39 protein-coding genes and 3 pseudogenes are annotated in these 57,671 nt (G+C 71.7%); 18 read left to right on the forward strand and 24 right to left on the reverse strand.

Annotated features, from left to right (window positions below):
* Positions 1 to 52 precede the first annotated feature (52 nt).
* Both ACFVU7_RS42450 and ACFVU7_RS42455 read right to left on the reverse strand, forming a co-directional pair.
* Positions 53 to 475 (reverse strand): hypothetical protein, encoded by a 423-nt coding sequence (locus tag ACFVU7_RS42450; RefSeq protein WP_388051661.1) that lies wholly within the window; start codon positions 473 to 475, stop codon positions 53 to 55.
* Entirely contained in the window at positions 475 to 1,056 is a 582-nt protein-coding gene (locus tag ACFVU7_RS42455) for a hypothetical protein (protein ID WP_388051664.1), read from the reverse strand. The genes ACFVU7_RS42450 and ACFVU7_RS42455 overlap by 1 nt, the downstream gene beginning before the upstream one ends.
* A 372-nt stretch (positions 1,057 to 1,428) precedes the next feature.
* Between ACFVU7_RS42455 and mobF the strand changes: the two genes are divergently transcribed.
* The 3 genes and pseudogenes from mobF to ACFVU7_RS42470 all read left to right on the forward strand — a co-directional run.
* A complete protein-coding gene (mobF, locus tag ACFVU7_RS42460) occupies positions 1,429 to 6,249 on the forward strand; it encodes a MobF family relaxase (protein WP_388051667.1) in 4,821 nt (1,606 codons plus the stop codon).
* Between the two features lie 178 nt (positions 6,250 to 6,427).
* A complete protein-coding gene (locus tag ACFVU7_RS42465) occupies positions 6,428 to 8,365 on the forward strand; it encodes a hypothetical protein (RefSeq protein WP_388051670.1) in 1,938 nt (645 codons plus the stop codon).
* Positions 8,362 to 8,637 (forward strand): annotated as a pseudogene (locus ACFVU7_RS42470) (WhiB family transcriptional regulator); the annotation flags it as partial. The gene ACFVU7_RS42465 and the pseudogene ACFVU7_RS42470, both read left to right, overlap by 4 nt.
* A gap of 778 nt (positions 8,638 to 9,415) precedes the next feature.
* Here the strand turns inward: ACFVU7_RS42470 and ACFVU7_RS42475 are convergent.
* Positions 9,416 to 9,748, reverse strand: a complete 333-nt coding sequence (locus ACFVU7_RS42475; RefSeq protein ID WP_388051672.1) for a hypothetical protein — start codon at positions 9,746 to 9,748, stop codon at positions 9,416 to 9,418.
* Between the two features lie 168 nt (positions 9,749 to 9,916).
* Here ACFVU7_RS42475 and ACFVU7_RS42480 point away from each other — a divergent pair, with 168 nt between their 5' ends.
* Positions 9,917 to 10,594 (forward strand): hypothetical protein, encoded by a 678-nt coding sequence (locus ACFVU7_RS42480; protein WP_388051675.1) that lies wholly within the window; start codon positions 9,917 to 9,919, stop codon positions 10,592 to 10,594.
* Positions 10,595 to 11,172: 578 nt separating this feature from the next.
* Positions 11,173 to 12,237 (forward strand): PhlD, encoded by a 1,065-nt coding sequence (locus ACFVU7_RS42485; protein ID WP_388051678.1) that lies wholly within the window; start codon positions 11,173 to 11,175, stop codon positions 12,235 to 12,237.
* Positions 12,238 to 12,298: 61 nt separating this feature from the next.
* Here the strand turns inward: ACFVU7_RS42485 and ACFVU7_RS42490 are convergent, their stop codons facing one another.
* From ACFVU7_RS42490 to ACFVU7_RS42500, 3 genes are read right to left on the reverse strand one after another with little or no spacing between them, the layout of a single operon-like run.
* Positions 12,299 to 13,060 (reverse strand): hypothetical protein, encoded by a 762-nt coding sequence (locus ACFVU7_RS42490; RefSeq protein WP_388051680.1) that lies wholly within the window; start codon positions 13,058 to 13,060, stop codon positions 12,299 to 12,301.
* Positions 13,057 to 14,502 carry a DnaB-like helicase N-terminal domain-containing protein gene (locus ACFVU7_RS42495; protein WP_388051683.1) on the reverse strand — a complete coding sequence of 482 codons (1,446 nt, stop codon included), beginning with the start codon at positions 14,500 to 14,502 and terminating at the stop codon, positions 13,057 to 13,059. Before ACFVU7_RS42495 ends, ACFVU7_RS42490 begins: the two co-directional genes overlap by 4 nt.
* A complete protein-coding gene (locus ACFVU7_RS42500; RefSeq protein WP_388051686.1) occupies positions 14,499 to 14,819 on the reverse strand; it encodes a hypothetical protein in 321 nt (106 codons plus the stop codon). Before ACFVU7_RS42500 ends, ACFVU7_RS42495 begins: the two co-directional genes overlap by 4 nt.
* A gap of 472 nt (positions 14,820 to 15,291) precedes the next feature.
* On the opposite strand from ACFVU7_RS42500, the gene ACFVU7_RS42505 reads away from it, so the two are divergent.
* Together ACFVU7_RS42505 and ACFVU7_RS42510 are read left to right on the forward strand one after the other, a co-directional pair.
* The gene (locus tag ACFVU7_RS42505) at positions 15,292 to 15,798 is read left to right on the forward strand and encodes a hypothetical protein (protein WP_388051689.1); all 507 of its coding nucleotides are present in this window, start codon (positions 15,292 to 15,294) and stop codon (positions 15,796 to 15,798) included.
* Between the two features lie 22 nt (positions 15,799 to 15,820).
* Positions 15,821 to 17,338, forward strand: a complete 1,518-nt coding sequence (locus ACFVU7_RS42510) for a hypothetical protein (protein ID WP_388051692.1) — start codon at positions 15,821 to 15,823, stop codon at positions 17,336 to 17,338.
* Between the two features lie 123 nt (positions 17,339 to 17,461).
* On the opposite strand, the gene ACFVU7_RS42515 is transcribed toward ACFVU7_RS42510, so the two are convergent.
* From ACFVU7_RS42515 to ACFVU7_RS42535, 5 genes and pseudogenes are all read right to left on the reverse strand, one after another.
* The gene (locus ACFVU7_RS42515) at positions 17,462 to 17,863 is read right to left on the reverse strand and encodes a helix-turn-helix domain-containing protein (protein ID WP_388051695.1); all 402 of its coding nucleotides are present in this window, start codon (positions 17,861 to 17,863) and stop codon (positions 17,462 to 17,464) included.
* Positions 17,864 to 18,146: 283 nt separating this feature from the next.
* Positions 18,147 to 18,254, reverse strand: a pseudogene (locus tag ACFVU7_RS42520) (IS5/IS1182 family transposase); the annotation flags it as partial.
* 47 nt (positions 18,255 to 18,301) lie between these two features.
* The gene (locus tag ACFVU7_RS42525; protein WP_388051698.1) at positions 18,302 to 18,739 is read right to left on the reverse strand and encodes a hypothetical protein; all 438 of its coding nucleotides are present in this window, start codon (positions 18,737 to 18,739) and stop codon (positions 18,302 to 18,304) included.
* A gap of 126 nt (positions 18,740 to 18,865) precedes the next feature.
* Positions 18,866 to 19,132 carry a hypothetical protein gene (locus ACFVU7_RS42530; RefSeq protein ID WP_388051701.1) on the reverse strand — a complete coding sequence of 89 codons (267 nt, stop codon included), beginning with the start codon at positions 19,130 to 19,132 and terminating at the stop codon, positions 18,866 to 18,868.
* 613 nt (positions 19,133 to 19,745) lie between these two features.
* Positions 19,746 to 20,003 (reverse strand): helix-turn-helix transcriptional regulator, encoded by a 258-nt coding sequence (locus ACFVU7_RS42535; RefSeq protein WP_388051704.1) that lies wholly within the window; start codon positions 20,001 to 20,003, stop codon positions 19,746 to 19,748.
* A gap of 938 nt (positions 20,004 to 20,941) precedes the next feature.
* Between ACFVU7_RS42535 and ACFVU7_RS42540 the strand changes: the two genes are divergently transcribed.
* Together ACFVU7_RS42540 and ACFVU7_RS42545 are read left to right on the forward strand one after the other, a co-directional pair.
* On the forward strand, positions 20,942 to 22,666 hold the full coding sequence (locus ACFVU7_RS42540) for a helix-turn-helix domain-containing protein (protein WP_388051706.1): 1,725 nt from the start codon (positions 20,942 to 20,944) through the stop codon (positions 22,664 to 22,666).
* A 970-nt stretch (positions 22,667 to 23,636) separates the two neighbouring features.
* Positions 23,637 to 23,963 carry a hypothetical protein gene (locus ACFVU7_RS42545; protein WP_388051709.1) on the forward strand — a complete coding sequence of 109 codons (327 nt, stop codon included), beginning with the start codon at positions 23,637 to 23,639 and terminating at the stop codon, positions 23,961 to 23,963.
* A 594-nt stretch (positions 23,964 to 24,557) separates the two neighbouring features.
* Here the strand turns inward: ACFVU7_RS42545 and ACFVU7_RS42550 are convergent.
* The 3 genes from ACFVU7_RS42550 to ACFVU7_RS42560 are packed head-to-tail and all read right to left on the reverse strand — an operon-like array spanning position 24,558 to position 26,417.
* Complete coding sequence (locus ACFVU7_RS42550) at positions 24,558 to 24,893, reverse strand: hypothetical protein (RefSeq protein WP_388051711.1); 336 nt, start codon at positions 24,891 to 24,893, stop codon at positions 24,558 to 24,560.
* Between the two features lie 37 nt (positions 24,894 to 24,930).
* On the reverse strand, positions 24,931 to 26,142 hold the full coding sequence (locus ACFVU7_RS42555; RefSeq protein ID WP_388051713.1) for a cytochrome P450: 1,212 nt from the start codon (positions 26,140 to 26,142) through the stop codon (positions 24,931 to 24,933).
* Positions 26,139 to 26,417 (reverse strand): hypothetical protein, encoded by a 279-nt coding sequence (locus ACFVU7_RS42560; protein WP_388051716.1) that lies wholly within the window; start codon positions 26,415 to 26,417, stop codon positions 26,139 to 26,141. Before ACFVU7_RS42560 ends, ACFVU7_RS42555 begins: the two co-directional genes overlap by 4 nt.
* 517 nt (positions 26,418 to 26,934) lie before the next feature.
* Here ACFVU7_RS42560 and ACFVU7_RS42565 point away from each other — a divergent pair.
* Positions 26,935 to 27,267, forward strand: coding sequence for a DUF4158 domain-containing protein (locus tag ACFVU7_RS42565; protein WP_388051719.1), 333 nt, complete (start codon positions 26,935 to 26,937; stop codon positions 27,265 to 27,267).
* A 620-nt stretch (positions 27,268 to 27,887) separates the two neighbouring features.
* Complete coding sequence (locus tag ACFVU7_RS42570; RefSeq protein WP_388051722.1) at positions 27,888 to 28,547, forward strand: type II toxin-antitoxin system Phd/YefM family antitoxin; 660 nt, start codon at positions 27,888 to 27,890, stop codon at positions 28,545 to 28,547.
* Positions 28,548 to 29,612: 1,065 nt separating this feature from the next.
* Here the strand turns inward: ACFVU7_RS42570 and ACFVU7_RS42575 are convergent.
* Together ACFVU7_RS42575 and ACFVU7_RS42580 are read right to left on the reverse strand one after the other, a co-directional pair.
* Positions 29,613 to 30,218, reverse strand: a complete 606-nt coding sequence (locus ACFVU7_RS42575; protein WP_388051791.1) for a hypothetical protein — start codon at positions 30,216 to 30,218, stop codon at positions 29,613 to 29,615.
* A gap of 403 nt (positions 30,219 to 30,621) precedes the next feature.
* Positions 30,622 to 30,852: pseudogene (locus tag ACFVU7_RS42580) on the reverse strand (transposase); the annotation flags it as partial.
* A 355-nt stretch (positions 30,853 to 31,207) separates the two neighbouring features.
* On the opposite strand from ACFVU7_RS42580, the gene ACFVU7_RS42585 reads away from it, so the two are divergent.
* The 4 genes from ACFVU7_RS42585 to ACFVU7_RS42600 all read left to right on the forward strand — a co-directional run bounded on the left by ACFVU7_RS42585 (position 31,208) and on the right by ACFVU7_RS42600 (position 41,167).
* Entirely contained in the window at positions 31,208 to 31,435 is a 228-nt protein-coding gene (locus ACFVU7_RS42585) for a hypothetical protein (protein ID WP_388051725.1), read from the forward strand.
* 891 nt (positions 31,436 to 32,326) lie between these two features.
* Complete coding sequence (locus tag ACFVU7_RS42590) at positions 32,327 to 36,775, forward strand: acyltransferase domain-containing protein (protein ID WP_388051727.1); 4,449 nt, start codon at positions 32,327 to 32,329, stop codon at positions 36,773 to 36,775.
* On the forward strand, positions 36,772 to 40,143 hold the full coding sequence (locus tag ACFVU7_RS42595) for an amino acid adenylation domain-containing protein (protein ID WP_388051730.1): 3,372 nt from the start codon (positions 36,772 to 36,774) through the stop codon (positions 40,141 to 40,143). Before ACFVU7_RS42590 ends, ACFVU7_RS42595 begins: the two co-directional genes overlap by 4 nt.
* A 55-nt stretch (positions 40,144 to 40,198) precedes the next feature.
* A complete protein-coding gene (locus ACFVU7_RS42600; RefSeq protein WP_388051733.1) occupies positions 40,199 to 41,167 on the forward strand; it encodes a thioesterase domain-containing protein in 969 nt (322 codons plus the stop codon).
* 104 nt (positions 41,168 to 41,271) lie between these two features.
* Here ACFVU7_RS42600 and ACFVU7_RS42605 read toward each other — a convergent pair whose 3' ends face one another.
* The 5 genes from ACFVU7_RS42605 to ACFVU7_RS42625 form a co-directional block, all read right to left on the reverse strand.
* Complete coding sequence (locus ACFVU7_RS42605; protein ID WP_388051736.1) at positions 41,272 to 41,460, reverse strand: hypothetical protein; 189 nt, start codon at positions 41,458 to 41,460, stop codon at positions 41,272 to 41,274.
* A 329-nt stretch (positions 41,461 to 41,789) separates the two neighbouring features.
* A complete protein-coding gene (locus ACFVU7_RS42610) occupies positions 41,790 to 44,546 on the reverse strand; it encodes an RNAseH domain-containing protein (RefSeq protein WP_388051739.1) in 2,757 nt (918 codons plus the stop codon).
* On the reverse strand, positions 44,543 to 47,899 hold the full coding sequence (locus ACFVU7_RS42615) for a hypothetical protein (RefSeq protein ID WP_388051741.1): 3,357 nt from the start codon (positions 47,897 to 47,899) through the stop codon (positions 44,543 to 44,545). The genes ACFVU7_RS42610 and ACFVU7_RS42615 overlap by 4 nt, the downstream gene beginning before the upstream one ends.
* Entirely contained in the window at positions 47,896 to 49,095 is a 1,200-nt protein-coding gene (locus ACFVU7_RS42620; RefSeq protein WP_388051743.1) for a hypothetical protein, read from the reverse strand. The genes ACFVU7_RS42615 and ACFVU7_RS42620 overlap by 4 nt, the downstream gene beginning before the upstream one ends.
* Positions 49,096 to 49,379: 284 nt before the next feature.
* Positions 49,380 to 50,411 (reverse strand): hypothetical protein, encoded by a 1,032-nt coding sequence (locus ACFVU7_RS42625; protein WP_388051746.1) that lies wholly within the window; start codon positions 50,409 to 50,411, stop codon positions 49,380 to 49,382.
* A gap of 229 nt (positions 50,412 to 50,640) precedes the next feature.
* Here ACFVU7_RS42625 and ACFVU7_RS42630 point away from each other — a divergent pair, with 229 nt between their 5' ends.
* The 3 genes from ACFVU7_RS42630 to ACFVU7_RS42640 all read left to right on the forward strand — a co-directional run bounded on the left by ACFVU7_RS42630 (position 50,641) and on the right by ACFVU7_RS42640 (position 53,075).
* Complete coding sequence (locus ACFVU7_RS42630; RefSeq protein WP_388051749.1) at positions 50,641 to 50,802, forward strand: hypothetical protein; 162 nt, start codon at positions 50,641 to 50,643, stop codon at positions 50,800 to 50,802.
* A gap of 207 nt (positions 50,803 to 51,009) precedes the next feature.
* Complete coding sequence (locus ACFVU7_RS42635; protein ID WP_388051752.1) at positions 51,010 to 52,212, forward strand: helix-turn-helix domain-containing protein; 1,203 nt, start codon at positions 51,010 to 51,012, stop codon at positions 52,210 to 52,212.
* A gap of 506 nt (positions 52,213 to 52,718) precedes the next feature.
* Positions 52,719 to 53,075 carry a GNAT family N-acetyltransferase gene (locus ACFVU7_RS42640; RefSeq protein WP_388051755.1) on the forward strand — a complete coding sequence of 119 codons (357 nt, stop codon included), beginning with the start codon at positions 52,719 to 52,721 and terminating at the stop codon, positions 53,073 to 53,075.
* Between the two features lie 612 nt (positions 53,076 to 53,687).
* Here ACFVU7_RS42640 and ACFVU7_RS42645 read toward each other — a convergent pair.
* Genes ACFVU7_RS42645 through ACFVU7_RS42655 form a run of 3 tightly spaced genes read right to left on the reverse strand, consistent with a single transcriptional unit; the run spans position 53,688 to position 57,347 of the window.
* Positions 53,688 to 55,652, reverse strand: a complete 1,965-nt coding sequence (locus ACFVU7_RS42645; RefSeq protein ID WP_388051758.1) for a DUF3732 domain-containing protein — start codon at positions 55,650 to 55,652, stop codon at positions 53,688 to 53,690.
* On the reverse strand, positions 55,649 to 56,134 hold the full coding sequence (locus ACFVU7_RS42650; RefSeq protein WP_388051760.1) for a three component ABC system middle component: 486 nt from the start codon (positions 56,132 to 56,134) through the stop codon (positions 55,649 to 55,651). Before ACFVU7_RS42650 ends, ACFVU7_RS42645 begins: the two co-directional genes overlap by 4 nt.
* Positions 56,121 to 57,347, reverse strand: a complete 1,227-nt coding sequence (locus ACFVU7_RS42655; protein WP_388051763.1) for an ABC-three component system protein — start codon at positions 57,345 to 57,347, stop codon at positions 56,121 to 56,123. The genes ACFVU7_RS42650 and ACFVU7_RS42655 overlap by 14 nt, the downstream gene beginning before the upstream one ends.
* Positions 57,348 to 57,671: the final 324 nt, after the last annotated feature.

Here is a 57,671-nt window from a genome sequence, read left to right on the forward strand (position 1 = left end):
CCGGGTCGGTGGACCCGGGATGCGGCGCGGCAGCCGATGGTTGTGCACGCGCTCAGCCCGTCGGCGGCCTGCGCATCCACGGTGCCACAGGACCACCCTGTCCCGGTGGGGGAGCACCTGGCCCCGGCTGCACCACCGGGACAGACCCGGGTACCGGCTGCCCGGGCGGCGGATACCCGTCCGCCGCCAGCCCCGCACCGACCGGCTGCGCCACCGCCCCGTCCACCACTGCTCCCGTCCACCGGCCCGGCACCGCCGCCTCGAAACGGAACGACAAGCGCACCGACGACTCCACCACCACGCTGGTGTTCTCCCCCACCAGCACCACCCGCTCCCGTCCCGCCACCTTCCGGTACGACACCAGCCGCATCCCGTGGACCAGCGGACCGTCCTGGCCCTCCTCCACCACCTCGAACACACCCCCCAGCCACGTCGGGTCCAGCTCACCAGCCGCCACCTCGGACACCTGGACCATCACCGCACCCCCCGCACACCATCAGCCGGCCCCGGCCCCGGCCCCGGCCCCGGCCCCGCTGCCGCCGCTCCAGCAGCCGGGCCCGCGCCGTCCGCCACAGACCCCGCAGCCGAGCCCACCGTGGGCCGCGCCGTTGCCCTCGGCCCGCCGCCACCCGGTGTCCGCTGTGTTCCACCCGTCGGCGTCGTACCGTCCGTCGACCCCACGCTCCCGCCATCGGACGCCTTCACGCGTGAGACCATCCGCCGCAGCTCACCCACTTCCACCCCCAGCCGGTCCGCGACCTCGTCCTCACGAACCGCCACCCCCCGCACCCGAAGGCCACGCATCCGCGCCGCCACCACAGCGCCCTGCTCCCACCCATCACGCAGCGCCCGCTCCCGCGCCGCCTCCAGTTTCCTGATCTGCTCGTCGATGCCCTCCACCATCGCCGCGGCCCGCTCCTGGACCGTCAGGAACTCCTCCGCCCCCTCCAACAACGCCAGATCACGGGCCGCGTACTCGCTGCGCAACTCCCGCGCCCGCCGCCGAGCCGCCACCGACCCGACAGCCTTGCGCGTGACCCCCTTCGCCATGCCCATCCCGCCTCTCTCACTCACCCGCACCGGGAACCTCCACGGCCACCCGGGCAAGAACGAGCCCGGATGCCGTGCCGGCCACCAGGCAACCCGCCACCGCCCTCCCGCGGAAAGCCCGTGCCCGCCGGATCCCGCCAGGCGGGATCCTCCGTACCGGGGCCGCAGGCACTTCCCACCCGGTGACATGGGCCCACTCCGCGCCGCCACCCCACCCCCACAACCGCTGCCAGGCCCCGGGCCTGCGACAACGCACCCGGGGGCGGTGTGCGGCCGATCCGAGTACCAGGGGGCGCCCGACCACCAGGGCCCAGGGACAGGGGCCAAGTTCCCGACAGGTCTTGCATTCCTGCACGGCGAGCGCCGACCCTGGCGCCCATGACGGTGGACTTCGGGAAGATGACGCCGGGAGACGGCTATGTCTACCTGATGCGGCAGGTCGCCAGCGGTGACGACCTGCGGCCTCGCAACCGGGCCCTGGCCGAGTACCAGAAGGCTAGTGGGGTGCCGCCCGGGCAGTGGCAGGGCCGGGCCGTCGCCCTTCTCGGCGTCGCGGGCCAAGTGACGGAACCGCAGATGCGAGCCCTGTTCGGTGAGGGACTCCACCCGCGCGCGGACGAGATCACCGCCGAGCGGCTACGCGCCGGAGCGACCGTCCGCCAGGCGCAGCGGGCGGCGCGTCTGGGCGCCGCGTTCTACGGCTTCGGGCAGCAACCGACGGCCCTCGCTGTGGCGATCGAGGAGCAGACCAAGGACTGGGAGCAGCGCGCCGGGCGGCTGGCCACCGCGGACGAGCGCCGGGCGGTACGTCGGCGGGCGGGTGCGCAGGCGTTCCGCGCAGAGTTCGAGCGCGAGCCCAGGGACGGCAGCGAGTTGAACCGGTACATCACGCGCTCCACCCGGCCGCCGCGCCAGCCCGTGGCCGCATTCCATCCGGTGTTCCGCCCGCCCAAGAGCGTCAGCCTGCTGTGGGCGCTGGGCGACGAGGCGGTACGCATGGCTGTGGAGAGGGCCCACGAGGAGGCCATCGCGATCACCCTGGCGTGGATCGAGGACAACGCGCTGGCCACCCGCACCGGCCCCGCAGGCGTCGCGCAGCACGACGTCACCGCGGGCATGGTGGCCGCGCGGTTCCGGCACTTCGACTCGCGGTGCGGCGATGCGCTCCTGCACGACCACGTGCTGATCGCCAACAAGGTGCAGGGCCCGGACGGGCGGTGGCGCACCATCGACGGTCGGCTGCTGCTGGCCCAGGCCGTCGCCGCGTCCGAGCTCTACGACGAGGAGGTCCTGCGGCGGGTGTGCACCGCTTTGGACCTCGCGGTGACCGGGCGCCCCAGCGCGGAGGGGCGGCGCCCGGTCATGGAGATCGCCGGTGTCGGCCCGGGGCTGATCGACGCGAGCTCCGCCAGAGCGGCAGCCGTGCGCGAGCAGATGCCCCGGCTGCTCGCCGCCTACCGCGCCACCCACGGCAAGGAGCCCTCCCGGCGGGCCCGCCTGGCCATGATGCGCAGTGCCACCCTCCGGACCCGCCCGGCCAAGAAGCGAGCCCGCCCGCTCGCGGTACTGCGAGAGAACTGGCAGCTGGGTGTGGCGGCGGCATTCGGCCGCCCCCTGGTCGACAACCTGCTGGCGAACGCCCGCAAAGCGGCCCAAGACATGCGCCGGGACAAGGGCCCGCCCCGCCTGGACGTGGACGCGGCCGCCCGCGAGGTGGTGGCCACCGTGTCCCTGCACCGCGCCGTCTTCGGCAGGCGGCACCTGCTGGCCGAGGCCCGCCGCCATGTCACCCGCGCCACGATGGGCCGCGGCGGAGAGGGCTGGGCCGAGCAGATCTGCGAGCACGCCCTGGCCCGGTTGTGCCTGGACCTCACCCCACCCGACATCAACCCGCCCTTCACCCCGCTGCAGCGCGCCGATGGCACCAGCGTCTACCGGCGCCGCGGCGCCGAGCTCTACACCACCGAGCAGATCCTCGCCGCCGAGGACCGCATCGTCGCCGCCGCCCGCCGCCGCACCACCCCCGCCTGCCCGCCACGGACGTTCGAGCGCGCCGCCGCCCGCCACAAGGGCCCCCTGGACACCGGGCAACGCGCCATGGCCAAGGCGTTCGCCACCTCCGACCGGGTGCTGGTCGCCGCGATCGGACCCGCCGGCGCCGGCAAGACCACCGCCCTGCGCCTGGCCGCGAACGCCATCACCGCCGCCGGCCACACCACGGTGGCACTCGCCCCATCCGCCCGCGCCGCCCACGTCATGGCCGAAGAGCTCGCCAGCCCCGCACACACCCTCCACTCGTGGCTGCGCCGCCAGCGCCTCGCCGACGCCGGGAAACTCGTCCTGCCCCGCGCCGAGCGCCTGCGAAAAGGCGACGTGATCATCGTGGACGAGGCCGGCATGGCCGCCACCACCCAACTCGCCGCCATCGTGCGCCGCGCAGAACGGGCCGGTGCGCACGTGCGTCTGATCGGCGACCCCGCGCAACTCGCCGCCGTCGAAGCAGGCGGCGCACTCTCCTTGCTGAAGAGCGAGGTCGGCGCCGTCCACCTCACCACCGTCCACCGCTTCCGCCACCCCGAAGAGGCCGACGCCTCCCTCAAACTGCGCGACGGCGACGCGCACGAGGCGTTCACCTGGTACCGGCAACAGGGCCGCATCCAGGGCGGCACCACCGACACGATGGCGGACGCCGTCTTCACCGCCTGGCGCACGGATCTCAGCGCCGGGCGCACGCCACTGATGATGGCCCCCGACCGCGACCTGACCGCCGCCCTCAACCGCCGCGCGCAGGCCTGGCGCATGGAACGCGGCCAGCTCCTGGCCCCCTCACGATGGCGCCCGCGCCCCGTCACGCTGCACGACGGCCACAAGGCGCACGTCGGAGACCTGATCGTGACCCGCCGAAACCAGCGCCGACTCACCTGCCGCGGGGGGAAAGACTTCGTCAAGAACGGCGACGTGTGGGCGATCGAGCGCTACACCCCCGCCGGCGACGCGATCGTGCGCCACACCCAGCACCGCGGCCGCCTCACCCTGCCCGCCGACTACCTCAAGGAGCACTGCGAGCTCGGCTACGCCTCCACCATCCACCGCGCCCAGGGCATGACCGTCACCCGCTCCCACGCCCTGCTCACCACCCGCACCTCCCGCGAGGCCGCCTACGTCGCCGCCACCCGCGGCCGCACCGGAAACCACCTCTACATCGCCCTCGAAGCCGACCAGACCCTCGACCAGGCACTAACCCGGATCGCGTCCTACTCCTCCTTCGCACCCTCCGCCCGCCAGAGCATCCGCGACGAACAGCAACGCGCCTGGGGCATCCGCCAACTGACCGCCGAATACGCCGACGCCGCCGAGCGGGCCACCCGGCTGCGCTACGCCGCGGCCGCCCGCACCGCGCTGGGCAGCGCCGCCGAACCTCTGCTCGCCGACGACGCGTTCACCGCCATCGTCAACGCACTCGGGCGCGCGGAGAAAGCAGGCTTCACCCCCGACCGGATCCTGACCGCCGCCCACCGGGAAGGCACCCTGGCCGGCACCGACGTACCCGGCGCGGTCCTGGCCTGGCGCATCGACCGATACCTGCGCACCGCCCGCGCCGCCGAAACCCGCGCCGACGCCGACCCCCACCCGAACGCCCGCCTGCTGCGCACCCTGTCCGACGACCAGCTGGAACGCATTGCCGCACTCGCGCAGGCCCACAGGGCCCGCGCCCTGGACGAACTGCACGCCGCCGACGCGCAGAGCGCCGCCGCACCCAGACCCGTGACCGCCGACGGACGCCGCCACCCGGCCTGGCCGCACCGCCCGTACGGCACGTTCACCTCCGGCCAGCTCGCCGACAGACTCCGCGCGAAGCGGCGCGCCTGCCTGCGGGCCGAAGACGAAGGCGACCACCAGGCCGAACTCGCCGCCGTTCACGACCTGGTGCGCCTGCGCGTCGAGCAGGCGCTGCGCCGGGCGATGCCGTGGCGCGATCGCTCCCGGGAGGACTACCAGCGCACCCGGCCCGGCTCACCGGCCGCCGCGCCCAACCCCCGCGCCGCGGCCGCCGCCGACGCCGAGCGGGCCCGGATCCGTACAGCAGCCGCCCGCGACGCCTGGCAGCGGGCGGAGGCCATCACCGCCCGCGCAGGCGCGGAGCGACACCTGCGCCGGCTACTGCCCGACCGGCCGCCCACCGGTGGCGACGCCGCGGATCTGCCCGACTGGCTCACCCCCGCCGCCGCCTTGGGCGACCCGCACACCCCCGAGAACTGGCGGCGCCACCTCACCGAGCGGCGCGACGTCGTCGACCGCCACCTCGCCGCCCGCGGCGCCCAACTCGCCGCCGACATCCCCACCTGGGCCGCGCCGCTCGGCCCCCTTCCACCCCACGCCGCCGGCCGCGCACTGCGCGCGCGGTGGGAGCGCACCGCCGCCCTCACCGACGCCTGGCGCACCATCCACCAGATCCCCGCCCACATACCGGGACCGGGCCCCAAACCCGACGCCGGACAGCACTCCGCCGCATGGAGCGCCCTCGAGGAGCGCATCCGAGCCCTGCACCACCGCGTGCGCACCGCCCACCAGCCCCACCCCCCGGCACCGCCCGAACAGCTCACCCGCCAGGCCCTCGAGAACCTCGCCCGACTGCGACTGCTGCGAGGCACCCACCCCCCGCCCCCCAGGACGCAGCCGTACCCGGCGGCCACCGCCCCACCCGCCGTGGCTTCTCAGGCCGACCGCAGGCCCGCCGCACCGGTCCTGCTGCCCCGCGCCGAACGCCTGGCCCAGGACGCCCTCGCCGCGACCCTCGCCGGACAGAGCACCCCCGAGGAGTGGATCGAGCAAATCCCCGCCCCCGACGAGGACGACACCGCCCAGCAGCACCTCTACCGGCGCCTGGTGGCGGCCATCGCCGACTGGCGGCTGCGCCACGCGGTCAGCGGCACCGACCCGCTAGGCACGCCCCCCGAGAGCGACCAGGCCGCCGAGTGGCAGTACCTTGCGAAGGCCCTGGACCTCTACCGCACCGCCCGCATCACCGACCGCCTGCAACTGCTGCGCGTGCGCCGCGAAGCCGACCGCGAACGCCTTCAGGCCGCCGCCGAGCAGGCCGCCCAAGCCGGTGCCGGCACTCCGGCCGGCCCGCCGCCATGCCGGGCGTCCAGCCCCAAACCCTCCCGCCCCCGCCGTTCCGGCGGTCGTCGCCGATAGGACACCCGCCCGTCGCAGCCCCACCGAGCGGCGCCCGATCCCGCCAGATGGGAGAGGCCGGCCACCTCTCCCGCCCACCGGGACCAGGATGCCGCCCCTGGTTGCCCACACAGTCGTCGCCCGCGCACGATCACCTTCCCGACTCCACCCGCCCCCGCCACAGGAGAGAGACAGGCCGTTGACCTCGCCTTCGCCGCCGTCCGAGCCTGTGCAGTACGCGCTCACCAGCGTCTACACCGACCCCTACCTCGGGGGGACCGACGGGCCCTCGATACTCACCGCCGACCCGGCCGCCGCCGCGCACTTCCTCCTCGACACCGACCGCCTCGGGCACCTGGAGGTCATGGCGCACGCCACCGCGGACGACGGCGCCCTGGTGCCGATCAGACCGGGCGACATCGTGCACCGGGCGCTCGTGGAGCTTCCCCAGGATGATGCGCGCCGCGACACGCTATGCACGGCGCAGGCCGACTGGCTCGAGGACCGTCTGTGGGACCGTCAGGACGAACCGCCCGGTGCCGCGCCAGGCGGCCCGGACTGGGTCCGCGCCGGGAGCGCCTGGGGCGCGGCGTTCGCCGCGCTGCCCGGCGCCGACGTGCTCGCCGAGCTCGCCTCGCACTACCCGCAAGCCGAGGAGCCGCACGCGTCGCTGGTGATGGCGGCCCTGCGCACTGCTCGCGCCATCCGCCAGGCCGCCGGCCCCTTCTGCGCGGAGGACCGGCTGCGGCTCGCCGCGAACTGGCGGATCCTGAACACCTCCTGGCCGGCGCGCCAGGAACCGGCGGTCCTGGCCGCGGCCACCTGGTACCTGGAGCGCCTGGCCGACCTGGACCCCGTCACCGCGCAGCCTCCCGCCGGCCTCACCGCCGACCAGCGCGCCCGCTGGCGCGAGGACGCCGTCGACCTGCAGCGTGACCTCCTCGTCCTGGATCCGGCCCGGCACCCGGGCCGGATCCAGGCGTTCACCGCCCGCGTGCACTCCGACACCGCCGACCCGGAGCCCGGCGGCACCGCCCACGCCGAAGAGGCGGACCATCGGCGCCTGGACACCGCGCTCGCCGGGGCCCTGGACCACCTGCGGCTGGACGATGAGGCGCGCCGGAGAGTGAAGACTGCCGCCGCCGCAGTCCTTCAGCCGCCCCGACCTCTGCCGCTGCCCGGCCAGCCCGTCGGCGACGCCGACGCCGCTCTCGACTGGCGCCGCCGGGTGCCCTCCGCACAGCGGGCGGCGCAGGACACCGACGCCACCCTTACCCAGGCCTACACCCACGTCGCCCGGGCCCGCCGCGAGGCCAGCGAGGGCCGCTGGTCCTTTGCCGACCAGGGCAACACCACCACTGCCGCGCACACGCTGGCCGCCGAGACCCGCGGGCGTCACGCCGTCCTCGGACGCCTGCTCGCCCTTGCCGCCGCCGAACGCGCCGCCACCGCCCACGAGCCGCACCTGCACGACACAGCGGGCGAAGCCGGCCGGGCGGCCCGCGCAGGGGCCCAGGCGATGGGCCTGCGTCCGATGGAAGTCCACTTCGCGGAGCAGGCCGCCTATACGGCGACCTTCGACGCCGCCCGCTCCCTTCTGGACGACGCCCTCACCGAACAGCGCGCCGCGGTGCGGGCCACCATCGCCGCCCACTACCCCCGACCCGACCACCGCCTGGCCGACCGGCTCGCCGACGGCATCGACAACCAGGCCGCCCCGCGCGTGCAGAACGCCGTCGCCGTCCTCGGCCGCGAGCTGGACGACCTCCTCGCCCAGGACCGCGACCCGCGCGCCCACCTGCGGCCCGCTGCCGAGCAGATCACCCAGGCACGCTCCCGCCGCGACGCCGCCCGCCGGCGCCTCGACGACATCGTCACCAAGGACAGACCCGCCACCGCAGCGGCACTGAGAGCCCTACGCGCAGTAATGGAACTGCCCGCACCACCCCCGCGCGACGACGGCGCCGACCGCCTGACCCGCCACCGCCGGCAGCTCGTCGAGCGTCTCACCGGCGCCCTCCCGACCACCGCCACCACCGGGTCGGCCGTCGCCAGCACAGCACCAAAGCCACGCCCAGCCCGGGACACGCCCCGGCAGGAGCCCCGTCCCGCCACCGTGAATCGAGGAACGCGATGACCCGCCGTGAAAGCCCCCAACCTCTGCCGCGCGACTGGCTGGAGCGCGCCCTGTGCCGCGAAGAGGACCCGGAGCTGTTCTTCCCCGCCGGCAACCGGGGCCCGGCCCTGCTGCAGATCGAGAACGCCAAGGCAGTGTGCAGGCGCTGCCCGGTACGCGCCCGATGCCTACGGTGGGCTCTGGCCACCAACCAGGAGACCGGGGTGTGGGGAGGCGTCAGTGAGGGCGAACTGCGTGCCATCCGGCGTCGCGCCGCCCGCCGCAAGACCAAGGGCATCAAGGACACAGAGGAGACAAAGGACACCAAGGATCTAGGCCGCCAGGAGCAGCGTCAGCACCAGTGCGCTCCCGTTCCCGTACTCGCCAGGGCGTAAGCCCGCGGCGGGAGCGCAGGGCAGGCCTCAGTCGGCGTGGCCGGGACCCGGCTTCCACACCACGCGAGGCGTCAGCCCGCCGGGACTCACCTGCGAATCCCGTCATGGCGGCTTCACGCGTCCTCGACGGCATCCAGCGCGCCACCGCAGGCACTCATCGCGATGTTCGGTGGAGAGTACGAACGTCGCGGGCGAGGTCGCCAACGGGAAACCGCTCACGGGAGCGGCCTGGGGCCGGGATCGAGAATCGCCCGGCTTCGGCACGACCTCCACCCTGAGGAGCCGCCCGCCGACCCGCCGCCACCAGCTCCGGCCGGCCTCGCCCGACCCCACCGGCCCGTCGGCCAGAAGACCGCAGTCGAATCCGACCACCCGGCCGTCAGCATCGGCACCCTGAACAGGGCCCTACTCTCGCAGGCCGAGGTGAACGGCCCGCGACAAGACCGCGTCCCCAACGAGGCAGCCGAGTCGATCTGACGACGTGGCGCATGTCAGGGACGGGCGGACAATCCGCGCGTGCCTCACCCGCATCCCCGCTCCGCCAACCAAGTCCGGCACGAAGAGGGACGTCAGCGGCGGCCGCGCTCGGCGGCTCGGGCGAAGCCCGCGGCGAGTTCCGGGTTCTCCCGGTTCCACCTCCGGCACGCGGCCTCCCAGCCGGAGTCTTCCGCGGCGATCACTGCGCCGGGGACCGGCCCGTGACGGGGTCCAGGACCTGGACGTCGTAGCCCACGCCCGAAGCGCTGGCGCGGACGACCTCCGCGACACCCCGCTCCATGCGACCGCCCTCGTCGACCAGACCCTCCCGGGAGGCCCTGAGCTGGGAGGAATAAGGTAGGACGAAAGTGCTGTCACGGGCGAGAGCGACCACGTCGGCAAAGGCGAGCATGCCGTTGACGCCGCCGTCGCGCAGGCGCCGCAGCGCAGCGCAGACGACCAGTAGTACCGGCTCGGCGGTCATCTCGCCGGTGTGCAAGCGGACTGCGCCCTCTGAGAAGTCATCACTCATGGCGGCGAGCGTAGCTGGAACCCCACGTGACATGCCGCCGACTCCAGGGTGGGCCAGCCTTCTTCGAACCGCAGTGGTATTTCTTGGACACCGGGCAACGCCCGTACCCACCAAGCCGATTGCAGGCCGTCCGGTTCGGGCCGTCTTGCCACACGACCGGAGAACGCTGTGCCCAGCGACCCCTACCAGCGCCTCTACGAGGACAGTGAGATCTTCGCGCTGGACCTCGTCCGCCGGGCCGCCGACCCGGCGGCCACCACCACCGAGCACGCGGTGCGTGATCTGTCACGCCGCCACCCGGCCCTGGCCGAGCACGACGCCGCGATCGCCCTTACCGCCGCCCTCGCCCGCATGTCCTGCACGGCGCTGCGCGCGGCCTCCCTGCAGCGCCACCCGCTGACCGCCCGGCTCCTGGAGAACCAGTCGGCCCCGAGCGCCGCGCACGCCCACGAGATCACCGACGTCCTCGACCGGCTGGACGTCGACCTGCTCAGCACTGACACCACCCGGCTCGGACACTGCTTCATCGAACTCACCCGCCTCGCGCTGGCCGAGCAGATGCCCGGCGGCCACCCCCTCCACGAGAGCGCCGCCGAACCCTTCGGCTACGCCCTGGCCTGCACGCCAGAGCCCGCCGACGCCCTGCCGCTGCTCGTCGCTCGCGCCGCACAACTCACGCACGCCTGCCTACATCACCTGCTCGACCTCGACCCCTCCCTCGAGCCGGCCGGCGACGCCGACACCGCGCGCACCACGGGCCCGCGCCGCGCCGCACTGGAGCACGTCCTGGACGGCTTCGAGCTGTACAAGATCACGCAGCAGGCGGCCGGAGGCGGCACGCCATGACAACCACCGCGCCGGTCGCACACAACACATGACCATGCGTCAATCTCCGAGCTGCACAAGGTGAGGCACGGTGCCCACCTCCGCACGGCCGATGGCGGATCCAGTATCGACAGGTAGCGTGATCGACACCAGCACCCGCCGACGGGGGAAAGATGTCATGGCACCCAGCTGTCACACCGCTGCGCATAATGCCGTGGGGACACCGAGGACCAGAAGGCCCCGCCGTGGTCCGGACGTTCCGTGCGCGCCCTCCCGGCCGCGCGCCGCGAACACACAGCCGTGCTGCCCGGTATCTGCGGTCGGCCACACCGCCGCCAGCGTGAACGGCCCGTGCAACGGGCCGTTCCCACGGCCTCGGCTCGTCCCCGGTACCGACTGTCCGGATGGGCCCAGCCCGTTCACCTAAGCCGGGCAGCACCCCACAACCCTCCCGCCGCCCTGCCGGCGTACCACCCTGAAGCCGCCCGGCCATGCCCCGCTGCCCACGCCTGTCAAACAAACCGGACGCCCGGACCCCACAGGGGGCCGACCACACCTCATCCGGCCCGCCGCCGCGGGCACACCCGAAGGACGCCGAGTTGAAAACCACCAAGGCCTACGTCAGCCGCCCCGCCCTCATCCTCGGAGAGCACGTTGTCGACGCCGACCGTGTCCGCGACGACATCCTCGCCTGGAACCCCGACCACCCTGAGCTCGACCTCGCCCGCAAAGTGCTGACCAACCTCCCCGGAACCCGGCGCTACCTGCGCCCCTACGAGGAGATAGTCGCCGAGCGCAGTCCCACCCAGCGCAAAGACGACGTCTTCGACGCCATCCTCGAAGCCGCCCAACAGGCCGCCCGGGCCGCCATGGACCTCGCCGACATCACCCCCGCCGACATCGGCTGCATCATCACCACCAGCTCGACCGGCGACCGCATGCCCGGACTCGACGTCCACCTGCAGAACACCCTCCCGCTGCGCCCCGACATTCGACGCCGCCCCATGACGCAACTCGCGTGCGCGGGCGGAGCCCAGGCGCTGATCATGGCGGAGGAGCACCTGGCCCGGTACCCGGACGACAACGTGCTCGTCGTCGCGGGGGAGTTCTTGTCCTCCCTGTACCAGCAGTCGCTGCTGTCAATCGAGGACCTCATCTACAAAGCGCTGTGGGGCGACCTGGTGGCAGCAACCGTCGTCTCCGCCCGCCCGCTCGGGCCGGACGGCTGTCTGAGAATCGACCACACCCTCGAATACGTTATCCCCCACACCACCGACCGCTACCGCAAGGAGACGGACAAACGCGGCGACTACTTCTCCTCCACCCGAGCCTCCTTGCGCTCGGTCACCAACCTGGCCCCGGTCCTGCTGAAGTGGCTCGACGAGAACACTGACACCCCCCTGGATTTTGGGATCCTCCACCCGGGCGGGCCCAGGATCCTGGCCAAGCTCGCCACCGTCCTGGACGTCGACGAAGAGTTCACCAAGCACTCGCGCGACGTCCTCGCCGAGGAAGGCAACCTGGGCGGGCCCACCATCTTCTCCGTCCTGGAACGCACCTACCGCACACCCCCCGCCGACGGCGGACGCGGCCTGGTCTTCGGCCTCGGCCCAGGAGTCGCGCTGGGCGCGCTCCTGGTGACCTGGAACGATCCGCCGGCCTGACCCCTCGCCAAAGGACCGCCCGGGATACATCCCCTGGGCGGTCCAGTACCGGCGCCTGCGCTCACAGCGTGGCCTCGAACACCCTCCCGCCAGCGGGCCGCGGCACCGGGCGCCAGGAGGTGCCGGCCGGGCGAGGCCGGCGGACCAGGACCGGCGACGTGGAGGAGAACGGCGTGAAACCGGCCCGTCCGTAGAGACGGGCGAGCCGCTCGTCGGCGGCCACCGCCACCAGGGCGACCTTGTTGTCATCAGCCCAGACGAGGACCGCGCGCACCAGATCGCGGGTCGCCTGTCCGTCGCGCCCGCCGGCCAGCGACCCCACCTCCGCCCACGGCCCGCGCAGACCCCTGACATCACGGCGCAGCCGCACACCTGCACGGGCCGCCCGGACGAGGGAAGCGAGTTGCCACAGCAGCAGAGCCGCGACCAGCAGCAGCACCGCGGTCACCGCGTACCGGCCGCCATCGGGCCCTGCGACGGAGCCGCCAACGACGGCCCCCACCAGTGCGACCGGGCCGAGTACCACCACGAACGCGGCCACGGCACAGGGCAGGAGCACCACACTGTGCAGGGCCGTTCGTGCCCAGGACTGAGGCCGGCGCAGCACGAGCGTTGCCGGGCCCCGCGCCATCACCCGTCCCTCACAGCGGTGGACAACGGTCTCGATCAGCCAGAACGGGGCGAACAGGGCGCGCAGCCACACAGGACGGGCCGCGACGGGAGCGAAGGCCTGAGTGAGGACACCGGCGAGCTGCGGCAGGCAGCGCCATGGTGCGAGCAGGCCGTCCGGCGTGCGGACCGCCGCGGTGACAGGGGGCCTCACCGCGCTGCCTGGCCGGTGCGCGCGGTGGACCAGGTGGCCTGGGTGAGGCGGGCGGCCTGGGCGGAGGCGTGCTGCAGGTGTCCGCGGGCGGTGCCGATAACCATGCCGGGGGCGGCGGTGGGATCGCCGACGGCGGTGTTGATCGCGGACGTCGCGGAGCGTACGTGGTGCACAATGCTGGCCTCAACCAGCTGGCGGCCCCCTTCGTGGGCGATGCCGGGTCTCCCCTCCTGATACATCGCCCAGACCTGCTCGGGGGCGAGCGATCCGGGCCCGGCGGCGCCGCGACGGTGGGCATCCCACACCAGCAGCGCGGGGTCGACGGCGCCGCGGTGGGCGACGGCGTCCTGGAGGGAGGTGAACAACTGCGCCCGGCCCGGTTGGGTGAAGTCCTCGGCACGCAACCAGCGGCCCACCCCCTCCAGTTGGCCCGGGTCGCGTAGCAGCGACGACAGCACGGCGTCCTCGGTGAACGCCATCTCCGGGCGCGGGACGGTCTGCGGGGCCAGCGCTGCGCCGACGGCCTCGACGCGTCCAATGGCCTGCTCCCAACGGTCCTCCAGCTGCCGGAGGGTGCCGAGCATGGTGTTGATCTGCATCTCGGCGGCGGGTGCGCCAGGCACCTGCAGGGTGTTCTCCACGCGCCAGGACCCCTGGGCGACCTGCTGCTGAATGCTGCTCTGCAGGACCCGCTGGCCGAGCTGGGCGGCGTGCTCGGGGTGGGGGACCTGTTGAGTGGTGGTAAGGGCGTGGATCTGCTGTGCGACGGCCGGCCAGGCGGAGGCGTGGACTGTCCAGCGCTCATCAGCGGCTTTGTACTGCAACTGCTCGTAGAGCATCCGGGCCAGCGTCTGCTGCCGTCCGGCGGGGGAGACACGGATGGTAACGGCGGGGTGGGCGTACAGCTTCTCCTCGACCAGGGCCTTGTACATCTGCCCTAGCCACGGGTCCTGGAAGTCGGTGGCCTTGAGCCAGCCGGCCAGCCGCGAGCCTTCCTCGGGACGGGCCAGGACGGCAGCCAGCACCGCCTGTTCGGCGAACTGCCCCTGCGCACCGACGGTGCGCTCCAGGCTCGCTTGGGCCACCACCCGTCCGTACTGGGCGGCGTTGGCGGCGTTGGGCGCGCTGGCGGGCAGGCTCGTGACGTAGGCAGCGACCTGCTGCCAGTCGACGCTGCTGGCCCAGCCGTCGGCGTTCGCCCACGCGTGCAGGTACTCCAGCAACAGGCGGCCAAGTGCCTGGCCTTGTTGCAGGGGCGGTGCGGCGAGAACCACCGGATGGGCGTAGAGATGGTGGTCCACCAGGGTGCGGTAGATCTCCCGGCGCCATGGATCCGCGAAGTCCGCAGCCCGCAGCCAGTCGCGCACCTCCAATGCCCGGCGCGGATCCTGCAGGACCGAACCCAGCAGGGCCTCCTCACAGTACGCCTCCGGGCCGCTCACCGGGACTCCATCGGATCCGGAACGTCCAGATCCTGTTGCGTGAAGACGGCCTGCTGGGACAAGGCCCAGCGCCGGGCCTCCTCGTCCAGAGCCGCGACAGACGCCTCCTCCAACGGCTCCCACCACCCCTCACCCGCGCGCCACCACCGGTCCACGAAGCGCACCGGGGCACCCGGGAAGTCGCCCAGCAGCACGGCGTCGCCCGCATCCATGTGCTGACGCATCGCCTCCACACCGACCGGCCCGGAACGAAGCCGCTCCGCCCGGGCGATGGCGAAATCCGTCAAGGAGGACAGCTGCCCGTCGCTCAAGGCCATGGAGCCCGTCCCTTCCCGTCGTCGAATTCCGGCACCCGCCCGCCCGCCGAGCAGGCGCGCAGGGCCGGGCCCTGCCCTGCCATGAAAGGCCCGCACGGGCAGTGCCGGGCAGCTGACAAGGCTTCCGATCCCGCCCGGAGGAAACCGAGGACGGCGCATCCCGCCGGGCGGGAAACGCCGCTCGGCGGGATGCACCCAGGGCCCGCGGCAGGGCACTGTGGCCAGGACCCGGCCCACCCGGACCGGCCACCCGGGACGGCGAGGTCCCCCATGACCGCTCGCCGTCCCGGCCCATTCGCAAGCCGGACCAGGAGGAGCCCCGTTGGAACGCGACATGGTGAGCGACGAGGAGTGGGAGCAGGCGATGGGCCACAGGACCGAAGACGCCTTCGGCCACGACGACGACGGCTACGAGCGCCGGGCCGACTGACCCACCGAGCCGACCGGCACCAGGGGAAACGGAGGCACACCGATGGCGTGGGACATCCACGGCGGTACGGCCGGCTGGAACGCGCACGGATGGTCGGTCGTCGAGGAAGCCGCCGTCCTGGGCGAGGCGGACGTGTGGATGGCGACCTGGCAGATCCAGCAGCAACTGGACCTGTCCAGGCTGTCCGAGACCGACCTCAGAGCCCTGCCCGACGAGGCCGTCACCATACACGGCTACGTGGAGACCGGCCCGGACCTCACCGGCGAGACCTGCTTCGGCGCACTGATCGCCACCGGCGAGCGCTGGATCGGCCTGGAACTCATACCCGACGAGGGCCACGACCTCGACGACCCGGCCAACGCCGACCTCGTCGCCTACGACACCTTCATCTACCCGGGCAACACGCTGGCCGACGTGTTCCTCAGCCAGTCCGGCTTCCGCCGGCTCGAGGGCTTCACCACCGCCGGCACACCGCCCGGCGCCATCGGATTCCTCGGCGCAGCCGTGCGCGGACAACTGGCCGCCCTGCCCGCCCCCGTCATCCCGTAACCGGACAAGGAGGACGCGCGCGGTGCACCCCAACTGGTGGACGGAACGAAACCGGTGGGCCGACTCGCCGTGGCTGCGCATCCCGCAAGAGGAACGCGCCATCGAGGAGGACGACCCCATCGGCCGCCAGGTCGGGGCGGAGACCACCAGCATCGGCCCGTCCTGGCAGGTGGGCCACACCCTCTACACCCTCGTCGACCACGACGCCGTGACCGGCGCCCGTGCCCTGTACGCCCTGCGTTCCTCCGGAACCCTGCACCGCCTGCTGGCAGGCGTCAACCCGGAACACCTCTACGGCGCCTGGCTGCTCCTCACCTCCCCGTCGGCGCCCGACGAACCGCTTGGACAGCTCGTCTTCGAGTACGTACTTGAGGAGAACTACACCACGGCGCCGCTGGAGACCCTGGACACCATCGAGCGGCGCCGCTACCACCAGGCCTGTGACCTCAACGCCTGGGGCCGTGCGCAGGGCATCGTCCCCACCTCCCCCGACCCGGACCCCGAAATGCCGGACAGCCTGCGCCTGGAGGCCCACACCGCCCAGGAACGGGCCGCCGCCGAGCGGTGGCTGCGCGCCCTGGAGGCCGAACTCGACCTACCCGCGGTTCCCGAGCAGCCCGGCCCGGATCCCGCCGACCCGACGCTGGAGGACGCCTTCCACCTTCAGCCGCCTGCCGGGTGGAGCGCCGAACCCCTCGCCGCCGGGAACGACAACGACGGCAGGCAGGACACCGTGGGCGCCGCGCCGCGTCCCCACGGCCATCGCGGCGACGACGACCTCGACCAGGCCCTTTTGCGTGCAGAGTGGGCGATGTGGCAGGCCGACCAGCGCGCCCGCGCCATGTCCTTCGGTGCCGGCAGACTGCGTGTGGAGGCCTTGTGCGGTCGGGGACCGCAGTCCACGGCCCTGGAACGGCGCCGCCACCGGCTGGCCACCGCGGCCGGGTGGATGCGGCGGGCCCAGGACGCAGAGGCGAACCGTGCCCGGATCGCCCAGGACGCGGCCTGCCGCCGGCGGGAGGCAGCCGCCCTCGATGCCCAGGCCCTGCGCCCCTGGTGGAGCGTGGTAGTGCGTGGGCACTGGCCGCCCGCCCACCGGCGCCGGTTGCACAGGCACGCGGAGGCCGAGCGGACCCATGCCCAGGCTCTGGACACTCAGACCGGGGAGTACGGCGAGGATGTGTTCCGAAGCCTGGACGAAGCCCGTCGGGCAGCTCCCGGATCGCGGGACCCGCTCGGTGACGCGGACCTCTTCGAGGAGGCGCTGCCCGGACTGAAGGAGGAGGCGGTGGCGGCCGACTGCCTGACCGCGGCGCAGCGCCACGCGGCGTTCCGGCGGGAGGAGCAGTCGGCACGGAGCCTGTGGCGGTGGCACTGGTACGGCGCCTGGCACATCCGGCAGGAGATCCGACAGCGCCGCCGGACGCCGCCGGCGGAGGGCTCCGCAGGGCCAGTCGTGGAAGATCCGCACCACTGCGAGTGGCCGTTGAGCCCCTGGCCGGGATCCGCCACGCCGCCCGAGGACGGAGACCCGCCGTGATGGTCGACCTCATCCGTGTCCGGCCGGGCGCAGGTGGTGGCATGCCAGAGGGCCGAGACCACGAAGGGTGCGAACCTCCTCCCCGTCCGGCGCCCCCGCGAGTGCGCGACCCCTACAGCCCGCTCACGTCTCCTCGCTGGGCAGGAGCCGGTCCACCTGCGCGAGCTCCTCCGGTGACAGCCGTCCCAGCCGCACGCACAGATGGCGGACCTGCTGGCTCCGCAGAGCGTCGGCCAGAGCCATGTGCTCCTCGGGCCCCCAAACGGAGCCCGGAAAGAAGAAGCCGGGGGAGACCTCGAAGTGGTCGGCCAGCGCTTTCAGGACCTTCATGCTCGGGTTGACGCTCCGGCCGGTGCGAAGCCGGTAGAGGGTGTTCTCGTCGATGAGCGAAGCGCCGGCCCTGGCGGCTATCGCCGTGGCGACAGCGGCATCGGACGGCAGCCGCTTCCCTACCGGGGTCGCGGCACGTCGCAGGGCCTCGATCCGCTCCGCCAGACTCTGTTCGGGCCTACCATCGTCGGTCACAGCAGCTTTGCCTCCATTTGACGTCCCGGCGGGACCGCAGGCGGCAGCAACTCAGCTGACACCCTGCCGCTTCTAGCTGCGGCCTGCCGGTTTTCTCTACGATCGCCACTAGCGTTCCCCGAATCCGTGCAGACCCCAGCTTGCCCTTGGCATCTTGCACACCCGGCACATGTAGCGGATGGGGCCGAAGCCACGGGTTCCACTTTGCGATGGGAGCCAGGCCCGTGTCCACGCCCATTTTCTCCACCAGCGTGCCCGGCGCAAAAGGGACCTGACACGGGCGCCGGACGTGTCGGTGGGTGATCAGGCAGACGGCGAGGCCGAAGGAGGCCTCGTGGAGGCCGTCGCGTCGTTCCAAACGGACGCGAAGGCGGAAGAAGCCGTGGAGCCTGACGACGGCCGCTCCCAACACCATGGCTCCGGAGATCGAGTTGCTGATCACCACGACGCCTTCCAGGGAAGGTAACCGGCTGCGGCACGGGCGCACGGACCTGCGGCATGGGCGGCGATCTCGTCCAGGCACACGATCATCACGCACACCCGGCGCACGCGGTCCAGCGCCGCGCGGTGCTCGCCCCGCCACAGTGCCTGGTCGGCTCCCCCGAGTTCGCGGGCCAGCGCGGACAGCAGCACCGGGCGCGGTCCATTGCCGTCGGTCCGGCGCAACCGCCACGCGGTGTCCTCCACGACCTCCACGAGCCGTTCCACCGACGGGTCACCCAGGCACGGGCCGCCAAGTCGCGGCAGCTCGGCCGCGATGCGGTCGAGCGCATCGTCCAGGGGCATCAACGGCACACCGTCTGCGAACGGCACGCCCAGAGGCTTCGGCCCGGCCCACAACTGGAGGACCTCGAAGCGCGGACCATCGGTCGTCACTGCTGCTCTCCCTGGATCAGTGCGGGGAAGGGGATCGGCCGCCCGCGGCCCGGTCCTGGTGGTGTCCCGCCGCCGACCACGCGACCGTGCAGCGGTCGGCGGCGGGAAGCTCACAGGCCGGGCCTGTCACCCGGCCACGGGCAGACGCTTGCGGGCCACGGCCAAGGCCTTGACCAGGCGGTGCGGGTCGGTGAGCACCACGGGGCGGTCGGGCAACGCCCTCGGCAGGTGCAGCCAGCTGCGCCCCAGGGTCGTTCGTCCGGGCGAGGGGCACATGATCCGCGACTGCGGCTCCTGGTGTCCGCCGATCTGCCGGACGTCCCCGCCCTGCCACACCGCCGAGGCCGCGGGCACGAAGACGTCGACGGCGCCGGCCCACTGGTCGAGGAGCACCGGTCCGACCAGGGCGGGGGCTTACCAGGCCAGCACGCTGACGGCGGCACGGCCCAGCTCGTGCGGTATTCGCACGACCGCGGTGGCGGTGCCGAGCGGTACGGGGACCGCGTGGCCCTCGTCGACGGCCGATACCAGGACTCCGCCCGATCACCACCCCACCGAGGATGCCGGCCCAACTCCCGGTGGGTAAGCCTGCGTCCCGGGTTCCTCGCACCCGGACCGCTGAAACGGCCTGGCCTCCACCTCAGCACCTCCGGCTGGCGCAGCCTCAGTACCGACGAGCTCCTTCGCCCCCTGCACGGGCCGACCGGTGTCGTCCGCACGGCCGACGACCCTCGTGCAGGCTTCGAAGCCCTGGGCGCCGATCACGCAAGCGGTCGGCTCGGGGTCCCTGCCCTCCACCGGGCAGGAGGCACGGGCACGGGCACGAGGGCGCCGGCGCCGGCGGCACTGGCCTCATCAATCCCCAAGGCGCTCCGGACCCGGGAGCGCCGACACCAGATGCCGACCGGCTATGCGGTGCAGTCCGCAGGGACGGGGCCGTCGCCGGCACCGGACCGTGGAGGCCGCACACGGTCAGGGCAGTGCCACTCGCGCGATGTGCGGGCGATCAGCCGGTGGGCAGGACATCGAGGAGGGAATGCATGTGTGCCTGCTCGACGCTGCTCATCTTCAGTACCTCGGCGACCCGTGTGAGTAGCACGGGGTTGGGCCGACGCACTCGTCCGCGCTCGAGGTCGCCGTAGTGACGGCCCGACACCCCCACCTCGATGGCCACCTGCTCCTGCGACACCTGGATGCGGCCGCGGCAGGCTACCAGCAGGTCGCGCAGTGTGCCGGACGTCGCTGGCGTGGTGGCGGCGGGCATGGCAAAGCCTCCTTCGTGGGACTACGGATCCGCCCGCGCGGTACCGGGATACCGGGTGGACACAGGTTGCGTGCGCCGGTGTGCGCCGGACGGTGTGCTCTGAACAAAATCAGACTTTGGCTGGTGGCGGTATTGCACTAGAGCACCATGCGCACGGTGAAAACCTCGACCAGTGCACACCGGAGCAGGTCATGTGCGCGGGCGTGCGCCCCATGATGGCGACGTGCCTGGACAGGGTTGAGCTGCCGGGTGCCGCTGTCGGAAGCCGACGCCCGGGGCCTCCGGTTCGAGCGGCCACTTGCGTGGGGCTCGGGCCCTCGGGCCGGCCTGCCCCCTTTCGCCCCACCTTGGTCGGCCGCCTACAGGATGAGACGCCGGAATCCCGGTCCGGTCCATCGCCGCCGCCATGCGCCGGTACTCGCCCGGACCGCGAATGGCGGCGGCGTCAGAGGGGGGTGGGCTCCTGGTGGGTGTCCCCGGCCCGCCGCAGGCTCTCGACCCCCGGGGCCCGGGCGATCTCGGTCCTGCCCTCGAAGGTGCGACCGTGCCCTCGAGGATCGCTTGAGTCTCGGTGGAAGCGGTGTCGCCCGCTGCCGTCCTGCCAGCGGGGCCGCCTATCGTATGGGCGACGTTCAACCACCTATCCACAACCATGACCGCGGTTCTCTGACTACGTTCAGACGCCCCGCCCGGTTCCGGACCGGACACGCGGTACACGGCGTCCCGGGGCGGGACGCTTCGTCCTCGGGGGAGGGGCAGGGTTGCCCACGCTTCGATTCGCGACTGGCCTGCCGCATGGATTGCGCTTTGCAGAGGAAGCTGCCAGGAGCGACACCGATCGGCCGTTGCGCGGGGTCCACCCTCTCTCCCCGGACAATGCGGTTGACGACGGCCACGTCCGCCACCACCTGGTCGTCGCGCAAAGATGCGACCCAAGGTTGGGCGAACGCGACCGCTTAAACCGGTTCCTGGCCCACCTCACCGCAGCTGGCGCCGCAGCACTGGCCGTCGCCCTGCCTGCGGGGATGGAGACGGAACCCCTTGTCCGCGCGGTGGCACGCCGCCACGGGATGCCGTTGCTGACCGTCGGAGACGATCCCGCTGCCTGGTTCCACCTGCACAGCGCCATCGTCGACGAATACCACGCCCGAGCAGCGCGCACCGCTGCCCTCCACCGCCAGCTCCTGGAACAGATCCACCATCTCGGCGGGCCTGAAGGCATCCAGCGCCTGGTCACGTGGCTAGCGGGCTTCACTGGTGCCCAAGTTGCTGTGGTATACCCCCTGGGCTCGGCCTGCACCGTCGCGCCCGCCGGCGCAGGACTCCTACTCGACCCCGCTCGCGAGAAGGTCGCCCAACTCTCCAGCACAGGCCAAGGATGGGCCTCTCTCGAGCTCGCCGACCTGGACCCGGCTCCCGGCGCCGCAGACCTTCAGATCCGACTGTTCAGGATCGGGGCGGAGCAGCCTGCCCCAGTGCTTGCCGTCGGCGCCCCAGCCTTCAGCCCCGACACCAACACCGCCATCACACGGACCCTGGACCTCCTGGCCGTGCAGACCGCCGCCGAGAACGCGGCACGAGAGCACGAACGCCTCAGACGCGCCGAGGAATCAGTGAGGCAGGCGATCCTGCAACTACTGATGACCGGCAATGTGACCGAGGCCCAGCGCACCGCCCGCTGCCTCATGCCAGAGATCCTCGACGCCGACGAATGCCGGGTGTTCGTCCTCAAATCCCGTCGGACCGAGCACGCCAGTGTCATCCAGGACTGCCTGGAGGCTGTAGGGAGCACCACCATCGTCAGTGCGTGCCCGGCCTTCTCCGATCAGGTGGTAGTCGTCGCCCCGGGGCCCGGTATCGAATGCGAGGCCATGGACAGCCTTACCGCCGTCGTACGTGCCGCACCGCATCGCTACCTCGGCGCCAGCACCACGCGCCAGCTCATCGACACCGCCCAGGCCTACGGCGACGCCAGCCGGGCCCTGGCCGTAGCCCGGAGAACACCCACCCGTATCCACCAGTACACGGCCGACGTCCAGCTCGCCCACATCCTCGACGAGCGCGCCGATACGTGGGCGCGTGCCCGCCTGGCCCCGCTGCTGAACCTGTCCGAAAGCCGCCGAGAGCACCTCCTCGCCACGCTGCGCCTGGGACTGGACTTCACCCCGGCCGCGGCTGCCAGAATCCTGGGAACGCACCGCAACACGGTTGCCCGCCGTCTGAACACGGCCGCCGGCCTGTTGAAGGCCGACCTGCAGGACGTCACCCAGCGCGCCGTGCTCGGCCTCGCACTCGAACTCAGAACGCGTGCGGACCGTGCACCCGCCGTCCATGAGCCGACCGGCATCGCACAGCTGCTGGACACGGACGAAGTCCGCTGCTGGGCCCTCGACTTCCTCGAGCCGCTGAACAGGGGGCGACGCCATCTGATCGAAACGCTCACAGCCTGGATCGGGGCCAATACCCACATCGAGGCCACCGCCGCAGCGCTCGACTTGAATCCGGCCACGGTCCGTTCGCATCTGCGGCACGCCGAGAACCTGATCCAGCGTCGTCTGGTCACCAGGCCATCGGCCGACGCGGACGGGGACCCGGACCTCCCCGGTGCCCACGATGTCGTCCTGGCACTGGCGGTTCTCCCGGAAACGTCCGTCCGGCTCTGACCGCCATCAGCTGCTGCACAACCCAGGTACATGTTCGCGCACCAGACCCAGGTCGGGCGGTCCGCCGCCCCTGCTGTGCCACCGGACGGCGATCGACGAGGTCCACGCGCAGTGGGCGCGCCTCGGAGCTGCTCTAGTCGCTTTCCGCAGTGGTAGCGGCGCCAGCGTGCGCCGGCCCACCCTTTGGTCGGACGGACCCAGGCCCGGCTGAAGGCGGAACCCGTCGTCAGGCCCAGCGGCAAGGGCTCGCCCTGGCCACTGCCGGCCACTGCCCCGGCGTCGGCCGTGTCTGGCTGGCCTGTCCGTCGTCGGCCCTGTTGGACGCCCGATCGACCGGCCTTCGGCCGGCGTGTCTCGGTGCTTCGCGGGCCAGCGAACCCGGGCCAGGCTCGGCCGGTCAGCCGCCGTACGGCTCGCGCAGCGCCGGCGTCTTGGCACGGCAGACCCAGCAGCCGCCCGTGGCTGGCGGATTCTCGTGCCGCACGCCGGGGAGGCCGGTCGACCCGTCGATCCGGGCGCCGCCGCAGTTCGGGCAGTGGCGGGGTTCGAAGGCCCGGCTGCATTGGTGGCAGCCGTGGGTACGGCGCCCTCGGGGAGGCTGCGTCGAGCGACATCGGCCGAACCGCAGGCCGGACGGAGAACCTGCTCCTGGGCGGTTGGGCCCGCCTGTGTTCGAGCGTATGGGCGGGGGCGCGCTGCGACAAAACGGCCTGGTCGGCGGCGTGTCGTCCGCAGCAGACCAGGCGATGGCCCACCGGCTCAGCATGCGACCGTCGCCACTGAAAAGGCAAAAGACGGCGGGGGATGATGTGGACTACCGGCGGATGTCGCCGGAGGCTCAGGCGGCGTTTCTGGCCGAGCGGCGGTGGCGCGCGCTGTGCGGGGCCAAGTCGATGGAGGTCGACCACAACCATGTCTCGGGCGAGGTCTGCGGGACCCCTGCCGGGTGTGCACCGGGCGCCTCGGGTCTTTGGAGGCTCTACGCCTGCCGGTAGGCCAGTTCCAGGCCGAGGCGAGCGATCCGCACCGGGTGCTGTGGCGCGCCGGGACGGTGGAGCTGGAGGAGTACACCGGGGACGTCGCCTACCTCGGGCTGACGGTCGGGGAGTACAAGCGGAGGCTGCGCGTTGTGCACGAGCTGCCGGTGCTGCTGTACGTGTACCGGGCGCCAGTGACGAAGGGGCGGTCGGTCGGAAAGACGGCGTGGGCGAAGATCGGCCACTGTGCGACGACGCGGAGGCCGAGCGGCACCGGGCGCGGCTGGCGGCCGGACCCGCGACGCGGCGGGTACGGGTGACGCGCGAACCCGACGACGGGGGCAACAGCCCCGTGCCCCGTGCCCCGCACCCTGGTCGTGGTCGCCGACTCCACCGAGGGCGCCCGGGAGCTTCACCAGCAGCTGCGCGGCCCCGTCGACATGAGCCGCCATGAGGCCAGGGACGGGCCTTGCCGAGCTGGCCTGACGACGGAGCAGTTCCGCGCCGCCACTGGCGCGACGACGATCCGCTGCCGACGACGGACCAGGAGCTGTCCTGCTGGCCAAGCCCGGCGCGTTCGCCGGAGCCTCCGCGCTCGCGCAGGCCCGCGCCGAGGGCGGCTTCACCAAGGTCCACAAGGCGCTCCGGGCGGCGGCGAAGACCAAGGCGGGGGATCGAACCGAAGCAGCGGCTCTCATATCACCTGACAAAATCAAGGTGGGGCTGCGGTGCGAGGGAGGTGACCACCACCCGGGAGCCTGCGGCCGTCAGCAGCGGCTCCACTGCTGACGGGCCGCCGCCTCCAACGATCGGCACTGTGGTGGGACGACTCGCGGTGACCGTCCGCCACATCCCTTGGACTGCCGGGAGCGTGGAGGGGGCGCCCGCGGCTCCGAGGGCCAGCAGCCAGCCGGTCAGGACGTCCAGCGGGTCGCTCGACGTGCGCAGGTCGGCGAACACGCGCCCTCCCGGCAGGTTGCCTTCCCACGCACCTGCAGCACGTGGCCGGCCAGCTCCGTACGGCCGCTGCCGGGAGGCCCGCACACCACGACCGGGCGTCCGTTGCCGAGGGCAAGGTCGGCCGCCGCGCGTCTCTCGGTGCGGCCGACGAACGGCTGGGGTAAGCGGGGGTGCTGGGCAGGCAGCGGCTGTTCGGCGTGCGGGCCGGTGCGCCCGGTGTAGACGGTGAGCCTGCCGATGGAGTCGGCCCGGAACGCCTGCTGGGCGCGGCCGTCGAACCGGTTGTCCACGGTTGTCGAGCCGGCAGCGGGGTGGTGGGCAGAGAGGTCACTGGATCTCCGGGTCTGCGCCCAGCCGTACGGGCAGGGCGGTGATGTCGTTGGCGATGAAGGACGGGGCGGGTGCGGGGTCGGCGGCCAGGCGCATGCCGGGGTAACGCGACAGGAGAGCCGGCACCGCGACGAGGGCCTCCAGACGTGCGAGCGGGGCACCGAGGCAGAAGTGCACGCCGTGGCCGAAGGCGAGGTGCTGGCGGTCGGCGCGGTCGAGGTCGAAGCGCTCGGGGGCGACGTTGGCGCCGGGGTCGCGGCCGGGCGCGCCGAACCCGACGATGATCAGCTCACCGCTACGCACTGTCACGCCGTCGCCGAGATCGATGTCAGCGGTGGCGTAGCGCAGTGGAAGGTGCATGATCGGTGGGTGCAGGCGCAGTGTCTCCTCGATGGCGTCCGGCCAGCGCTCGGGGGCGGCGGTGAGGGCGGCCAGGGTGTCCGGGCTCTGCAGCAGGACGAGGGTGAGCTGGTCGATCAGGGAAACGGCGGTCTCGGAGCCAGCGCCGATCATCAGGACGAGGGTGCTGACGATCTCCTCGTGGCTGAGCTTCGTCCCACCGGGACTGCTCAGGAGGTGGGTGGTGAGGTCCTTGCCGGGCCGGACCAGCCTGTCCTCGATGAGCCGGCTCATGGCCGCGACCATGGTGTCGGCGGTGGCGGCGGCCTGTTCCGGCGTGGCGGTGGTGTCCAGGACGGCGTCGATCGCGGCCAACATCGTGGGGCGCAGATCGTCGGGGACACCGAAGAGGTTGCAGATGACCTGGGTGGGCACCTGATAGGCGAAGGCTGCGCGCAGGTCGGTCACCCCGTCGGGGCCGGTGCGCTGGGGGAGCGCGTCGAGCAAGGCATTGACGAGGCACTCGATGTCCGGTCGCATCGCGGCGATGCGGCGGCAAGTGAAGTAGGGGGCCACGACGTCGCGCAGGCGGCGGTGGTCATCGCCGTCGGCGGTGAACATCGAGACCACGTCCACCCACGTGGTCAGCCACGGGTGGGCACCGGGCTGATAGCCGGGCCAGCTGCGCCGAGCGTCCTTCGAGACGGCCGGGTGGGTGAGGAGCTGCTTGACGACGTTGCCGCGGGTGACGGACCAGGCGGTCAGGCCGCCGGGGAGCGCCACGCGGACGGCGGGGCCGGCCGCTCGCAGGGCAGCGGCCTGCTGGTGCAGAGTGCGGCCGGTGGCGTCGAGGGTGGGTATGGCGGTCACGGGATTCCTCCGGTGGTCTTGAAGCGGGTGCTAAGGGTGGCGGGGCAGCTGTGGAAGGGGCCGGGTCGATTGGTGAGAGCCGTCTCGGCGAGCTCCGGTTCGCCCAGCAGGTCGAGAAGGACCGTGACAGCGGTCTCGGCGATAACGGTGGCGGGACCGTCGGCGGGCGGCGGTGCGGGCCGTCCGGCCGACCAGGCCAGGTGCGCGCGGCTGGTCGTGTCCAGACCGGCGGGGTCGGCGCCGGTGAGGGCGTGGCTGAGCATCACGGCACTCACGGGCGGATGGCCTCTCCGCAGCAGGCCGGCCGACGGCTGGCGCAGGCGTTGGGGACGTTCACATACGGGCTGCTCAGGGACATGGCATTCCAGGCGTCGGTGCCGGCGCGGGATCGGGGAACCGTGAGCGCGCCGCCGGAGCCCGCGGGAATCCGCCGGGGCGCGCTCGGGCGCGACCACCGTGGACCGGCACTCGCGGCACCGCCAGTGCCCTTGATCGGATATCGCACCGGACACAACGCCTTGGACCAGCCCTCTCAGCCGCGCGAAATACCTGATCTGTTCGCTAACTTGTCCGGACTGCTGCCGCCGAATGTCCCGCGTCGACCATTCACGGGACATGTGCTTGAGCTTCCATGCCAGATCGTGCGCTAAGGCCGGGCTGGTCACCGGGGGCTGTCGACCAGGGCTGATCGTGGGTTCCAACCTTCGCGGGTCGATTTTGTCGATCTTCGGAGGGCTGTTGTGGCGGCCGGGTTTCTGACGGATGGGCAGGTCAGGTACGGAGCGTTCGACGGTGCCCCGACGCGGGCGGAGCTGGAGCGGTTCTTCAATCCTGGACGACACGGACCGGGAGAAGGTGCAGGCGAAGCGGCGGGCGCACAGCCGGCTCGGCTTCGCGGTGCAGCTGACGACAGTACGGCTCCTGGGGCGGTTCATGCCTGGCCCGCGGCAGGTGTCGGCGGAGGTGGCGGAGTACCTGGCCGAGCAGCGGGGGATCACGGACACCGGGGTGGTGCTGGCGGAGTACGGCGAGCGGGACGGCACGGCCTGTTCCCACGTCGGGGAGATCCAGCAGGACGGCGGTTGGCGAGACTTCGCCGAGGTCCGGGACGAGCTGGTGGGGTGATGGACGCGAGGGGAGGGGCCGAAGTCGTCGGCACCATGTCAACATGCTCGGCTGGTACGGCTCCCTGCCGCCCTGGATGCCCGGCGGGCTCAGGCCGCTGCGTGACCCGGGAGCGGCCGAGTCGTGACGGAGGCCGCCTCGCCAGGGTCTTCCCGGTGGCGTTCGCGCTGGTCATCGGACCCGTAAAGGGGGATGGAAGCCGTCACGGTGGTCGGGGCGGTGACGGCTTCGCGGATCCGCCTGTCGTGCCCGGTAGGCGGCCTGCCTGCACCGGGCGCCGCAGTAGGCGGAGTCCCGCCGGTGGAGATGGCCGAGAACGAAGCGGCGCTGGCACGAGGGGCGCGCGCCACCCGCTCGGCCTCCTCGCCGTCGACCAGGGACAGCCCGATCCGGATGGCCTCCGCCGTGTGGTGCCGCGCACGCGCAGCCGCACAAGAATGCGTCGCTGCCGCTCGTCGCCCGCAGCGGCTTGAAGCATCGCGCGCACCGGCGCACCTGCCCGGCCATGTCCCTACCATACGCCTGCGGCCAACCATCGATTCCGGTCACACGAGCACGCCCGACACCCGCGTCCCGCCCGCCTGCCAGCGGCTTGTCAAGCCTGGGGAGGCCCGATCGGGGTGGAGGAGGCAAGGGAGCGCTGGGCCGAACTGGTCGCCGCCGCCGGGGTCGGAACGACGGTCCTCGTTGCCCGTCAGGACGCCTCCGGGCTCGTCTGGTACCGGCTGACCGAGCTCGTCCCGCTGAGCGAGGCCGCCGTCCCGCTCGAGCAGTGCCGGCCCTGGTCCCTCAGCTCGGCCCGGCCGAAGCTGAGCGACCTGGTCGCCGCCGCCACGGACTTCCCCGGCGCCGCCCCGCAGGTCCTCACCCGGCACCGCCGCCCCGTCGCCGCCCTGGTCGCCGCCATCGACTCGGTGGACCAGCCCGATGGCGGCGAGCGCATCGACGTCGAATCGTTCCTGCAGGGCGGCGGAACGGTCCAGATCTCGTCCGACCCCGGCCGGTCGGGTGCGGTCAACGAGGACGGCAGCGTCACCCAGGACCCGGTCGAAGAGTGCTTCATCGTCACTGCCCACGACCACACCGGCACCAAGATCGGCTACGGTGCGGGGCACTCGGTGGCCGAGGCGATGCTGCGGTTGCACCGCCCGCCCCCGACCCCAGCGACTCCGACGAACCGCCCTTCTAGGATGCCGCCATGGGATGGATCGAGCAGACCGACGACGGCCAAGAGATCGGGCACGACCAGCAGCTCGCCGACCCCGACAGCCGGCTGGTGATCCCGGGCGACGCCATCGACTGGTGGCTCACGCACGGGGCGGTGGGCTCCCCGTTTCGGAGTTCCTGCACCTGCGGGTGGATCAGCACCGTCCCCGGTCCGGCTCTGCCCGAGCTTCCGACGGCGGCCGACCCGCCACCGGCCGGGCGGTTGCCAGCGCCCGGCGACAGGGCCACGACTGGGCCAAGATCACCCAGATACTCTGCCCCAGCCAGGAAGCGGCCGAGGCGAAGTACGGCTCCGCCTGACGAACCGCCGGTGGCGCCCGCCCTTACCGGCGGGCGTCACCGGGTGCGAGCAGGCTGGTCACTCGAAGGCGATACGGCGAGAAGGTCCGCACAGGCTGCGCCCCGGACGAGCGACCGCCGACCTCTCCCAGGCCGTCGCGGGCCGGATCGCGGTGCAGCAGCGGCAGCGCCTGGGGTCCGGCTATGACTGGGCACGCAGCGGTACGCGGGCGATGGTTTCCGATGCGTAGCGGCCGGGCTCGCGGCGCAGTTCCACGAGGTCCGTATCCGCCACGACGGCGTGAACGGCGGGCAAGTTCCGCGGCGCACCCGCCGCCTGGACCAGGGGGCGGCAGGGCGCTCGACGGGGTTGTAGGCGATGCCCAGGTGCGGTCGCCACTCACTGGTAGCCCGGCCTCCCGGAGTGCCGACCCGGCTCTCCAGACCGGTCAGGGCGTGGTGCAGGTGCACCAGGGCCCCACGGGCCGACCGAGAACCGTACGCTTCACGGGAGCCGGACAGAGGGCGGACTTCCAGGGCGAAGGCCGGCAAGGCTAACGCGCTGGCGCCCTCGACGACCCTGGAGAGCTGATTGTGCCGCACCCGATCCCGGTCGCCGATGCGCAGGACGGTGATGTGCCGGCCGTCCGGTGGGATCAGGTCAAGCCCGCAGCAGGCGATCCCGTCCCGGCACTGTCGAGGGAGGTCCCGTACGGCGTCCTGCCCAGAGAACGTGATCATCCAGTAGTACACCCGCCGAGCAGGTGTCCAGCCGGGTCGATCCCAGTGGTCGGTCAGGGTCTCGAGGGCCGAGAATGTCCGCCGGCCGGTGGACGCGATCACGTCCACCGTATCCGCCGCTGGGGGTCGGGAGGGAACGACCGGGCCGAGTGGAACAGCACGTCGAGGTCCGGCCTTACATGCTCAGAGCCTTGGTGGTGAGCTGCGTGACCAAAGGCAGGGACTTCCAATGGCGCAGGTGCTCCGCATACTCGCGCACCGCGCGGTTGCCGTGCCAGCGGCGGTCCCCGCTGGCGGTTTCGAAGAGGTCGGCCGCCCGGCTCCAGACCGAGCTGATTGGCGCCGTCCGGGCGGCCTGCAACGCCCGAACACCCAGAGCCATCGCCTGCTCGACATCGGGGTGCCCGCTGCGCCGGGAGCTGTTGGCCGACCAGCATGGAGTGCAGCGTCGCCCGCACGATCCGGGCCTCGCCGGCGAGACGCTGCGTCCCCTCCTTCTCGTAGTGGTCGACGATGCCTGCGGGCGAGGCACGGAACGTGGTGAGGACGTCGTCCGGTACCCCACCGACCCGGAGCCGCAGAAGCTGGTTCTCGATCGCCAGCGGATCGTTGAGCTCGATCGACCCGGGAGACGAGGGGATGCCGGACGACTCGCTCGGCTCGCTCGTCTTCGCGAACAGAAAGTCCAGGGGAAGGTCGAACACCGCGCACACGATGTCCGCCGCCGCGCCCGTCCCGTAGAAGCCGTGCTGGCAGGGCCGTGCCCGCTATGCTGCTGGTGGTGCCCGTCGGACTCGGGACGCGCATACCCCGGGCCATCACCGGCGGGCACCGTCGCGCCGCTGCTGGCCGAGGACAAGGGCGGGGCAGCGCGCCGTCCGGACTGCCGATGACAGGCGACCTTGACCGTTTGCCATCCGATCCTGACCACCAGTAGGTTCTCTGCCTCCTGATCTTGAGCGGTGCTGGGGAGCGCGGAGCGTGTTCCATGCTCGCCGGACGCTGTCGAGGAGGGCGGCCGGGGCCGGTGGAGGCTGGATCCGCTTGTGCGCGTCGGCCCGTTACGGTTCGGCATGGGACACGAGGACGTGCTCGAGACACTCGACGGCGCCCGTCAGCGGGGCGGGGGATCGGAAGGCCGGCCAGCGCGCGCCGCAGTCGGGCGGGCTCGAGCCAGTCCCGGTCCAGCGCGGCGTACATCGCACCGTGCCCACGGCGGTGCTCGGCCGCCAGCGACAGGTCCACCAGCGTCTTGACCGGCCCGTCCGTGCACAGCAGCGCGTCGGTGAGCTCGAAGAGCGCGTCCGCGCGCGTGTACAGGCACTCGTAGAAGTCCATCCGAAAGCGGGACAGTACGCCCCACTGCTCGACGGCGGGCAACCGCACAGGGAGACTTGCCACCAGCGGCCGTTCCTTCAGCTTCGTTGCTCGACATCTCGAAGCGTGAGGGGCGGCCGTCTCTGCTGTCTCGCGAAGAACCGCAGATCAGCAGGTCGGGTGACCTCCGGGACTGAACAACAGGCTCAGGCGCCTTGCTCGTCCGCGACGCCACCGCCCTGCAGGCCGCGTTCTCCCTCCGTGGCGGCTGCCTGGTCGACTTGCACCCCGTCGCACAGCTGCCCATCTACGGTGACCCGGGCCCTGCGTTCACCTGCGAGTACCGCGGCCTTCGCCTGCCCCTGTGCCCTGGGCCATGCGCGACGCCGACAACACCAGCCAGGACCTGCTGCACCCGATCAACGCCACCGGCGACCTGCTCCTCAGCGGAGCCGATGTCGACGGCCGCTATGTCCTGCGCATGTTCCTGCTCAACCAGCGCCTGCGCTCCGAACACCTCGACCAGGCCCTGGCTGTCGTCCACGCCGCCGCCCAGGACGTCCGAAGCAGAGCCCCTCCCCTCCCGGCGGACCCATCCCGATAGACGGGGCCGAGCCGTCCGAGGCCGGCTCGGGGCGGCACGATCCACCCCCGGCAACTGCACGAACGCTGCCACGGCCGACCCCGAATCACCTCGTCCGCGCGGATCGAGGCGTCCGGATGGACGCCACACGTCACGGCGGCCGCCCCGATGAACCGTACTCGGGTCAGTCGGCAGTCCAGGCCGCGCCGATCGGGCGACCGTCCGGACCCGTTCCCGCGAATACGATGCCGAATCGGCTGTGAATGTCACGAAAATCCGGAGTGAAAAGCGGGGCAGCCTCTCGTTTCCACTGGAATCCCGGCTTCATTTAATTCAGCTAAAGATCGCAGATAACCTTTTGGTCGAGCGCTTCCATGTAGGCCCGACCCCAGATCCCGGACTCCTCCGGCCCTCACCCTCCGGGCACAGCCAGTGAAATGGGACTGCGCCTCGCCCAGATGCGGATCGAGGCGCACCGAGTGCGGCGCATGGAAGGACGGAAGTTCGAACGGCTGGGTCGCGGCGGACCAGCGGGAACCCCGGTGGCGGCGTCGGCCGCGTCAGCGAGAATGCGCAGTTCGCGGCCGGTGTGGCGGTTTCCCTAGACGGCGCGCTGGCTGTCGGCGGGCCAAGCGGTGGCAGATGCGTCGGCCGATCGCAGTGCCGGAAATTCCGCCGACGATCTTTCCATGGCTCCGAACTCCCGGCCGGCTGACTCGACTTCCTTGACTTGAAAGAGTTTCAGGACGAACATGAAACGTAAAACCGAAGCCGTTTCCGGTTGCGGTGAGTGGCCGGGGAATGGTGTGCCAAACCGTCTCTCCAGAAGCTGGTTTCACCGGATATGATCACGGGCACTCGCCTAGCGAAGGGAATGTTGGAAGCCAGCCCTATGATGCCCGAGGTATCGCCATGAGCTTGCCACTTGTCCCGGGGGCAGAGATATCCGCGACCGAGGAGAAAGCGGCCGCGCAGCCGGACACGGCCAGTGTCCGCGACTGGTTGACCGCCCAGGTGGCGAAGCACGCCGGGATACCGCTGTGGGCAGTCTCGCCCGACGAGCGCTTCAGCGACTACGGGATGGCGTCCGCGGACCTCGTCAGTATGCTGACCCGCGCGAGCGAGCTGACAGGCCGGGACCTGCCGGTCGAACTGGCCTGGCGGTTCCCCACCGTCACTGCGCTCGCCGAGGCGATCGACCCAGGCCAGCGCGACACCCCGGCGAGGCGCCCGCAGCGGCGGGCCGAGGGTTCGTCCAGTGAGGCAATCGCGGTGGTCGGGATGGCCGGAAGATTCCCCGGAGCCAGGAGCACACACGAACTGTGGCGGCTGCTGATGCGGGGCCGCGACGCGATAAGCGAGGTACCGCCGCGGCGGTGGCGGAACGAGGAGTGGTACGACCCGGACCCGCGGCGCCCCGGCCGGGCCTCGACACGGTGGGGAGGCTTCCTCCAGGACAGCATCGCCGGTTTCGACCCGCTCTTCTTCCGGATCTCACCGGCGGAGGCGGTGCACATCGACCCGCAGCAGCGGCTCATGCTCGAACTGGCGTGGGAGGCCATAGAGGACGCCTGCATGGTGCCCGCACGGCTGCACGACGTCACTGCCGGCGTCTATGCGGGCGTCATGTGGAGCGAGTACGGGGCGATGATCTCGGCCCGGCCCGAGCTGATCAGCGCCTACAGCGGCCCGGGCGGCGACACCAGTATCGTGCCCGCTCGTGTCTCCTACACGTTCGGGCTGCGCGGCCCGAGCATGGCGATCAACACTGCGTGCTCGGCCTCGCTGGTCGCCGTACATCTGGCCCGCCGGGCACTGTTGAGCGGGGAGTGCGACCTCGCGTTGGCTGGCGGGGTGAGCCTGATGCTCTTCCCGGCACCGACCATCGCGATGTCCCGGCTCGGCGTGATGGCCCCCGACGGCCGGTGCAAGTCTTTCTCAGCATCGGCGAACGGGTACGTGCGCGGTGAGGGCGGCGCGCTGGTCGTCCTCAAACGCCTCAGCCGCGCCGTAGCCGACGGCGACCGGATCTACTGCACCGTGCTGGGCAGCGCGGTCAACAACGACGGCTTCAGCAACGGGCTGACAGCCCCGAGCCCGGAGGCACAGGAGCACGTTATCCGCGCCGCCCTGGCCGACGCGGGCGTCGACCCGCTCCGGATCGGCTTCGTGGAGACCCACGGCACCGGCACGAAACTCGGTGACCCGATCGAGGCGGGCGCACTGGGGAGCGTCTACGGACCGGGGCGGGGAGCGGACAGACCACTCCTCCTGGGGGCGTTGAAGACCAATCTGGGGCACATGGAAGCCGCCGCCGGCATCGCCGGTGTCGTCAAGACAGCACTGGCCCTGCACCACCGCCGCGTCCCGCCCAATCTCCACTTCGACGAGCCCAGTCCTCGTATCGACTTCCCGGGGCTGCACCTGGCGGTACCCACGCGGCAGGAGCCCTGGCCCTGCCAAGACGGGACGCCGCTCGAGGCGGGGGTGAGCTCGTTCGGATTCGGCGGCACCAACTGCCATGCCGTCCTCGGCGGGTACCCGGACCCGCCGTCCTGGCACCGTCCGGCCGCGACCCACGAGCCCGCCGAGAAGCACGGTGCGGCTGGGCGCGCCGTGGCCGCAGGATCCGTCGCGGGACCGGTGTTCGTCTACGGAGGGCAGGGGTCGCAGTGGCCGGGGATGGACGCGCAGCTCATGCGGGCGCCGGCCTTCGCCCGCATGGTGCGGCGCTGCGAGCGCGTGTTCCGGCCCTTACTCGACTGGTCTGTCCTGGATGCCTTGGCCGATCCCCGCGCACTCGTAGCCGACACCGCCGGGATCCAGGCGTCGATCTTCACCATGCAGGTGGCACTCACCGATCTGTGGGAGTCGTGGGGGGTGCGGCCTGCGGTGGTGGTGGGTCAGAGCCTGGGCGAGGTGGCGGCCGCCTACGTGTCGGGTGCGCTCGCCTTGGAGGACTGCGCCCGCGTCCTCACCACCCGGGCGCGCCTGCTGCAACGTGTGGAAGGGGCCGGCGGCATGGCGGTGGTGGACGTGCCGGCCGCCGACCTCGAAGCCCTGGTGAGCGGACGGACGGGTGACCTGACCGTCGCAGTGGTGAGCAGCCCGACCCGCTCGGTGGTGTCCGGATCGCCCGAGGAGCTGGCCTGGTTGCGCGAGCGCGTGGACGCCCTAGGCTCCGGCTTCCACCGCGTCGACATCGACTACGCCTCGCACAGTCCGCAGACGGACGTCGTCCTGGAGGACCTCGTGGCGGACCTGTCCGTCCTGCGGCCCGGCCCCGCGCACACCCCGATGTGGTCCACGGTGACTGGCGCCCTGGTGCCGGGCACCGCGCTGGACGGTGCGTACTGGGCCCGCAACCTGCGCGATCAGGTGCGTTTCGCTCCGCTGGTCGCCGACCTCGTGCAGGCCGGACACCACGTGTTCCTCGACGTGAACCCGCACCCCGTGGTCCGCGCCGACATCGAGTCGTCCGCTGGCCCGCACACCGTGGCACTCCTGTCCTGCGCCCGCGGCGAGCGCGCCGAAGACCTCGCCGGGCACCTGCGGGAGGGAGCGAACATGGCCGGCACACCGGACGGCGTGCGAAGCGCCACCGTCTTGACCGTGTCCGCCAGGACGCCCGACGCACTCGCGCAGGCCGCCACACGGATGGCCGAGCACCTCGACCCCACCGTTCCCAGAGCGCAGGATGCACCGGACGGGGCACCGCCCGACCCTGCACCCACCGAACCGGACCTGTCCGACGTCGCCTTCACCGCTGGCGCCTTGCGTACCCACCACGAGGAAAGACTCGCCCTGGTCGCCGCGCACCCGGTCGACGCGGCACGCGGCCTGCGGGAGTTCGCCTCGGCCGGCGGTTCCGCAAAGGTCTTCCGGGGGACGGTCCGTTCACCAGTGCGCACCGTGTTCGTCTTCCCCGGCCAGGGCGGGCAGCACGCCACGATGGGCGTCGAGCTCTACCAGCGGGAGCCCGTCTTCCGCCGCACGGCACACGCGTGTGCCGTGCTTGTTGCCGCCGAGAGCGGCATCGACCTGCTGCCCTGGCTCACCGGAGCCGCCCCGCTGGCCGTCGAGGCCGTCGAGATCGTACAGCCCGCGCTGTTCACCGTCGGCGTCGCCCTGGACGCTCTGTGGAGGTCGTGGGGCGCACTGCCCGACGCCGTCGTCGGACATAGCACCGGTGAGGTGGCGGCGGCCCACGCGTCGGGAGCTCTGACCCTGCCCGACGCCGTACGCGTCGTCTGCCGGCGCAGCGCCGCGCTGGCCCGGGTGTCGGGCACGGGGGCGATGCTCATCGCCGACCTGGACGAGCAGCAGGCGCGGGACCTGCTCGCACGCCGCCCGCAACCGTACGGCCCGGAGATCGCCGCGCTGAACTCCCCACACCTGACCGTCTTGACCGGTCGGGTGGCGGCGATCGAGGCAATCGAGGCAGAGTTGCAGGCCGAGGGCGTCTTCGCCCGGCGCATCGCGGTCGACGTCGCCGCGCACAGCCGCCAGGTGGACTCCGTCGTTCCCGCACTGCGCGACGCCCTCGCCGGGCTGAGGCCCCGCGAGACCACGACCACGTTCGTGTCCACCCTCACTGGTGACACGGCGCGTGGAAGCATGCTGGACGCATCCTACTGGGCACGCAACATCCGCCAGCCGGTACTGTTCCGTACCGCAATCGCCGCGCTAGCCCAAGTCCCCTGCTGCTTCATCGAGATGAGCCCGCACCCGGTACTGTGCCCGGCGATCGACGCGACCACCGGCGCCGGGCAGGCGGACGCCGTCCCGTCTCTGCACCGGGACGGACCAGAGAGCCAATCGCTCCTCGCCGCCGTAACCGCAGCCCACACCCGGGGCGTGCGGTTCGACTGGGACGCGCTGCCGCTCCCCCCGGGCGGCCCGACCAGCCTGCCCGCCTACCCCTGGCAGCGCAGCGACTACTGGCTCGACGCGGCGCTGCCCGCCTCTGCCCCCGCCGACCCACCGGCACCCGCCGCCACCCCCGAACCAGCCCTCGCACGCACCGAACGGCTGAGGGAAGCCGCTGCACTCGCGAGCGACCAGGACGCCCTCGCCCTGATCGAACACCACCTCGCCGACCACCTCGGCCCCCTGCTCGGTATCCCCCCAGGCGAGGTGCCGCACGACACGCCCCCAGTGGAGCTCGGCCTGACCTCCCTGACCGCCGTCAGCTGGTTCCACGCGATCGGCGAGGACCTGAAGCCGGCGCTGACCGTCGCGCTGCTGCTGCGCACCGACAGCCTACGGTCCGCTGCCGGGACCGCCCTGACCGCAATCAGATCCGGCACCGACGGGCATACCGACGACGGGGCCCCCGACACCGAGGAACTCCAGTGGTGAGCGAACACGCCGCACCAGCCTGGCCGCAAACGCTGCGTCAGGTCATCGACGCCGGCTGCCGCCTCGGCGCCCCCGCCGGCCGGCTACGGCTGACCGGCCCACCCGGCGCCATCAGCCCCGAACTGCGCGAGACTCTCGGACGCCACCACGACGACCTGGTGGCCCACCTGGACGGCAGCACAGCTGCCCCCCTCTCGCAGATCCAGCGGCGCCTGTGGTTCCTCCAGCAGCTCGACCCCTCCGGCACCGGCTACACCTTCACCTTCGCCTACCGCCTCCCGGGTTCCGTCGACCCGCAGCGCCTGCGCCAGTCCCTCGACACCGTCCTGGCCTCCCAGGCCGGCCTGCGCACCTCCTTCACCGACCTCGGCGGTACCCCGCTGCAACTGGTCCACCGCACCGCCCGCGCACCGATGCCCGTCCTGCCATGCGACGACGACGCCGACCCACAGACCGTGCTGCGCGACCACCTCATACGGCCCTTCGACCTGGCGACCCCGCCCCTGCTCAGGACCGCGCTGGTGCGCACCGCCACCGACGGATGGCTCTGGGGAGTGACGTACCACCACCTGGTATCCGACGGCTGGACCCACGCACAGGTCGTCGACCAGCTGGGCGCGGCCTACCGGACACCCGGGGCGGCCACCAGCCCGCCTCACGCCGACTACACCGACTTCGCCCTGCTGGATCAGGACCGCGGCCGGGGCGAGCGCGGCCGCGCGGACCTGGCGTACTGGCAAAACGCCCTCGCCTACGCGCACCCCGGTGAACTGCCCGCCGACCTGCCCCGACCCGCCGTGCGAACCTACCGCAGCCACCGCCTCGACGCGAGGATCGACACTGCCACCGTCGACGCCCTGCGCCGCCTGGCAGCACGAGAGCGCACGACCCTGTTCAGCGCGCTGCTGTGCGTGCACGCGACCGTGCTGGCCGCGCACAGCGGGGAGGACCACCTGGTAGTCGGGACGCCGTACGCCAACCGGTCCGAACCTCGGTTCGAGCGAACGGCGGGCTGCTTCGTCACCACCCTGGCCATGCCCGTGGACCTGTCCGGCGAGCCGACGTTTCGCCAGTTGCTCGCCACCACCGGCGCCCGGACGGCCCAGGCGTGGGACCACGTCAACTTCTCCTACGAGGAACTGGCCGAGCGTCTGACGCCGGAACGAGACCTGAGCCGCAACGCTCTGTTCCAGACCTTCTTCGCCCTCCACGATCTCCCGACGCGCCTCGAACTGCCCGAGAGCCACTGCGCACCCGAGCCCTTCGACCCGGGAGTCTCGCAGTTCGAGATCGAGGTGCACATCGCACCGCTCGACGACGGCTCCCTGCGGCTGATGCTCCTCCACAACCGCGACCTCTACACCGACACCACCGCGCGTGCCCTGATCGCCCGCTGGCGGCAGACAGCCGAACACGCGGCAGCAAACCCCTCGGTCCCCGTCCACAGGCTCTCCCAGCTGACACCCGCCGACGTCCGCGTGATCACCGCGTCCAACAGCACCGCCCGCCGCCTGCCCGCCCAGCCGGCGCACCTCCAGATCCAGGAGACGGCCCGACGCGCACCCGACCGGGTCGCGCTGCGCTGTGGGCCTGACCGGTGGACCTACCACTGGCTCCAGGACAGGGTACGGGCGCTGGCCCACCACCTCACGGCGGCCGGCGGCACAGGCCACACCGTCGGACTCCTCCTGCCCCGGTCACCCGATCTGGTCGCCGCGCTGCTGGCCACGTGGCACTGCGGTGCGACGGCCGTTCCGCTGCCCCTGGACCTGCCCGCCGCACCACTCGCCGACCTCATCGCCGACAGCGCGATGACCCACGCCTTCACCACCGCGACCACCGCCCGCCAACTCCCGCCCCGGGTCGCGAGCATCGACACCACCACACCCACACCGCCCTCACACGACGACCCTCCCCCCGCTGGCCCCGCCCGACCGGCCTACGTCCTGTTCACCTCGGGCTCGACGGGCCCGCCCAAAGGAGTCGTCGTCGGCCACCAGGCGCTCGCCAACCTCCTGGCAAGCATCGCCCGCCGCCCCGGGTTCACCGCCCGCGACACACTGCTCTCCGTCACGGCCCCGTTCTTCGACATCGCTCTGCTGGAACTGCTCCTGCCGCTGACCACAGGCGCGGAACTCGTCCTCGCCACCGACGACCAGGCCCACGACCCCCGGCTACTCGCCGAACTCCTCGCAACCGCCGGCACAACCGTCATGCAGGCAACCCCGTCCACCTGGCGGATGCTCCTCGACACCGGCTGGAGCGGCGAAGCGAACCTGCGGGTGTGGTCCGGAGGCGAACCCCTCGACCGGGACCTGGCCGACCGGCTGCTCGCCAGCCACACCGAGGTCTGGAACCTCTACGGCCCCACCGAGACGACCATCTGGTCCACATGTTGGCGCGTACCGCGCGTACCGGGCCCCATCCACATCGGCGAGCCGCTCGACAACACCACCCTCCATGTCCTCAGCCGTCACGGAACACTCCTGCCCCCCGGCGCGATCGGCGAGCTGTACATCGCGGGCTACGGCCTCGCCGATGGCTACCTTGGCCGACCGGACGCGACCGCGCAACGGTTCGTCACCCTCGCCGACGAGACAGCAACACCACGACGCATGTACCGCACAGGCGACCTGGTGGTACGCCGACACGACGGCCCAGTGCACCATCTACGCCGCGACGACCAACAGATCAAGCTCCGCGGCCAACGGGTCGAGCCCGGCGAGGTCGAGCACGCCATCCGCCAGCACCCCGCCGTCCGGGACTGCGTCGTCGTGGCCGCCGCCGACGGAAGCCTGACAGCACACATCGAACTCGAACCAGGCCAGCCGGCACCCGACGCCCCGACGCTGACCGCGCACTCCGCCGCCCTCCTGCGCCCGGCCCTCGTCCCCCAACACTTCGTCCCGCACGAGCACCTGCCGCTCACCCCCAACGGCAAACGCGACCGCAACGCCCTGCGCACAGCGGCCCTCCCCCCATCCCAAAAACGCCCGCTCCACTCCCCGCCCCGAACCCCGGAGGAACAACTCGTCGCCGACGCCTACCAACAGGTCCTCGGACAGCGTCCAATCGGCCGCGAGGCCGACTTCTTCCAGAACGGCGGACACTCATTGTCCGCAACCCGCGTCCTGTACCTGATCGAACAGGAATCCTGCATACGTGTCCCACTGCATGTCTTCATGACCAACGCGACGGTCACCGCCGTGGCAGCGGTGATCCGGGAACAACGAGAACGTGAGAGCGGACGGGAACCGGGTCTGGCGGCACTGGCCCTCGTCGAATCCCTCAGCGACGACGAAGCGGCCGCACTCCTGCGCGACACCGCCCTCGGCACCCCCGACCACCCGGCATCCAGAACGCCCTGACCCCGCTCGCACCGAGCGCCCCCGCCCCACCCCGACTGAGAGGACTGGGTACCCCATGGACTCCGCACACGACCGCGTCCATGCACTGTCACCGGACAGACAGGAGGCGCTGCGTCGGCTTTTGGCCGACCAGGGCGCCGGCCTCTCCCTGCTCGACATCGCCGGATCGAGCCTCAAGCCGCTGCGCCGCGGCACCGACGACAACCTGTTCGTCTTCCCGGCCACGGAAGGCGGAGTGGGCTACATGAGCGGCTACCTGCCGCAGATCCCGCCGAGGTGGAGCGTGTACGGGTGCCAGAGCCCTGGCCTGGACGGGGAACAGCAACCGCTGACCACCGTGGAAGAAATCGCGGCACACGACATCCAACAGATCCGGCTGGTGCAACCCCACGGCCCCTACCGCCTCGTGGGCAACTGCATGGGCGGGCTGCCGGCCTTCGAGGCCGCCTGCCAACTGCAGGCCGACGGCGAGCGCGTGGACCTCCTACTCCACCTCATGCCCGCCTTCGACAGACCCTGGCGCACCCTGCCCGCGGCCGAGGCACCCCAGTTGCGCGGTCTCCTCGACTACGGGTTCATCATCGGCCGCTTCCTGGGAAGAGAGGTGCCGTTGCCACTCGACGAGATCTCCGCCGCGCCGCCCGGCGAGCGCGCCGCCGTCGTCGCCAGGTTCCTGAGTCGGCAGGAAGGCCTCACCGATTCGGGCTTCGACGTCCTGCTTCACCGCATCACGATCTACCAGGCCAACCTCACGGCCATGCTCGCCTACCGGCCCCAAGGAACCTTCACCGGAACCCTCCACCTGCTCACTGTCGGCTCCACAGCCCGCGGCGAGACCCATCTGTCCCTGGAAGCACCTTACGCGTCAGCCCTACGGGCCGTGACACCGGCGCAGATCCACAACACCCATATCGACGCGGAGGCGACCGCACTGTTCGACTGCGCCGAGCCCCACATCGGCGCCATCGGCCGTGGCATGCGGGAGGTCCTCTCCAAACTCGACCCGGCCACGGCCACGGCATGAGCGGGGCCACAGCTTCGAGAACGGCCCCTGGCTTGTCCCAGACAGGTCCGTCTTGGTGTCACCCGGTTTTCGGGGCGTTCTACGCCCGCCGCCGAGGCGGGTCATCAGCGCTCGTCGTCCGGAGAGCGTTTTCGCGCCAGGGTCAGGCCATCTGCGGTCGGGAGTATGACGGACTCCACTCGCGGATCACCATACACGTGTGCGTTGAAGCGTCGGATGGCGGAGGCGTCGCCGACCGCTGCCGGGTCGGCAGCCTTGCCTTTAACAAGGCATCTCAATGATCCGGCCTGCACGGTCGACCCGAACGTCTACCTCGTGACGGGCGAAGCCACCAGGTCGGCTGGGTCGAGTGCGGCCTGGCCGGAATCGGGCACCAGTGGGTGGCGCTGTACGAGGGCTGTTTCATAGGCAGCCAGGCCACCCAGGGGGCGGTGCTCCATGACACCCCGGAGCAAGCCGCGTTCACCGTCCACACCGCCTACCTGCAGAACCTCTGACCGGTCGCCGGTCTGCTGCCGAACCGGGCGTCAAGGCACGCCTGGATACCTTGAAGCCGGTATGTCAGGGCCTTATGGCCCGCAGTGCCTCGGCCGTCTCCTCGCCCAGGTGACTCCGCCTCGGGTTACAGACTGGTCGTCTCGTCCTGTGCGGTGTTCTCGGCTTCGGCGGCATCGGGAGCGTCCTCGGAGCTCTCCGCGGTGCGGCGGTAGTAGGGGTGGGTGGTGTCCATCCTGCGAGCGAGGTGGAGGGGGGTGGGGGTGCGTTGGCGGACGTCGGAGGTGATGCCCTGGTTGGTCAGGACGGCGGCGACGGCTCCGATGAGGTCGCAGGGGGCGTCGGCCGCCTGGGCGATGACGGTGAACCGGGTGGCTGTGTGGGCGTAGCCGTTCTTGCTCTGGCTGCCGCTGTCGAAGCGTGTCTCGTCCTTGCCGAAGCGGCCGGCGGGGCTGGCGGCGTAGGTGCGGGGGACGTTGGAGAGGAGGAAGTCGGGGTACTGGCGGGTGCCGTCGTCGCTGGCGAGTTGGAAAAGGCTGCTGGTGGTGTCGGTGGCGCGCCACGTGCCGTCGCCGGTGCGCAGGTGGGCTCCGGTGGGGCGGCCGATGCGTTCCAGGTCGCCGATGACGCGGACGGCGGCCAGGGGGCGTTGGGCGCGGGGGAGGCTGTGGCCAGGCAGCCAGGACGCCGGCCGGGGCATGCCAGGGGGCGGGTCCTGACCCAAGGCTTCATCGGTGAGGCCCGCCCAGATGTACTCGGCGGTGTCGCCGTCGATGTAGAGCACCACAGGGGCCGGTACAGGCAGTTGGGTGCGGGCGGCGATAAGGGCCTGCTCGACGATGTCCGCGGCGGCGCGGGCCTGGAGTGTCTCGTCTGCGGTGGTGCGGTAGTCGCTGACGTCCCAGGCGAGGTCGACGGCGTGCAGCGCGGTGGTGGCCGGGCCGTGTGGCAGCCATCGTCCGCACTGGGGGCTGTAGGCCCAGACCTGCCAGGGGTCCTCCTTCCCACCGGTGGGGCGCATGGCGGCGAGGGTGGCGGTGATCGGTGCCGGTTCGGTGGTTCGGCGCTTGCCGGGCGTGCGCCGCTGGGCGTGGCGGCGGACGTGGATGCCGAGGTGCCACCAGTTCTCGAGCGGCAGCTTGCCGAAAGCGGCACCGAGGCGGTGGTCGGTGGCGCCGACGCCGCTGAGGATCTCGCGCAGGACGTTCGCTGTCGAGCTGTCGAGACCGCTCTGGCGGGAGGCGACCTTCTTCGCGCGGTACTTCTCGTTGTAGGGCTTGCCCTCCCGGGTGTGGGTCGGGATCGGCGGCGGGGCCTGCTTGATGTACTGGGAGGTCGCTGCGAGGCGCGCGAGGGCCTGCTTGGAGGGCCACTTGCCGTCCTCGGCCTCGGCCTTCTCGCGGGCTTCGACGCTCGGGTACCAGCGGTCGGGGTCCCAGTCGGTCTCGCAGATCGCCGCGACGAGCGTGTCCTCGCGGATATGGGGGGCGAGCATCTGCGCCAGGTCCCGCTCGCGCTCCGCGCTGGTGCGTGGTCCGTGTCCGAGGGCGCCGGCCTTGTCGTGGAGGAAGACGACCTCGATACGCCCGCCGGCTGCGGGTTCGGCGACGCCTTCGACGGCCTTCCCGTCCTTGCTGGGGCCCCACTGGGTGGCGATCGCGGCCTTCACCCGGGCGCGGACCTCGTCGGTACTCCACAGGACGGGGACGAGGAGGGTGCCCACGCCGGCAGCGTCCAGGGCGGCGGGGATCCGTTCGAGGGGGATCGGTCCGCTGACGCGTGAGCCGCTCTCGGTGGGCGGCACCTTGATGCCGGGGACCTCGATGAACACGGGGCTGCGGTGGCTGTACTTCTCGCACCGGGTGTCGATGGCCTCCTCGACGCGGCGGAAGAACTCCATGCCGTGCCCGCGGCCCAGGCCGGGGGTGCGGACGCTGGCCGGGGCGACGGCCCAGACCGGCCCCGGGACGGTGTCGGCCAGGGCGTCGTCGGCGAGGTGCTCGGGGAAGGGCGGCACGTTCGAGCTCAGGCGGGGCAGGGCGGCCAGGCGGCGGCTGGCGGCGACCGCGGGAACGTTCAGGCGGCGCTTCCACGGCGGGCCGTCGGTGGCCGCGGCGACGACGAGCGGCTGGTCGGGGTTGGCCAGCAGGACGGTGGCGACTCCCTTCCAGGAGGTGGCGAGGAGGGTGGTGGTGGCGTTCACAGTCAGCGCGTGGCGCCGGGAGTGCCCGCTGGCGGCGGTGCCGATGGTGATACGGGGCAGCAGGTGGCGGACCGTGCCCTTGCGGTCGGGTTCGGCGGGCAGTTCGTGGCCGATCGCGGCCAGGCGGCCGTCGGTGCACAGGGCGAAGCGGGCGGGGGTGCCGTTGCTGCGGGGCCAGTCGAGGGCGGCGAGTTCCTCGGCCAGGCGCCAGCGGGCGAGTTCGCCCGGCCACCAGCCGCGTGAGCGCTTGCCGGCGGGCGGCGGCGGGGGAAGGACGGCGGGGCGGGGCTCGGCCCGGCCGAGGAGTTCGGCCAGCTGTTCGCCGACGCGCTGGCCGTCGGGGCCTGGAACCACGGCCTCGGCCCAGTAGCTGAACACGTCGCGCCGGTTCTCGGTGCTGATCGGCGCCGCGCACAGGAGTTCGTAGCAGCCGTCGTTCCACTGCCAGCGCGCCCAGGTGCCCGCCGCCGCACGCAGGACACACTCCAGCGCCCGGTAGGGCGGCTGCACGTCCAGGGCGGTGCCGACGTTGCGCTTGTACTCGCGCGAGAGCTCCATGGCCAGGTCCATGACGGGGGCCTCGGGCCGGTAGGCGAGGACCTCGCCCAGGTCGGCGGGAGCGGTGCGGAACTGCAGCAGGCGGGCCTGCTTGCGGGTGACGCTGTCGAGCGGGCGGCTCATGCGTACTCTTCCAGGTAGGCGTCAAAGCCCGCGCGCAGCGCGGGAAGCAGGTGCCGGGCGTGGGCGTACTCGGCGATTTCCTCGACGGTGTGGCCGTAACAGGCGCCGAGCTGGGCGAGGTCGTCCTGTGGGACCTGTTCGAGCAGGCCCCGGACCAGGGTGGGCAGGTCGGATCCCCAGGTGGGGTCGTGGAAGGCGCCGTCGATGAAGTGCAGTTCGACGTGTGTCTGCCCGCGGCGTCCGCGGCCTGCCAGCTGGACGCTCTGACCGAGGAGGGTGGCGACGAGTTCGTACTTCAGCTCGTCGGGCAGGGCGGAGAAGCGCTTGGGCGCGTTGAGGTTGAGGCGCAGGTGCGCGTCGGCCGTCGCGCGAGCCCGGGCCAGGACGGCGGCGGGGTCGTCGCCGGGGACGGTGTCGCGCCAGGCCCGGGCGGCGATGCTGGCCGCCAGGACGGCCGGGTCGTCGGCCGGCATGACCGGCCGCACGCCCATGGCGATCAGGGTGATGGCCGACACGGCGACGCCCTCGAACACGGTCAGCACGTTCAGGCCCCGCTCGGTGCGCGGCAGCGGCGAGATGAGCACCTCGCCGTCCAGGTCCGCCAACTCCGCGAAACGGTCGCGGGTGAGCCGGCCGATCCCGTCGCAGACCGGCGGCAGAGAGGGGTCGGGGGTGTCCGCGACGGCGATGTAGATCCGCAGCCGCCGTCCGAGGGCAAGCGCGGTGTCGTACAGGCTCTGGGCGAACAGGCGGGTCTGCCGGTAGGAGTTGACGGTGATCAGGGCCCGCGCGCGATGCCGGGTGCGCGGATCCGCGGCCAGCCGGTCCAGGTCGCGTACCAGGCCCGGTGCGTAGCCGGCGGCCAGTGAGATGACCCGCTGGTCGCGTTCGCTATAGGGGGTGCTGCCGACGGCCAAGAGCTTTCCGTCGGCGACGGGGGTGCTGTTGAAGATGGTCAGACCATCACGGAGGGTGTCGGGCATGGCCCAGTCGGGGCGGGCGAGCAGGTGGGTGCGTGCCGCGCCCGGCATGAAGCCGCTGGCGGACATGCCCAGGACAGTGCGCTGGCGGCCGCAAAGGGCGAGGGAGACGATGCTGCCGAGGAACTGCGTCTCGGTGTGGGGGTCGGCGCGCAGCACCTCCATCTTCAAACTCGCGTGGCCACCCGGATCGTCCAGCCCCTCGAAGCGGAACCCGCCCAGCTGGCGGCCCAGAGGCCCGAACGGGACGACGGCGCCGGCGCCCTGGTGGCCGATCGCGTCGGCGAGCTCGGAGGCCGCGTCGATGCCGTGCCCGGCGAGTTCGCCAGCCCTGTCCGTCAGATCGAACATCGTGTGGACGATGGCCGTCAGCCACGTCTTCATCATCAGCGCGTGCACGACGCCCGCGGTGACCTCGGTGTGCGCGGGCACCCGCACCGGCTCCGGCCCGCCGAGCCCGCGTTGCGCCGGCACCGTGGACTCGGCGGATGCTCCCTCAGCTTCGCCCTCGGCGGGTAGCGCGGCGCAGACGATCTCCCGCAGTTCGTCCTTGAGGGCGGCAAGCTGCCACTCCCCGCCCTCGTCGATCGTGAGCATCCGTTCCAGCACGCCCGGGACGGGCAGCAGCCGATCCGGCAGGACGGCGCAGGAAGGGCGGTCGCCCGGCCGGGTGGCCACGCGTGGGAGCAGGGCCTGCAGGCAGTCGGCCTGCTCGGCGGTGGCCGCAGCCTCGGGGTCCACCCCGATCAGGTTCTCCAGCAGATGCCGGTCCCACTGATGGGGCTGGTACCAGCGCTTGCGGTCCTGTAGGACCTGCCGGGTCCGACGAGGGTCCTGTCCGCGGGCCATAGCCCGCGCCTGGGCGACCTCGGTGCAGACTTCTTCGCCGGCCACCAGGTCGAGCAACTGCTCGGCCAGGAACACCGCTCGGGTCAGGGGCCGGCGCACAGCCACGGCCAACCGCGGCGGCGCCTGGTGCAGGCTGTCGCGGATGCGCCGCAACACCGTGGTCGGGCGGGAGCGGGACGCGAGCTCCAGCACACCGCACTCGTCGAACCCCCGCGCCTGGTAGGCGTCGACCTCGTCGACGACCACGTAGGACGCCAGGCGCAGAAGGAACTCCCGCACGCTGATGCTGTTGCGGACTTCCCCGTCGACCTCCACCGGAATCTTGATCATCCCGGACTGGAAGCAGGCATGGGTGGTCACGATGATCCTGGCCGTCGTCGCGGCCTCGATATGGGAGAACTTCCCACAGGACGACACGTACGGGCACAACGCTCGCTCCGGTTGGCCGAAGGCGTCCGACGCCGCGACCGTGCACGGCTCCCTGCCGGCCTCGAAGGCGTCGCGGCCCTCGAGCTGCGCCTGCGTGGCGCACCCGTAGGCGGAGTTGCCGACGAGGAAGGCGATGCTCGCTGAGGCCTGCGCCAGCGGTACGCCGGTACCCTCCAGCTTCGCGGCGGAGCGCAGCGCGAAATTGTAGCGGCTGTTGGGTGCGATGAACGGCGTGGCCGTCTCCTTGACACCCGCCGCCCGCAGCTCCCGCTGCAAGGTGGAGGCCTCGCTGTAGACGTCTCCGTTGTCGCTGACCACCAGCACGGTGGTGCGGCCCAAGTCCGCCTGCTGGATCGCCAGCCCCCGGCCGAAGACGTTCTTGCCCACGCCCGGGGGCGCGCTCAGCAGGTGCATGCGGCCCGGCGGCAGGACGACGGGTTCCAGGGGACGCTGCCCGCCACCGATGGTCCCGCGCAGCAGCAGCGCGATCTGCTTCTCGCGGAAGGCCGGGCCCTTCATGTCCTGGTCCGTGTCCCGGCTCTGCCAGCCGAGCTCGTCGGCGTCCACGACCAGCTCCACCGACGGCGCGGTCACGACCCGGGGCGGCTTGTACACCCCCTGCTCGTCGGGGAAGGCGAGTTGGACCCGCCCGCGCGATGTCGGCGCCGACCAGCCCGATCCGCTGGCGACCCGCAGCACCCGCCGGCGCCTGGCCGGAGCGAGCAGGCGGTCGGCGACGTCTGAGGGGTCCTGCCCGTGGGCTGGTAGCACTTCGAACGCCCGCCCCCGCTCGCTGTGCCCAAGTGTGTAGAGGGCGGGCAGCGGGTCGTCCGCGTTCGGGGTGTGGAAGGCGTCGTGGACGGCCCGTTCGGCGTGGTGCAGCAACGCCTCCCCGCGATGGCGGGCGCCCAGCAGCGCGCCGAGGCGCTGCTTGTCCGCCTCGGGCCACTGCTCCCAGCCCGCCACGACGCGCGCCGCGTGCCCGGTGAGCAGGACGTGGGCGTCCGCGACGCGCACCACCTGCCGCCCGTCGCGGAACCGGGAGGGAAGGAGGTACTCGGCCAAGGCCACAGCCGCGGCCAGCGTCCTGCTCACGCCCCCGCCACCTCCGCCACCAGGTCGGCATCGGTCAGCACGCGCGCCCCGCCGTCCCGCACCACCCGGCGCAGCAATGGTAGGTATCCACGCAAGTGCTCAGGCACTACGAAGCACAGCCCGCCGGGCCCTTCGGGCTCCTCGCGCAGCTTCTGGGCCAGCCCGTACGGGTCGGCCCAGGTTTTGACGTCGACGCGCCACACCCTGGACCGGCCGGGACGGGTGACGTGCAGGTCGTAGGCGTCGCCGAACGGCCAAAGCCGCACCTTCGCCCCCGAGGCGACCAGCCGGTCGCGTAGCTCGACCTCCAGCAGGCCCGGGAGCGTCACCCACAGCCACAGCGCGTAGGGCAGCGCCACATAGCCCTCCACGGGCAGCAGCTCCGGCACGGTGCGCAGCTCGCCGCGCGGAGCCAGGTGCCAGCCCTCCGCATCCGGCTCGGCCCGGTACCGGGCACCCAGTAGGCTGTGGCGGTCCTCCTCGCACTCGAGGTCCACCGCTCCATTGGGGCGGTAGGTGGCCCGCAACGTCCATTCGCACATCGGACACGCTGCCCACAGACCGCCGAACTGCCGCGTCGGGGAGATTCCGGTGTACGCGCCAAGCTCGACCAACGCGGTACTCCGGGACAACTCGCGCCGTGTCAGGACGGGTGTGCGGACCATCGCCTCCCGGCCCCGGGTGTACGCCTCGAAGCCGGCGGCCCTCAGCGCGTGGAAGACGGCGTGCTGGACGCTCTCGCCGGAGATCCGCGACAGCCCGGTACTCACCGGCAGCATCCCCACTGCCCGCAGCAGGCTGCGCAGATGGCGGATGTCGGCACCGATCCCCGGGGCCTGATGACCGTGCTCAGCGGCCTCCACCGCGAGCCGGTGCAGCGCGGAGCTGGGCATGCCGTCGTCATCGAGCAGCCACAGCTCGTCGAGCACTGACCCCTTAGGGCGTCCCGGCAGGAGGTCGGCCACCCGGCTTCCGCGGAGCTGGTCGGCGAACACCTCGTACGACGGCGCCTGCTTGAGAACCCCGAAGGAGCGCACGTAGCGGCCATGGCACTCCATCAGCAGCCGCATGCGCCCCCGGGCCTCGCCCTCGCTGCTGCTCAATGCGAGCGCCGCGACCACGCAGGCGTCGAGCGCGGCGCGCTGGTCCTCGTTGAGCTCTTGAACGGCCGCGGCCGTTCCTGCCACCGCCGACATCCAGGTCCTCCCCGCGCCACATCGAACCCATGCCACAACCCCAACCCCTCCGCCTTGCGGGAGGGCACGGGAGTTCGGAGACCTTCCCCCGATCCGGTGATCCCGCTCCGGCGCACGCGGTCGCCGACCTCGGCCTGCACCAGGCCATCACCTTCCACTCCCGGGTCACGTCGGACAATCCGGTTCACGGCCGTCCTCGGGTCTGTCGGGGCCGCTGTGTCGGCTGTCGTCGCCTGCGGCACTACCTGTCTACGGGGATCCCGGGGCGAGGCCGAGCCGATCGGCTAGTCCGGCTGCCAGCACCCGTACTGGAGCATCCCGATGTCGACAAGACGGTCGAACTGGTGGCTCAGGTCGTCGATGCTCGCGCGCCCTTCGGCGAGGCGCAGTGTCTCGGCTAGGGCGTCCCGGCGTTCGCGTCCGTGGGCGACTCCCCACAGGAGCAGGGACAGTGGGCTGAGTGCGGACAGGGGGCGGCGGCCTTTCAGGACGCGGATGTCCTCGGTTCCCGGGTCGGGGACGAGGGTGACTGCCGGGTCGCGGCGGTAGGTGCCGGGGAGCACGTGTCGTGTGCTGGCGTACGTCGTGCCGGTGACGGCCTGGACTAGGAGGTCCTGGTAGAGGAGGGCGGCCCGCTCGCAGAACGGTTCCTCCCAGAGGCTGTCGCTGTCGGGCAGTTCGGGGAAGGGTGTGCGGAAGGTCCGGGCCCAGCGCGGGCGCAGCCATGCTGTTCCGAGGTAGAGGTCTCCGTGTGAGGCGAGGAGTGCGTCTGTCGCGGAGAGGCAGGCGTCCTGTGCGATGCGCAGGGCGTCTTTGGTGTCGCGGGTGTCAAGGATGTCGAAGCAGGTCTGGATCGCTGTGGTGGCCTCCTTGGCCAGGGTCGAGACGGCCGTGTCGATGAGGGCTTCGGCGTTCGCGTCCAGGGTCTTGCGGAGTGCTTCGAGGGCGCCGTCGTCGTCTATGACGTCCTGGCCGAGCAGGAAGCGGGCGGCCTGCTGGAGGTCGCAGAGGGTGCTGAGTTCCGGTTCGCTGCCGAGGAGGCTGACGCATTGGCTGGAGAATTCGTCGAAGGTGACGTAGCGGATCGTCACGGGGCGTCCGTCCGCGAGGACGGGGTCCCGGCGTCTGCGTACTCTCCAGGGGCTGTCCGTGACCACGCAGGCTTCGATCTCGGCGTGGGCGGTGGCGAGTCCCGCCAGTGCCGGCCCGCTGAGGTAGGCCCGGCGTGCTCCGTCGGCCACGACGATCGGTGCGAGCTGTGCTGCTATCTGCTTCACGCGGGCGGTGGCGAGGGGGTGGTGCCAGGCGATTCCCATGCTCTCCCCAAGGATTCGAGTGGAGCCATGGTGCCATTCTTGCGCAAGCGATGCCTTGTGAATGGCAACTGTTGCCTAGCTATTGGCAATGAGGTACCTTCTCCCTGCCTGTGCGGTCCCTGCACCTCGCGGGCCGTCCTCGTGCCTGGCACCCGCCCGACCGGACCAGGCCCGGTCCCTCCATGGGGCGCACTCCTGCCCGCCGGTATCTTCCATTTGAGGTAAAGCCATGAAGCTCCTCCAGCGTGTTGTCATACTGTCTGCGTTCGCCGCCATGGCGACGACGCTCGCCGTCGTCTCAGCCTCCTCCGCCCCCCGCGCCGGACACTCCATGGCAGCGGGCGACGAGATCACCTGGCCCGTCTTGGGCGACGAGATCACCTGGCCGTAGCACTCGGCGCCGCTGGCGGCGCCTGCACCGCAGGTGCCGCTGGCAGTGAATCCGGCGTCAGAACCCAGGGCCGGCCGGGATGGCAGGGGGCCGGTAGCGGCCCGGCCCCGAAGACCCGTCGGCTCGGCGTCGTCGTGCGCCGGAAACCCTCGACCGATCCCGAATGGCCGTTCGGGGGAGTTGCGGCGAATAGTTATGCTTTCGCGCATGGACGCATCACGGTTGCTGGGGCAGCCCGAGTTCGGACGCCAGCTGCGCCAGCTCAGGGTCTCGCGCGGACTGTCCCAGGCGGATCTTGCCGGGGAAGGCATCTCCAAGGCCCAGATCTCACGCTTGGAATCCGGCCTGCGTCCACCTACCGAGCGCACCATCGCCTACCTCGCCGAACGCCTCGACGTCACGCCAGAGGCATTCAGGTTCGGCAACACCGAGATCCTCACCCTCGCCGAGGCCCTCGCCGCCGTAACCTCCGCAGTCGACCGCGAGCACGCACTGGACCGCCTCCGCGACGTCCTGCACGACCAGCCCGAAGCCGACCCCACACTGCGCTGGCATGCCCTGTGGCTCCTGGGGGAACGCAACGACGACGAACGCGGCCTCCTGGTAGAACTCGTCGCGCTCGCCGAAGAGATCGACCAGCCGACCCTCCGGGCACGCACCCACGCCCGCCTCGCCCGCTTCCTCCGCTCCCAGGGCGACCTGGACGCCGCCCTGACCGCTGCAGACCGAGCCATGGCAGAGATCGACGGCCGACCCACCAGCCCCGCCGACACCGCCTCGCTGCTTCTTGCACTGGTGTCCATCGAAGTGGAGTCCAACAACGGCGGCAGCGCCGCCAAGTACGCGGCCAGCCTTCACTCCCTCCTGCCGCGACTGCCCTACCTGCTACGCACCGAGGCCCTGTGGACGCTCGCGGCGTACCGGATCTACGAGCAGCACTACGAGGAAGGCCGGGCCGCCCTCGAAGAGGCCATGGAGACCCTCTCGAGCAAGGACAACCTCATCCTGTGGATGAGGCTGCGGCTGGCCGCCGCCCGGCTCTACATGATCGAGTCCGTAGACCTCGGTCAGGCCCGCAGGCGGCTGGCCGAGGTCGGGCCCGCGATCGAACTCATCGGACACACCCGCCATCAGCACGAGTTCCTGACGATGACGGCACGGCTGGCCTACCTGGAAGGCGACCTCGACCGGGCGGAGGAACTGATCCGCGGGACCGACCCCCTCGGCCTCGACCTCGACTATCCCGACCGGATGCGGCACCTGGCGCTGATAGCGCAGGTGAAGCTCGCACGCGGAGACGAAAGCGGCGGGACGGACCTGGTCGAGCTGGCACAGGAGGCCGAGGCCCGAAAGAACTTCAAGCTCTCCTCCGAGATCTGGAAAGCCCGCGCAACGACTCGTCGCGCCTGAGGCCGGCCGTCGCCACTCGCTTCCTCGTCGCAGAGCGCCGTCCGTTTCCGGGGCGGCCCTGTGCCCGAGGGCGGTGGATCCGGCGAAGGCGACGGTGCCACGGGCACGCGAGCGGGTCCGCGCGGCGTGCTCCAGGCCCGGGCTGAGCGGAGGGCAGCGTGCCGAATTCCCGGCGGCTCGAGGGGCTGTCCCGGAGGCAACGCAGCCACGGCCCTGGTCTTCGGGGGAGTTGGTCGCCGGTCCCGCACGGGAAGGGATGGCCGTACATCCCGCCGCCGCCGTTCACCGAGGCCCGGGCCCCAGTGAACAGCGACCGCACCGAGACCCCGGACAATGTTCCGATCGCACTTCCCCAGGTCGTCTAGGAGCTCCCCGGGCGAACCGGGTGTCGGTGGCCAGTTGGAACTCCCCGACTGCGGCAATCTGGTGGGGAGTCAGGTGGTTGCGGGGTACGGTGACCGTCAGTGATGCACTCCAGCCCGTTCGCCACCGAAGGAGACCGCGCGATGGACATCGTTCAGCCCTCCGCTCGGTACCCGGAGCTTGTCTGGGAGTTGCGGACGGTGGACGGGGTTGTCGGCAGCGCCGGGGCTCTCGACGGCGAGACGATTTGGATCAGCCGGATCCGCATTGATCCGCGACACCGAGGCCTTGGTTACGCCACCGTCCTCCTGAAGGCCGTCCTTGCCCCCTTCGGTGACGTACCAGTCGGCCTTGCCGCAGCTCCTTTGCCAGCCGACGGCTCTGGACTCGACCGCGCAGAGCTTCGCGCCTGGTACGCACGACACGGCTTCCGTCCCGCCCCTCTGTGGGGCGACCCGGATCGAATGCTCCGCCAGCCGGTCTCCGGACCGAGCGGCTGACGGTCACGCATTGTCGCCAGGAGGTTGAAGGTGGGGAGCTGAACTGGCCGCCGGCGGGGAAGTGCCGGCCGTACGTGGGGAGAGGATCTTGGCCGCTGACAACCGGGCACGCCGCCCCACGTGCCATGCGGGCAGCGAACGTGTCCGTGCTCCGGAGCGCAGGCGAGGCCTCACGGCGATCGCGGCTCGGAGCGAGCCTCAGGTGCGCGCTGCGGTCTGGCACCCGTCGTGCAGGTCCATGGCGGCGCTTGTGCCGTCGTCGACCCGCGTCATCGATGCGGCGTCCAGGCACGCGAATGGTGTCCCGGCCGCAGCGCGGGCTCATGGACCCGTGCTGTCGGCACAGGCTTTCCATCCTGCAGCAGCACGCTCTCGTCGTCCACGGTCGGGCCCTTTCGCTTCCGTCCGGTCGGGTGCCGGCCGAGATGGGGGTGCCCGTGGTTGCGCGGTCCGCGAGACGGCGTACTGCCGTGAGCCCGCCGTTCCGTTCCTGTGGAGCACTGGAGGTCGGGGCCGGCCCTGCCCCCTGCCCTGGGCCGTCCTGTACAGGGACGCGCTGCACGGTCCGGAGCCGGCTGGAGGGCGGCGTCGGTGCGGTTGCGGGAGCGCTGCCTACCGGTCCTCGTCGTCACCGGGCTGGATGATCCATTCGGGTGGGACGAGGGCCTGGTTGTTGCTGTGGCGCCAGCGCTCGACGACATGGTCGCGAAAGAGCGGGTCGGTCAGGTCGGCGTGCTCGACGACGATGACCTGGAAGGCGCCGGCGAGTGACCGGACGGTGTCGTCGATGATCCGGTAGACGTCCAGCAGCTGGCTGAGGTCGTTGCCCTGCAGGGTGGGCTCCCCGGTGTAGTCGGGTGGGAAATACACCTGGGAGGGCTGGTCGAGGATCAGCGTGCGGGGTACGGGTCCGTTGTGCTCGCAGAACCATTCGTGCAGGCTCAGCAGGGTGGCGATGTGATAGCCGAGGTGGTTTTCCGCGCTGCCCATGTCGGGGAGCCGCACCGGGCCATCGGCGGTGTCGGCGACGACGGTCAGCTTGTTGATGTCGAGGCGGATCGGGAACTGCGAGTGGTCCAGGCCCAGTGATCCGGCCTTGGCGCGGATGTTCTGGCTGATCAGGGACAGGTAACTGGTGAGGCGGTCGTCCTGGGTGTCGTCGCTGAGCTGTTCTTCCAGGTCGGCGATCTGCCGACGGAGCTGGTCGCGGTTGTCCTCGACCAGCGGGACGGGTACGTGCTGGGCGGCGGTGTCGAGGTAGAGGCTGATGCGTCCGCGCACGTGCGCGGCACGCCGCAGGTCGTCCGGTTCCCGTTGCAGCGCGCGCAGGCCGGCACTGATCTCGTTCATCTCGTCCTGATTGCGGGCCAGCGCCGAGCGCAGTTCCTGCAACTGCTCTTCCTGTTTGGCGAGTTGGCGGCGCAGAGCCGGGGTGTCGCTGCCGATGACCTGCAGGTCGCCGCTGAGGCGGTCCAGATCCTGGGCGATGACGGCCATCGTGGTGGTGGCGGAGTCGACGGGACTGTCGCACACCGGGCACTGGGCGGCCTGTGAGGCCTGCCGGTCCAGACGCATGAGTCCCAGGGAGGCGAGGCGGGAGCGCTGCTCGGTGGCCTGGCCGGTGAAGTCGTCGTTCTCCTCCAGTGCGCGCTTGAGGTCGGAGATCCTCGCGCGGGTCGCTCCGTGGGCACGGCGCAGTTCGGTCCGCCGCGCGGTGACAAGGGCCATGGGATCGTCGGTGCGGTCGGGACCGGACCCGGTCTCGAGGCCGTTCGAGAGAGTGGAACGCAGGAGCTCCAGGACGGCTTCGGCGGTCGGCTCGTCGGCCGGAGGCGCGAGCAGGTGCTCCTCGACCGCCTCGGCGAGCAGGGCACGGGCCTGGCCCGAAGCCGGAGAGAGGGCCTGGGAGCGGGTGAGCCTGGCCTCGAGTTCCGACAGCTCCCGGCGCAGAATCCGCAGACGGGCCTGCAGCGCCGCTTGCTCGGGGTCGACCGCCCCGAGGAAGTACGGGATGACACTGCGGATGGTACTGGGGCGCCATTCCTCGCCCTGGGAGTGGAACAGCAGATCCGGGTTCGCGATCTCGTTCTGGGCCTGGAAGCAGAAGAAGAGGGCGTGGCGGATGGACGGCGAGATGGTCTGCACGCGGGCGACCGCGGGGACCTTGACCGTGCGGTCGATTCCGGTGAAGTCGCTGAGGAAGTCCTTCGCGGCCTCCAACGGGGTGGTGAAGAAAAGTTTTTCCAGCGGGGGCGGGGGAGTGCCGGGCGCCTGGGAGAGCACGCACAGCAGGGTGCTGACGGCGTGCTTTCCCTCCGGGGCACGACGGGCGACGAAGAGCTGCCGGCCGGGCTGGGAGAGGGTGACGGCGTACACGCCGACGTACTCGCGGACCCTGCCGGCCTTGACGGGGTAGTCGGAGCTGGCGAGGCAGTAGTCGATGATCGTCAGCAGCGCGCTCTTCCCGCGCCTGGAGTCGCCGGTGACGATGTTGAGGGCGCCGGTACGCAAGGGCACGGTGCGTACCTGGCCGGGCCGCTTTCCGTAGACGGTGACCGCGTGGATCTGAAAGGTCACGGTTGGACTCCCAGGAGGGTCAGGACGGTGCCGACGCTGCCGGTGCTGGGAAGCCAGCGCCCCAGCAGGAAGGCGGCCTTCTGGATGGCGGTGTTCTGCTCGGTGCCGCCCTTGACGGTCTTGGCCAGGGCCCGCGGGGCGAGCGTCAGCCCCGCTCCGTCCAGGCGCAGCACATCGCCTTGCAGGGCGAACAGCAGGCCGGGGCGCACGACGGCCGCAAGGGGGCCGGTGTTTCGGCCCATGGCGATGCGCACTGCCTCGTTCGCGTCGAGCCATCCCATCAGCCCGGTGCCGGTGGTGGCCGGCAGTACAGAGCGGATCGATGGTTGGAAGGCCATCACCGAGGCGGTCACCGCGACGGGCAGCGGGCACGGCGCGCTGTACTGCTGCGTGTGGCCTTGCACCGCGCGTGCGCACACGAGTGCGGCGAACGCCGGGTTGAACAGGGCGCGTTCCTCGCGGCTGAGGTCAGGAAGGGTCATCAGCGGTTCCAGCGGGTTCGGGCAGGGCTGCCAGGCGGGCGCTGAAGTCCGGGTGCCAGCCGACCCGCAGCTCGTCGGCGAGCATGTGGTACGAGCCCTTGGCCACGAACAGCTCCTCGCAGCCGGCGCGGATCTTGAGGCGGGCCTCCCGGTCGACCCAGCGGTAGATCAGCCGGGCTTCCTTCATCATCTGTTCTTCGGTGGCTTCGGTGCCGAGGTCCTCGCGCATCTCCGCGAACCGTGGCTGCCACTCCTCGACGAGCCTGCGCTCGTAGGTGCCGAGCTCCCCGGCGAGCAGCAGGTTCTCGTCCGCCCAGCGCGAGCGCTGGGTGAAGGCGCGGACCCAGTCCCTTGCCGCCATGGCGATCCGTTCGGGGCCGACGTCGATCAGCCGCAGTTGTTGGACGAAGACCTTGCCGGATGCTTCCACGGAACCGGCCGCCTCCGCGGTCAGTTGCGCGATGTCGGGGTCGATGGGCAGGTTGTGCTCACCGATCTGGTTGCGCAGGCCGGTGAAGAGCTCGTCGAACTCGGCTCCTGTCACGGGAGCGCCGCCGGGGGAGCTCATCTGGATGATCGCCCGTTCGAAGAACCACCCCTCCAGGCGCTGGAGGAAGGAGTTGGCGAAGCGGCGCTCCACGGCCAGGCTGGCGTAGCCGAGCAGGTCGGTCCTGACCTCGTCCAGGTCCGGTGCCCGGCCGATGACTTCGATCCGGCTGATGAGTTCGCGGCGGCGCTGGTCGCCGAGCGCGTCGAACGCCTTGAACGCTGCGGCCAGAGCGGTGCTGTCCGAGAACCTGCGGGCCCGCAGGAGCAGGTTCTCGGCCCTGCGTTCGTCGCGGTGCCCGCTCGTGCCGCACTGCAGGTGAAACCCCGCTGTCCCCGCCGGCAACTCGGCGGTGGTGAGCAGGTACAGGCTTGTCTCGCCGAGATCGATCCGCCTGTCGGTGACGGCCTGTGACCAGATCCTGAGCGTCTTCCACAGATCCGGCTGAAGATCCGTCAGCCGTGTCCCGGGTGCTCGCTTCTTCAGCTGGGTCAGTTCGGTGCGGGAGCCGACGAGTGCCTCGAGGTCATCGGTGGCCTCGATCGCCACACTCCAATCGATCCCGCCCCGGGAGAGCTCCACGCACCGCTGCAGTGCCTTGCGGAGTTGGTACAGATAGCCGAGGGCTGACGCGGATGCCTCGAAGGGGTCCTTCGCGCCGGTCACACCCACCGCCTCTCCCACGAGCCCGCGCGGTGATCCTCCCATGCGCGAGCCGCCAGAAAATGCATGATTCACCCACATAGCCGAACGAACCGGGGAAGGCGGCCCGGCGACCGCCGTCGACCCGGCCCGCCCGGCCCCACCTGCCCTGGGCCGGTTCACGCTTGGCGCGGTGAGGAGCTCCTGCGGCCCGTCGCCCGTGCTCGGCGCGCACACCGTCGCGGCCGGCTGTGCCGGTGCGGACCACGGCGTCCGGCAGCAGGACCGGCGGGGTGCCCGAGCACGCCGGACCGCGGGCAGAGTCCTTTGACGGCCGGCGCCCCGGAG

Source organism: Kitasatospora sp. NPDC058046 (assembly GCF_042885595.1).
Classification (GTDB): domain Bacteria; phylum Actinomycetota; class Actinomycetes; order Streptomycetales; family Streptomycetaceae; genus Kitasatospora.

Excerpts from the sequence above, each read along its gene's own strand:
- ACFVU7_RS42450 (WP_388051661.1), bottom strand. The coding sequence starts at position 475 with ATGGTCCAGGTGTCCGAGGTGGCGGCTGGTGAGCTGGACCCGACGTGG.
- ACFVU7_RS42455 (WP_388051664.1), bottom strand. The coding sequence starts at position 1,056 with ATGGGCATGGCGAAGGGGGTCACGCGCAAGGCTGTCGGGTCGGTGGCG.
- mobF (WP_388051667.1), top strand. The coding sequence starts at position 1,429 with ATGACGGTGGACTTCGGGAAGATGACGCCGGGAGACGGCTATGTCTAC.
- ACFVU7_RS42475 (WP_388051672.1), bottom strand. The coding sequence starts at position 9,748 with ATGAGTGATGACTTCTCAGAGGGCGCAGTCCGCTTGCACACCGGCGAG.
- ACFVU7_RS42500 (WP_388051686.1), bottom strand. The coding sequence starts at position 14,819 with ATGGCCTTGAGCGACGGGCAGCTGTCCTCCTTGACGGATTTCGCCATC.
- ACFVU7_RS42505 (WP_388051689.1), top strand. The coding sequence starts at position 15,292 with ATGGCGTGGGACATCCACGGCGGTACGGCCGGCTGGAACGCGCACGGA.
- ACFVU7_RS42535 (WP_388051704.1), bottom strand. The coding sequence starts at position 20,003 with ATGCCCGCCGCCACCACGCCAGCGACGTCCGGCACACTGCGCGACCTG.
- ACFVU7_RS42585 (WP_388051725.1), top strand. The coding sequence starts at position 31,208 with ATGCGCGACGCCGACAACACCAGCCAGGACCTGCTGCACCCGATCAAC.
- ACFVU7_RS42590 (WP_388051727.1), top strand. The coding sequence starts at position 32,327 with ATGAGCTTGCCACTTGTCCCGGGGGCAGAGATATCCGCGACCGAGGAG.
- ACFVU7_RS42600 (WP_388051733.1), top strand. The coding sequence starts at position 40,199 with ATGGACTCCGCACACGACCGCGTCCATGCACTGTCACCGGACAGACAG.
- ACFVU7_RS42610 (WP_388051739.1), bottom strand. The coding sequence starts at position 44,546 with ATGAGCCGCCCGCTCGACAGCGTCACCCGCAAGCAGGCCCGCCTGCTG.
- ACFVU7_RS42620 (WP_388051743.1), bottom strand. The coding sequence starts at position 49,095 with ATGTCGGCGGTGGCAGGAACGGCCGCGGCCGTTCAAGAGCTCAACGAG.
- ACFVU7_RS42625 (WP_388051746.1), bottom strand. The coding sequence starts at position 50,411 with ATGGGAATCGCCTGGCACCACCCCCTCGCCACCGCCCGCGTGAAGCAG.
- ACFVU7_RS42630 (WP_388051749.1), top strand. The coding sequence starts at position 50,641 with ATGAAGCTCCTCCAGCGTGTTGTCATACTGTCTGCGTTCGCCGCCATG.
- ACFVU7_RS42635 (WP_388051752.1), top strand. The coding sequence starts at position 51,010 with ATGGACGCATCACGGTTGCTGGGGCAGCCCGAGTTCGGACGCCAGCTG.
- ACFVU7_RS42640 (WP_388051755.1), top strand. The coding sequence starts at position 52,719 with ATGGACATCGTTCAGCCCTCCGCTCGGTACCCGGAGCTTGTCTGGGAG.
- ACFVU7_RS42650 (WP_388051760.1), bottom strand. The coding sequence starts at position 56,134 with ATGACCCTTCCTGACCTCAGCCGCGAGGAACGCGCCCTGTTCAACCCG.